General features: G+C 69.9%; 52 protein-coding genes and 5 tRNA genes (2 of these 57 running past the window's edge). 21 read left to right on the top strand and 36 right to left on the bottom strand.

Annotation, left to right across the window (positions count from 1 at the left end):
• The 4 genes from coaD to OG453_RS26900 all read right to left on the bottom strand — a co-directional run.
• A protein-coding gene (coaD, locus tag OG453_RS26915; protein ID WP_266873143.1) for a pantetheine-phosphate adenylyltransferase crosses the window boundary here: on the bottom strand, positions 1-344 show its 5' portion. 136 nt of this gene lie to the left of the window's left edge; the window shows 344 of its 480 coding nt (coding positions 1-344); its start codon is at positions 342-344; its stop codon lies off the left edge, out of view.
• 26 nt (positions 345-370) lie between these two features.
• The gene (gene rsmD, locus OG453_RS26910; protein ID WP_266871091.1) at positions 371-964 is read right to left on the bottom strand and encodes a 16S rRNA (guanine(966)-N(2))-methyltransferase RsmD; all 594 of its coding nucleotides are present in this window, start codon (positions 962-964) and stop codon (positions 371-373) included.
• 71 nt (positions 965-1,035) lie between these two features.
• The gene (gene recG / locus OG453_RS26905; RefSeq protein ID WP_266871090.1) at positions 1,036-3,258 is read right to left on the bottom strand and encodes an ATP-dependent DNA helicase RecG; all 2,223 of its coding nucleotides are present in this window, start codon (positions 3,256-3,258) and stop codon (positions 1,036-1,038) included.
• A gap of 72 nt (positions 3,259-3,330) precedes the next feature.
• Positions 3,331-4,986 (bottom strand): DAK2 domain-containing protein, encoded by a 1,656-nt coding sequence (locus OG453_RS26900; protein ID WP_266871088.1) that lies wholly within the window; start codon positions 4,984-4,986, stop codon positions 3,331-3,333.
• A gap of 252 nt (positions 4,987-5,238) precedes the next feature.
• On the opposite strand from OG453_RS26900, the gene rpmB reads away from it, so the two are divergent.
• Positions 5,239-5,424 carry a 50S ribosomal protein L28 gene (gene rpmB / locus OG453_RS26895; protein ID WP_064070327.1) on the top strand — a complete coding sequence of 62 codons (186 nt, stop codon included), beginning with the start codon at positions 5,239-5,241 and terminating at the stop codon, positions 5,422-5,424.
• Between the two features lie 88 nt (positions 5,425-5,512).
• Here rpmB and thiD read toward each other — a convergent pair whose 3' ends face one another.
• Positions 5,513-6,316 carry a bifunctional hydroxymethylpyrimidine kinase/phosphomethylpyrimidine kinase gene (gene thiD / locus OG453_RS26890; RefSeq protein ID WP_266871087.1) on the bottom strand — a complete coding sequence of 268 codons (804 nt, stop codon included), beginning with the start codon at positions 6,314-6,316 and terminating at the stop codon, positions 5,513-5,515.
• Positions 6,317-6,318: 2 nt separating this feature from the next.
• Positions 6,319-7,284 (bottom strand): thiamine-phosphate kinase, encoded by a 966-nt coding sequence (locus OG453_RS26885; RefSeq protein WP_266871086.1) that lies wholly within the window; start codon positions 7,282-7,284, stop codon positions 6,319-6,321.
• Between the two features lie 209 nt (positions 7,285-7,493).
• Here OG453_RS26885 and OG453_RS26880 point away from each other — a divergent pair, with 209 nt between their 5' ends.
• Both OG453_RS26880 and OG453_RS26875 read left to right on the top strand, forming a co-directional pair.
• Entirely contained in the window at positions 7,494-7,727 is a 234-nt protein-coding gene (locus tag OG453_RS26880) for an Lrp/AsnC family transcriptional regulator (RefSeq protein ID WP_016642988.1), read from the top strand.
• 26 nt (positions 7,728-7,753) lie between these two features.
• Positions 7,754-8,236 (top strand): DUF3515 domain-containing protein, encoded by a 483-nt coding sequence (locus OG453_RS26875; RefSeq protein WP_266873142.1) that lies wholly within the window; start codon positions 7,754-7,756, stop codon positions 8,234-8,236.
• A 12-nt stretch (positions 8,237-8,248) separates the two neighbouring features.
• Here OG453_RS26875 and OG453_RS26870 read toward each other — a convergent pair whose 3' ends face one another.
• Genes OG453_RS26870 through OG453_RS26860 form a run of 3 tightly spaced genes read right to left on the bottom strand, consistent with a single transcriptional unit; the run spans position 8,249 to position 11,251 of the window.
• Positions 8,249-9,430, bottom strand: a complete 1,182-nt coding sequence (locus OG453_RS26870) for a D-alanine--D-alanine ligase family protein (protein ID WP_266871085.1) — start codon at positions 9,428-9,430, stop codon at positions 8,249-8,251.
• Between the two features lie 34 nt (positions 9,431-9,464).
• Complete coding sequence (locus OG453_RS26865; RefSeq protein WP_266871084.1) at positions 9,465-10,475, bottom strand: NAD(P)H-dependent glycerol-3-phosphate dehydrogenase; 1,011 nt, start codon at positions 10,473-10,475, stop codon at positions 9,465-9,467.
• Entirely contained in the window at positions 10,472-11,251 is a 780-nt protein-coding gene (locus OG453_RS26860) for a 1-acyl-sn-glycerol-3-phosphate acyltransferase (RefSeq protein WP_266871083.1), read from the bottom strand. The genes OG453_RS26865 and OG453_RS26860 overlap by 4 nt, the downstream gene beginning before the upstream one ends.
• Positions 11,252-11,396: 145 nt before the next feature.
• Between OG453_RS26860 and cofC the strand changes: the two genes are divergently transcribed.
• Both cofC and OG453_RS26850 read left to right on the top strand, forming a co-directional pair.
• On the top strand, positions 11,397-12,032 hold the full coding sequence (gene cofC / locus OG453_RS26855; RefSeq protein WP_266871081.1) for a 2-phospho-L-lactate guanylyltransferase: 636 nt from the start codon (positions 11,397-11,399) through the stop codon (positions 12,030-12,032).
• A gap of 13 nt (positions 12,033-12,045) precedes the next feature.
• Positions 12,046-12,249 (top strand): hypothetical protein, encoded by a 204-nt coding sequence (locus OG453_RS26850; RefSeq protein WP_266871080.1) that lies wholly within the window; start codon positions 12,046-12,048, stop codon positions 12,247-12,249.
• Positions 12,250-12,330: 81 nt separating this feature from the next.
• Here the strand turns inward: OG453_RS26850 and OG453_RS26845 are convergent, their stop codons facing one another.
• The 4 genes from OG453_RS26845 to leuC form a co-directional block, all read right to left on the bottom strand.
• On the bottom strand, positions 12,331-12,990 hold the full coding sequence (locus OG453_RS26845) for an HU family DNA-binding protein (RefSeq protein WP_266871079.1): 660 nt from the start codon (positions 12,988-12,990) through the stop codon (positions 12,331-12,333).
• 172 nt (positions 12,991-13,162) lie between these two features.
• Positions 13,163-13,399 (bottom strand): hypothetical protein, encoded by a 237-nt coding sequence (locus OG453_RS26840; protein WP_266871078.1) that lies wholly within the window; start codon positions 13,397-13,399, stop codon positions 13,163-13,165.
• A gap of 238 nt (positions 13,400-13,637) precedes the next feature.
• Positions 13,638-14,231 carry a 3-isopropylmalate dehydratase small subunit gene (gene leuD, locus OG453_RS26835; protein ID WP_266871077.1) on the bottom strand — a complete coding sequence of 198 codons (594 nt, stop codon included), beginning with the start codon at positions 14,229-14,231 and terminating at the stop codon, positions 13,638-13,640.
• Between the two features lie 5 nt (positions 14,232-14,236).
• Positions 14,237-15,661, bottom strand: a complete 1,425-nt coding sequence (leuC, locus tag OG453_RS26830; protein ID WP_266871076.1) for a 3-isopropylmalate dehydratase large subunit — start codon at positions 15,659-15,661, stop codon at positions 14,237-14,239.
• Between the two features lie 181 nt (positions 15,662-15,842).
• On the opposite strand from leuC, the gene ndgR reads away from it, so the two are divergent.
• Positions 15,843-16,559, top strand: coding sequence for an IclR family transcriptional regulator NdgR (ndgR, locus tag OG453_RS26825; protein ID WP_010984119.1), 717 nt, complete (start codon positions 15,843-15,845; stop codon positions 16,557-16,559).
• Positions 16,560-16,662: 103 nt separating this feature from the next.
• On the opposite strand, the gene OG453_RS26820 is transcribed toward ndgR, so the two are convergent.
• On the bottom strand, positions 16,663-17,148 hold the full coding sequence (locus OG453_RS26820; RefSeq protein WP_266871074.1) for a DUF4188 domain-containing protein: 486 nt from the start codon (positions 17,146-17,148) through the stop codon (positions 16,663-16,665).
• 102 nt (positions 17,149-17,250) lie between these two features.
• Here OG453_RS26820 and OG453_RS26815 point away from each other — a divergent pair, with 102 nt between their 5' ends.
• Positions 17,251-17,907 (top strand): MerR family transcriptional regulator, encoded by a 657-nt coding sequence (locus tag OG453_RS26815; protein ID WP_266871073.1) that lies wholly within the window; start codon positions 17,251-17,253, stop codon positions 17,905-17,907.
• Between the two features lie 51 nt (positions 17,908-17,958).
• Here the strand turns inward: OG453_RS26815 and OG453_RS26810 are convergent.
• From OG453_RS26810 to OG453_RS26770, 9 genes are all read right to left on the bottom strand, one after another.
• Positions 17,959-18,031, bottom strand: a tRNA-Glu gene (locus OG453_RS26810).
• 31 nt (positions 18,032-18,062) lie between these two features.
• Positions 18,063-18,134, bottom strand: a tRNA-Gln gene (locus OG453_RS26805).
• 26 nt (positions 18,135-18,160) lie between these two features.
• Positions 18,161-18,233, bottom strand: a tRNA-Glu gene (locus tag OG453_RS26800).
• 62 nt (positions 18,234-18,295) lie between these two features.
• Positions 18,296-18,368: transfer RNA gene (locus OG453_RS26795), tRNA-Glu, on the bottom strand.
• A gap of 21 nt (positions 18,369-18,389) precedes the next feature.
• Positions 18,390-18,461, bottom strand: a tRNA-Gln gene (locus OG453_RS26790).
• Between the two features lie 88 nt (positions 18,462-18,549).
• Positions 18,550-19,278: an HAD family hydrolase gene (locus OG453_RS26785; RefSeq protein WP_266871072.1), complete on the bottom strand. Its 729-nt coding sequence runs from the start codon at positions 19,276-19,278 to the stop codon at positions 18,550-18,552.
• A 193-nt stretch (positions 19,279-19,471) separates the two neighbouring features.
• A complete protein-coding gene (gene gltX, locus OG453_RS26780; RefSeq protein ID WP_266871071.1) occupies positions 19,472-20,953 on the bottom strand; it encodes a glutamate--tRNA ligase in 1,482 nt (493 codons plus the stop codon).
• A complete protein-coding gene (locus OG453_RS26775) occupies positions 20,946-21,734 on the bottom strand; it encodes a fumarylacetoacetate hydrolase family protein (protein ID WP_266871070.1) in 789 nt (262 codons plus the stop codon). Before OG453_RS26775 ends, gltX begins: the two co-directional genes overlap by 8 nt.
• Positions 21,735-21,808: 74 nt before the next feature.
• Positions 21,809-22,009, bottom strand: a complete 201-nt coding sequence (locus OG453_RS26770; RefSeq protein ID WP_266871069.1) for a hypothetical protein — start codon at positions 22,007-22,009, stop codon at positions 21,809-21,811.
• A gap of 577 nt (positions 22,010-22,586) precedes the next feature.
• On the opposite strand from OG453_RS26770, the gene OG453_RS26765 reads away from it, so the two are divergent.
• The 8 genes from OG453_RS26765 (at position 22,587) to OG453_RS26730 (ending at position 33,143) form a co-directional block, all read left to right on the top strand.
• Positions 22,587-26,411, top strand: coding sequence for a sensor histidine kinase (locus tag OG453_RS26765; protein WP_266871068.1), 3,825 nt, complete (start codon positions 22,587-22,589; stop codon positions 26,409-26,411).
• 9 nt (positions 26,412-26,420) lie between these two features.
• Positions 26,421-26,834, top strand: coding sequence for a roadblock/LC7 domain-containing protein (locus OG453_RS26760; protein ID WP_030787430.1), 414 nt, complete (start codon positions 26,421-26,423; stop codon positions 26,832-26,834).
• Between the two features lie 131 nt (positions 26,835-26,965).
• Complete coding sequence (locus OG453_RS26755) at positions 26,966-27,370, top strand: DUF742 domain-containing protein (protein WP_135330730.1); 405 nt, start codon at positions 26,966-26,968, stop codon at positions 27,368-27,370.
• Positions 27,351-27,935: an ATP/GTP-binding protein gene (locus tag OG453_RS26750; RefSeq protein ID WP_266871066.1), complete on the top strand. Its 585-nt coding sequence runs from the start codon at positions 27,351-27,353 to the stop codon at positions 27,933-27,935. Before OG453_RS26755 ends, OG453_RS26750 begins: the two co-directional genes overlap by 20 nt.
• Before the next feature lie 340 nt (positions 27,936-28,275).
• Positions 28,276-31,461: a nitrate- and nitrite sensing domain-containing protein gene (locus OG453_RS26745; RefSeq protein WP_266871065.1), complete on the top strand. Its 3,186-nt coding sequence runs from the start codon at positions 28,276-28,278 to the stop codon at positions 31,459-31,461.
• 10 nt (positions 31,462-31,471) lie between these two features.
• The gene (locus OG453_RS26740) at positions 31,472-31,885 is read left to right on the top strand and encodes a roadblock/LC7 domain-containing protein (RefSeq protein WP_135330751.1); all 414 of its coding nucleotides are present in this window, start codon (positions 31,472-31,474) and stop codon (positions 31,883-31,885) included.
• A 93-nt stretch (positions 31,886-31,978) separates the two neighbouring features.
• The gene (locus tag OG453_RS26735) at positions 31,979-32,578 is read left to right on the top strand and encodes a DUF742 domain-containing protein (RefSeq protein ID WP_266871064.1); all 600 of its coding nucleotides are present in this window, start codon (positions 31,979-31,981) and stop codon (positions 32,576-32,578) included.
• Positions 32,559-33,143 (top strand): ATP/GTP-binding protein, encoded by a 585-nt coding sequence (locus tag OG453_RS26730; protein ID WP_190084708.1) that lies wholly within the window; start codon positions 32,559-32,561, stop codon positions 33,141-33,143. Before OG453_RS26735 ends, OG453_RS26730 begins: the two co-directional genes overlap by 20 nt.
• A gap of 150 nt (positions 33,144-33,293) precedes the next feature.
• Here the strand turns inward: OG453_RS26730 and OG453_RS26725 are convergent, their stop codons facing one another.
• Together OG453_RS26725 and OG453_RS26720 are read right to left on the bottom strand one after the other, a co-directional pair.
• Complete coding sequence (locus OG453_RS26725; RefSeq protein WP_266871063.1) at positions 33,294-33,485, bottom strand: acyl-CoA carboxylase subunit epsilon; 192 nt, start codon at positions 33,483-33,485, stop codon at positions 33,294-33,296.
• 32 nt (positions 33,486-33,517) lie between these two features.
• Positions 33,518-35,110, bottom strand: coding sequence for an acyl-CoA carboxylase subunit beta (locus OG453_RS26720; protein ID WP_266871061.1), 1,593 nt, complete (start codon positions 35,108-35,110; stop codon positions 33,518-33,520).
• Positions 35,111-35,353: 243 nt separating this feature from the next.
• Between OG453_RS26720 and OG453_RS26715 the strand changes: the two genes are divergently transcribed.
• Complete coding sequence (locus tag OG453_RS26715; protein ID WP_266871060.1) at positions 35,354-38,107, top strand: hypothetical protein; 2,754 nt, start codon at positions 35,354-35,356, stop codon at positions 38,105-38,107.
• Between the two features lie 13 nt (positions 38,108-38,120).
• Here OG453_RS26715 and OG453_RS26710 read toward each other — a convergent pair whose 3' ends face one another.
• Positions 38,121-41,993, bottom strand: coding sequence for an endo-alpha-N-acetylgalactosaminidase family protein (locus OG453_RS26710; protein ID WP_266871059.1), 3,873 nt, complete (start codon positions 41,991-41,993; stop codon positions 38,121-38,123).
• A gap of 287 nt (positions 41,994-42,280) precedes the next feature.
• Between OG453_RS26710 and OG453_RS26705 the strand changes: the two genes are divergently transcribed.
• The 4 genes from OG453_RS26705 to OG453_RS26690 all read left to right on the top strand — a co-directional run bounded on the left by OG453_RS26705 (position 42,281) and on the right by OG453_RS26690 (position 44,975).
• Complete coding sequence (locus tag OG453_RS26705; protein ID WP_266871058.1) at positions 42,281-42,895, top strand: YceI family protein; 615 nt, start codon at positions 42,281-42,283, stop codon at positions 42,893-42,895.
• A gap of 136 nt (positions 42,896-43,031) precedes the next feature.
• Entirely contained in the window at positions 43,032-43,577 is a 546-nt protein-coding gene (locus tag OG453_RS26700; protein ID WP_266871057.1) for a hypothetical protein, read from the top strand.
• A gap of 29 nt (positions 43,578-43,606) precedes the next feature.
• Positions 43,607-44,593 (top strand): SDR family NAD(P)-dependent oxidoreductase, encoded by a 987-nt coding sequence (locus OG453_RS26695; protein WP_266871056.1) that lies wholly within the window; start codon positions 43,607-43,609, stop codon positions 44,591-44,593.
• Between the two features lie 178 nt (positions 44,594-44,771).
• On the top strand, positions 44,772-44,975 hold the full coding sequence (locus OG453_RS26690; RefSeq protein ID WP_266871055.1) for a hypothetical protein: 204 nt from the start codon (positions 44,772-44,774) through the stop codon (positions 44,973-44,975).
• Positions 44,976-45,026: 51 nt separating this feature from the next.
• Here the strand turns inward: OG453_RS26690 and OG453_RS26685 are convergent, their stop codons facing one another.
• Complete coding sequence (locus OG453_RS26685) at positions 45,027-45,917, bottom strand: alpha/beta fold hydrolase (RefSeq protein ID WP_266871054.1); 891 nt, start codon at positions 45,915-45,917, stop codon at positions 45,027-45,029.
• A gap of 108 nt (positions 45,918-46,025) precedes the next feature.
• Positions 46,026-46,631 (bottom strand): TetR/AcrR family transcriptional regulator, encoded by a 606-nt coding sequence (locus OG453_RS26680; protein WP_266871052.1) that lies wholly within the window; start codon positions 46,629-46,631, stop codon positions 46,026-46,028.
• Positions 46,632-46,709: 78 nt separating this feature from the next.
• Here OG453_RS26680 and OG453_RS26675 point away from each other — a divergent pair, with 78 nt between their 5' ends.
• Positions 46,710-47,270, top strand: coding sequence for a GNAT family N-acetyltransferase (locus OG453_RS26675; protein ID WP_266871051.1), 561 nt, complete (start codon positions 46,710-46,712; stop codon positions 47,268-47,270).
• Here the strand turns inward: OG453_RS26675 and OG453_RS26670 are convergent.
• The 8 genes from OG453_RS26670 to OG453_RS26635 form a co-directional block, all read right to left on the bottom strand.
• Positions 47,267-48,628, bottom strand: coding sequence for a hypothetical protein (locus tag OG453_RS26670; protein ID WP_266871050.1), 1,362 nt, complete (start codon positions 48,626-48,628; stop codon positions 47,267-47,269). The genes OG453_RS26675 and OG453_RS26670 overlap by 4 nt on opposite strands.
• Before the next feature lie 101 nt (positions 48,629-48,729).
• Positions 48,730-50,334, bottom strand: a complete 1,605-nt coding sequence (gene cimA / locus OG453_RS26665; RefSeq protein WP_266871049.1) for a citramalate synthase — start codon at positions 50,332-50,334, stop codon at positions 48,730-48,732.
• Positions 50,335-50,675: 341 nt separating this feature from the next.
• A complete protein-coding gene (locus OG453_RS26660) occupies positions 50,676-51,935 on the bottom strand; it encodes a hypothetical protein (RefSeq protein ID WP_266871048.1) in 1,260 nt (419 codons plus the stop codon).
• Between the two features lie 56 nt (positions 51,936-51,991).
• Positions 51,992-53,308, bottom strand: coding sequence for a hypothetical protein (locus tag OG453_RS26655; RefSeq protein ID WP_266871047.1), 1,317 nt, complete (start codon positions 53,306-53,308; stop codon positions 51,992-51,994).
• Between the two features lie 74 nt (positions 53,309-53,382).
• Positions 53,383-54,423 (bottom strand): protein TolB, encoded by a 1,041-nt coding sequence (locus tag OG453_RS26650; RefSeq protein ID WP_266873141.1) that lies wholly within the window; start codon positions 54,421-54,423, stop codon positions 53,383-53,385.
• Positions 54,424-54,565: 142 nt separating this feature from the next.
• Complete coding sequence (locus OG453_RS26645; protein WP_266871045.1) at positions 54,566-55,192, bottom strand: TetR/AcrR family transcriptional regulator; 627 nt, start codon at positions 55,190-55,192, stop codon at positions 54,566-54,568.
• Positions 55,193-55,207: 15 nt separating this feature from the next.
• Positions 55,208-56,221, bottom strand: coding sequence for an agmatine/peptidylarginine deiminase (locus OG453_RS26640; RefSeq protein WP_266871044.1), 1,014 nt, complete (start codon positions 56,219-56,221; stop codon positions 55,208-55,210).
• Between the two features lie 19 nt (positions 56,222-56,240).
• A protein-coding gene (locus tag OG453_RS26635) for an urease subunit alpha (protein WP_266871043.1) crosses the window boundary here: on the bottom strand, positions 56,241-56,662 show its end. The gene runs 1,276 nt beyond the window's last position; the window shows 422 of its 1,698 coding nt (coding positions 1,277-1,698); its start codon lies beyond the right edge, outside the window; it ends in the stop codon at positions 56,241-56,243.

Here is a 56,662-nt window from a genome sequence, read left to right as displayed (position 1 = left end):
AAGAGGGTCTCGACGCCCGAGAGGCCGTTGTTCATCTGGGCCATCTGCAGTTCGTAGTCGAAGTCGCTGACCGCGCGCAGGCCCTTGACGATGGCCGGGATGTCCCGCTGCTTGCAGAAGTCGACGAGGAGGCCGTGGAAGGACTCGACCTCGACGTTCCCGAAGTCGGCGGTGACCTCACGGATCATCTCGATCCGCTCCTCGACGGAGAAGAGGCCCTTCTTCGACTGATTGATCATCACCGCGACGTGCACCACGTCGTACAGCTTGGAGGCGCGGGCGATGATGTCGAGGTGTCCATTGGTGATGGGGTCGAATGACCCCGGACAGACGGCGCGGCGCAACTGAAGTCCCTCGCTCTCCGGTCCGGTCATGGCGCGATCACTGAGTCGTCGCACGTAGAGGCGGCGCGACCGTACCAAAACGTGCCTTCGCCGTAGCGACGGGACCTCAGCGCTTCGAAACCGTCGGGCCAGCCGAATTCTCCGCCTCTGGTACTGCGTTCAACGGTGACGAGCGCGTCGTCCGTGAGCCAGCTTTCCGCGCGGAGTGTGAGCAGGATCTCCCGAAGATCGTCATCGGTGACGGCGTACGGCGGGTCGAGAAACACCAGGTCGTACGGGGCGCTGGGGGTGCCGCCCTGGACGATCTGGGCTGCTTTGCCCGCCCTCACCTCGGCGCCGGGCAGGCCGAGCGCCTTCACGTTCTCCCTGATGGTGCGCACCGCGCGGGCGTCCGTCTCGACGAGCAGGGTGTGGGCGGCGCCGCGGGACAGCGCTTCGAGGCCGACGGCGCCGGACCCGGCGTACAGGTCGAGGACGCGTGCGCCGTCGAGCGTGCCCTGGAAGGCCTGCCAGGTGGAGAACAGGCCCTCGCGCGCGCGGTCCGACGTGGGCCGCGTGCCGTTTCCTGGCGGGACGGCGAGGCGGCGTCCGCCGGCCGTACCGGCGATCACGCGGGTCATCTGAGTCCTTGTCGGTGTACGTACGGGATGGTGCCGTCCCAGTGTCTCAGCCGACGCCCCATGGCCGCCGCTCAGCCCTTGTCGAGGTACTGCTCGCGCTCGGCGTCGAGCAGGGCGTCGAGGGCGGTGCGCAGCGCGGGCAGGTGCTCCAGGTCCGGGTCCTTGGAGACGACCGAGACGGCCTCCTCGCGGGCCTCGGCGATGATCTCCTCGTCCTCGATGACGGCGAGCATGCGCAGGCTGGAGCGGACACCGGACTGCGCCTGGCCGAGGACATCGCCCTCGCGGCGCTGCTCCAGGTCGATGCGGGAGAGCTCGAAGCCGTCGAGTGTCGAGGCGACGGCGCCCAGGCGGGCGCGGGCGGGGCTCGCCTCGGGCATGTCGGTGACCAGGAGGCACAGGCCCGGGGCCGAGCCTCGGCCGACGCGGCCGCGCAGCTGGTGCAGCTGGGATACGCCGAAGCGGTCGGCGTCCATGATCACCATCGCGGTGGCGTTCGGGACGTTCACGCCGACCTCGATGACCGTCGTGGCGACCAGGACCTGGGTCTCGCCCGCGGCGAAGCGGCGCATCACCGCGTCCTTGTCGTCAGGCTGCATCCTGCCGTGCAGGATCTCGACCTTGAGGCCTTGGAGGGGTCCCTGGGCGAGCTGCTCGGCGACCTCGATGACGGCGAGCGGGGGCCGCTTCTCCCCCTCGTCCTCCGGGGACTCCTTCTTGGCGCCCTTCTTGGCGCCCTTCTTGGGGTCGTCCTCCTCGTCGCCGATCCGGGGGCAGACCACGTACGCCTGATGGCCGTTCTCCACCTCCTCGCGCACGCGCTCCCACGCGCGGGCGAGGAAGTGGGGCTTGTCCTGGGCGGGGACGACATGGCTGGCGATCGGCGAGCGGCCCGCGGGGAGCTGGTCGAGGACCGAGGTCTCCAGATCGCCGAAGACCGTCATCGCGACCGTGCGCGGAATGGGCGTGGCCGTCATGACCAGGAGGTGCGGGGGCTGCTTGCCCTTGCCGCGCAGGGCGTCGCGCTGCTCGACCCCGAAGCGGTGCTGTTCGTCGACGACGACCAGGCCCAGGTCGTGGAACTGGACCTTGTCCTCGATCAGCGCGTGCGTGCCGATGACGATCCCGGCCTCTCCGGTGACCAGGTCGAGCAGCGCCTGCCGGCGTGCGGCGGCGCCCATGGAGCCGGTGAGCAGCGTGACCTTGGTGGCCTGCTCGGAGCCGCCCAGCATGCCGCCCTCGGCCAGCTCGCCCATCGTCTCGACGATCGAGCGGTGGTGCTGCTGGGCGAGGACTTCGGTGGGCGCGAGCATCACGGCCTGTCCGCCCGCGTCGACGACGGCGAGCATGGCGCGCAGGGCGACCATCGTCTTGCCGGACCCCACCTCTCCCTGGAGGAGGCGGTGCATCGGGTGCTCGGTCGCCAGGTCGTCGAAGATCTCCTTGGAGACCTTCTCCTGGCCTTCGGTGAGCGTGAAGGGCAGCTTGGCGTCGAAGGCGTCGAGCAGGCCGCCCTCGCTCGGTCTGCGGGCGATCGCGGGCAGTTGCGCGTCCGCGTACCGCCGCCTTGCCAGGGCCACCTGGAGGACGAAGGCCTCGTCCCACTTCAGGCGGTCGCGGGCGGAGGCGATGTCCGCCTTCGAGTGCGGCCGGTGGATCTTCAGGAGCGCTTCGGGGAGCGGGATGAGCCCCCGGCCGTCCCGGAGGGCGGGCGGCAGCGGATCGGCGGCCTCCTGGGCGCTGGGCAGCACCGCGTCCACCGACTTGGCGATCTTCCAGGACTCCAGCTTGGCGGTGGCGGGATAGATCGGGATGAGCGCGCCCGCCCAGGAGCCGACCGCGTCGGCCGCGTCAGCTGCGTCGTCTGGGTCGCCCCGCAGCAGTTCGTACGCGGGATGGGCGAGCTGCATCTTGCGGTTGAAGAGGGACACCTTGCCCGCGAACATCGCGCGCGTGCCCGGCAGCAGGTCCTTGTGCGGCTTGTGGATGCCCCGGCCGAAGAAGACCAGCTGGAGCTGGCCGCTGCCGTCGGTGATCGTCACTTCGAGTCGCTGCCCGCTGCCCCCGTTGAACCTCAGGACGCGGGCGGTCGCGACCTGGGCGACCACCGTGACGTGCTCGTCCAACGGCAGTTCGGCGAGGCGGGTCAGCTCACCCCGCTCCGCGTACCTGCGCGGGTAGTGGTGCAGCAGGTCGCCGACGGTGTGCAGGTCGAGGTGCTCGGCCATCACCTTCGCGGTGGGAGGACCGACCACTTTCTTCAGGGGTTCATCGAGCGCGGGCACGAGATCCATTGCACACCACGCCACTGACAATCCGGCGTACGTCCCCCGAATCCGCCGCAGGCCGATGGCGCCACACGCCGGCTACTCGACGCCGATGAGGAGCAGCGCCGACTGGCGTCCGCCGCGGTAGACCACCGTGTCGACGGCGAGATGGACCTCGCGCACATGCTTCTCCAGCTCGTCGGCGAGGCTGTCGGGCACGCTCTCGCCGAGCACCAGCGTGACCATCTCGCCGCCCGCGGCCAGCATCCGGTCCAGGACGGTCCGCGCGGTGTCGGTCGTCTCGTCGCCGATCACCGCGACATCGCCGTCGATCAGGCCGAGGACGTCCCCGGCCTGGCAGATGCCCGCCATGGTCCACGACTGACGCTCGGCGACGGCCAGTTCGCCGTACCGCGTCGCGCCGGCCGCCGACGTCATGGCGACGACGTCCTCGTCGAAGCGGCGGTCCGGTTCGTGCACGGCCAGGGCCGCGATGCCCTGGACCGCGGAGCGGGTGGGGATCAGCGCGACCCGTACGCCCTCCGTGCGGGCCTGCTCGGCGGCGGCCGCCGCGGTGTGACGCAGCTCGGCGTCGTTCGGCAGGAGCACCACCTCGCGCGCGTGCGCCCGCCGGATCGCCTCCACGAGCTCCCCGCTGGCGGGCGGCTCCCCGGGACGCGTGAGCACCGTGGTCGCCCCGGCCTCCGTGTAGAGACCGGCGAGCCCCTCGCCCGGTACGACGGCGACGACCGCGCGCTGCGTACGTTCCTGCTCCCCGGGCGGCTGCGCGGCACCGGCGGTGTGCGCGTCGCCCGCTCCGAAGTGGGTGATGCGGATGCGGTGGGGCCGCCCCGCCTCGACGCCCGCCTCGACCGCGGCCCCCGCGTCGTCCACATGGACGTGGACGTTCCACAGGCCGTCGCCGCCGACGACGACGAGCGAGTCGCCGAGTCCGTCAAGCCGCGTCCGCAGGCGCCCGACGGCCGCGTCGTCCGCCTCCAGGAGGTAGATCACCTCGAAGGCGGGGCCCGCCTCGTCGGCCGCCGTGTCCGCGCACTCGACGGGCTCCACGCGCGCGTGCCCGCTAGCGGCCGCCTTCAGGAGCACCGTCTCCCCGGAGAGGGCCCCGACCAGTGCCCCGAGGACCGCCACGAGCCCGCGCCCTCCGGCATCCACCACTCCGGCCCTGTCAAGCACCGCGAGCTGCCCGGTCGTCGCCTCCAGCGCCCGGCAGGCACCGTCGTACGCGGCCCGCGCCACCGCCCCGCAGTCCCCGCCCGTGCCGGCTGCCGCGTCCGCCGCCGCGGTGGCCACCGTGAGGACGGTGCCCTCGACGGGGTGCGCGACCGCCTGGTAGGCGGATTCGGCGGCCCGCCGCAGCGCGACCGCCAGCGTCGGCCCGTCCGCGTGATCCGGGTCACTGCGGTCCCCCGTCCCGGCGCCCAGCACCTGCGCCATCCCCCGCAGCAGCTGCGAAAGGATCGTGCCCGAGTTGCCGCGGGCCCCGATCAGGGCGCCGTGCGCCATCGCCCGCATGGCCTCGGCCAGCGAGGGGCGGGCGGGCTCCAGGCCGGTGAACACCGCGTCGACCGCGCGGGACGCCGATTCCACGGTCAGATAGAGGTTCGTTCCGGTGTCCCCGTCCGCGACCGGGTAGACGTTGATCGCGTCGATCTCCTCGCGGGCCCCTCCCAGGGCGTCCAGAGCGAGGCGGCACCAGGCGCGCACCGCGACGGCGTCGACGTTCTGCGGCACCTGCTGGCCTCCTCTAAGGCATCCGGAATGGACGCAGCGTAGACCCGGACGGCGGGCGGGCCAGGGGTGGGCCCGAGACGGAGCCCGGGCGAGACATGGTAGTTTCGTTCTACCGAAGCAGTCGTTGTATGCTGCTCCGGTTGCCCGATACCCATCGGGCCATTCCTCCTGGCAACGCCACCCACGATCATTGCACTGATCCCGGCATGCCGGGTTTAACCGTAAGTGCATCTGAAGTCTTTGGAGTGACCCGTGGCTGCCAACTGCGACGTCTGCGGCAAGGGGCCGGGCTTCGGCAACAACATCTCGCACTCTCACCGCCGCACGTCCCGTCGCTGGAACCCGAACATCCAGCGCGTTCGTGCCGTGGTCAGCGGGACGCCGAAGCGGCTCAACGCCTGCACCTCGTGCATCAAGGCCGGCAAGGTCTCGCGCTGACGCAAGTAAGCGCGGCCACCTAGCTGGTTGCTGAAAGAGCCGGTCTCCCTCGGGGGACCGGCTCTTTCGTATACCCGCGCGCTTCTTACTACTGCTCCCTGAACCGCCACCCATGATCCACAGGCCCGATCCCGCCCCCGAGCGCGAACCCGGCCGCGATCGCCCCAGTGACGTACTCCTTCGCGGCGGCCACCGCCTCCGGCACGGGCAGCCCCTTCGCCAGGTGCGCGGCGATCGCGCTGGCGAGGGTGCAGCCGGTGCCGTGCGTGTGGCGGTTGTCGTGCCGCGGCGCGCGCAGCCAGTGCTCCTCGGAACCGTCGGTGAGCAGGTCGACCGCGTCGCCCGGCAGATGGCCGCCCTTGATGAGCGCCCACTTCGGGCCGTACGTGAGGAGCGCCGCCGCCGCCCGGCGCATCCCGTCCTCCGACTCGACGTGAATGCCCGTCAGTTGGGCGACCTCGTCGAGGTTCGGGGTCGCGACCGTGGCGACCGGCAGCAGTTTCGTACGGACCGAATCGAGCGCGGACGCGGCGAGCAGCGAGTCGCCGTGCTTGGAGACGCCGACCGGGTCGACGACCGCGGGGGCGTCCGTACCCGCGAGCAACTCGGCCACCGTCTCGACCAGTTCGGCCGATGCGAGCATGCCGGTCTTCACCGCCTGTACGCCGATGTCATCGACGACGCTGCGGTACTGGGCCCGCACCGCCTCCCCCGGCAGCTCCCAAAAACCCTGGACGCCCAGGGAGTTCTGCGCGGTGACGGCGGTGACGACGCTCATGCCGTGGGTGCCGAGCGCCAGCATCGTCTTCAGGTCGGCCTGGATGCCCGCGCCGCCGCCGGAGTCGGAGCCGGCGACGGTCAGCACGCGAGGGGGCCGTGAGAACGCCGTCATGCTCAGTCCTCGAGGTTGTCGCCGAAGTGGTCCCAGCCCTTGCTGGTCCAGGGCGCGCCGTCCACCGTCACCTGGGGCAGCGCCGAGGGGTTGAGGACCTCACCGATGACCTTCCAGCGTGCGGGCAGCTTCACGTCCGCGGGGAACGTCGCCACGATCGCGTGGTCCTCGCCGCCGTTGAGCACCCACTGCAGCGGGTCGACGCCGACGGCCTGCCCGATGTCGTTCATCTGCGAGGGCACGTCGACGTCCCCGGAGCGGATGTCGATGCGCACCTTGCTCGCCTCGGCGATGTGCCCGAGGTCCGCGATGAGTCCGTCGCTCACGTCCGTCATGGAGGTCGCGCCGAGCCCGGCGGCAGCGGGGCCCGCGTGGTACGGCGGCTCGGGCCTGCGGTGAGCCTCCACGAAGGCGCGGGGCGAGCGGAAGCCGCGCGAGAGCACCGCGTGCCCGGCGGCGGACCAGCCCAACCATCCCGTGACGGCGACGACATCGCCGGTCTTGGCGCCCGCGCGCGTGACCGGTTCGTGGTTGCGCAGATCGCCGAGCGCCGTGATCGCCACGGTGATCGTGTCGCCGCGTACGACATCGCCGCCCACGACGGCCGCACCCGCGACCTGGCACTCGTCCCGCAGGCCGTCCATCAGCTCGGTGGGCCAGCTGGCGGGCAGTTCGGCGGGGACGACAAGACCAAGGAGCAGCGCGGTCGGCACGGCGCCCATGGCGGCAATGTCGGCCAAATTCTGCGCGGCGGCCTTACGGCCCACGTCGTACGCGGTGGACCAGTCGCGGCGGAAGTGCCGCCCTTCGAGGAGGATGTCGGTGCTCGCCACGACCCTGCGGTCGGGGGCGGACACGACGGCGGCGTCATCGCCCGGACCGAGCCGGACGGCCGGGGTGGAGGTGAGCCGTGAGGTGAGTTCCCTGATGAGCCCGAACTCCCCCAACTCGCCGACGGTTCCCTTCACCGGGACTCACCATGCCCTTTCACGCTGCTCGGCTTGCGGTCGCGAGCCGTCACTGTCATAGGTACGGTCGAGATGACCGTCAACTTCGGTTGTCCGTCCACCGCGATGTGCGCGCCACAGCTCCCCCGGGTCTCCCCGCGAGAAGCGGCGACGCGGTACCGTGGCGTCCCTTCTCCCCACATGATCCTCGTGGCCGCCCTGGAGGTTCCGTGGTACAGGCGTACATCCTGATCCAAACAGAGGTCGGCAAGGCGTCGACCGTCGCCGAGCTGATCGGCAAGATCCCAGGAGTGATCCAGGCCGAGGACGTGACCGGACCCTACGATGTCATCGTGCGCGCGCAGGCGGACACGGTGGATGAGCTCGGCCGCATGGTGGTCGCCAAAGTCCAGCAAGTGGACGGCATCACGCGGACCCTGACCTGCCCGGTCGTGCACTTGTAGCCCCCGTCTACCCTTGGCCGGTGAAGATTTCCCGTCGCCGGCGCCGTTGTCTCGTCTCGAGCCCCGCAATCGCACTCCTGATCGCGACCGCGGGCTGCTCCTCAGCAGACGAAGCGGCGAAGGCCTCGGTTCCCACCCCGGACGCCAAGGTCACCGAACTGTGCCGGAACCTGGACAAACAGCTTCCGGAGAAGGTGGACGGTCTGGTGCGCGCCGATCCCGAGCCGAAGTCGGCGCTCACCGCCGGGTGGGGAGACCCGGCGATCATACTGCGCTGCGGTGTCCCCCGGCCGCCGAAGATGAACGACGCCGAGGCGGACGGTGTGACCGTGAACGGCGTCAACTGGCTGCTCGAGGAGCAGGACGACGGCTCGTTCCGTTTCACCTCCACGCTGCGCAAGGCGTACGTGGAGGTCACCCTGCCCGAGGAACGCGCGGGGGGCGGCGTGAGCCCGCTGACGGACTTCGCCGCCCCCGTGAAGAAGACGGTCCCCAAGGGGATCGCGTAACGCCGCCAGGGGCTAGCGCAGCCCCGTCGAGCGGTGCAGCGCCGCCTGGATGAGACGGTCCACGAGCTCGGCGTAGCTGACGCCGCTCGCCTCCCACATCTGCGGGTACATCGAGATGGGCGTGAAGCCCGGCATCGTATTGATCTCGTTGATCACGAACTGCCCCTCCTCGGTGAGGAAGAAGTCCGCGCGCACCAGGCCCTCGCAGGACGTGGCCTCGAAGGCGTCGACGGCGAGCCGCTGGATCTCGGCGGTCTGCTCGGGCGTCAGCGGGGCCGGCACGATCCCGGGCGTCGAGTCGATGTACTTCGCCTCGAAGTCGTAGTAGTCGTGCGACTGCACGGGCGGGATCTCGGCGGGCACGCTCGCGCGCGGGCCGTCCTCGAACTCCAGGACACCGCACTCGATCTCACGGCCGCGGAGCAGCGACTCGACGAGGATCTTGGGGTCGTGGCGCCGGGCCTCCTCGATCGCCTCGTCGAGGCCTTCGAAGGAGTCGACCTTCGTGATGCCCATCGAAGAGCCGCCGCGGGCGGGCTTGATGAACAGCGGCCAGCCGTGCTCGCCGGCGAACTCCGCGATCTTCTTGCGGGCGGTCTGCTCGTCGCGGTCCCACTCGCGCGGCCGGATCACCAGGTACGGGCCGACGGGAAGACCGAAGGAGATGAAGACCCGCTTCATGTACTCCTTGTCCTGGCCCACCGCCGACGCGAGCACACCGGCGCCCACGTAGGGCACTCCGGAGAGCTCAAGGAGCCCTTGGAGGGTGCCGTCCTCGCCGTACGGACCGTGCAGCATCGGGAAGACGACGTCGACCTCGCCGAGCGCCTTGGGCACGGAGCCGGGCTCGCTGTAGACGACCTCGCGGTCGCCGGGGTCCAGGGGCAGGACGACGCCGCCCTCGGCCGACTCGGCGAGCTCGTCGACGTTGGGCACCTTGCGGTCGGTGATCGCCATGCGCTCGGGTGCGTCGGCGGTCAGCGCCCAGCGGCCGTCCGTCGTGATGCCGATGGGCAGGACGTCGTACTTGGTGCGGTCGATGGCACGCAGTACGGCACCCGCCGTGACGACCGAGATGCCGTGCTCCGAACTGCGGCCGCCGAACACGACGGCCACACGCGGCTTGCGGAGCGGCAGCTCAGAGCTCTGCTCGGGGCGCGCCTTGGGGCTCTGGGGGAGGTTCTCGCTGCTCATATCGGCTTGAGGGTACCCGCTGGCCGGAACAGAGTCAGCGGCGCTCGGGCTTGGCGCTGCGCGACATCAGCTCCTTGAGGGCGACGACCGGCGGCGTGCCCTCGTGCACGATGCCCACGACCGTCTCCGTGATCGGCATGTCGACGCCGTGCCGACGGGCCAGATCCAGCACCGACTCACAGGACTTGACGCCCTCCGCGGTCTGCTTGGTGACCGCGATGGTCTCCTCCAGGGTCATGCCCTTGCCGAGGTTGGTGCCGAAGGTGTGGTTGCGCGAGAGCGGCGACGAGCAGGTCGCCACCAGGTCGCCCAGGCCCGCGAGTCCGGAGAACGTCAGCGGGTCGGCGCCCATCGCCAGGCCGAGCCGGGTGGTCTCGGCGAGGCCGCGGGTGATGAGCGAGCCCTTGGCGTTGTCGCCCAGGCCCATGCCGTCGGCGATGCCGACGGCGAGCCCGATGACGTTCTTGACGGCGCCGCCGAGCTCACAGCCCACGACGTCGGTGTTCGTGTACGGGCGGAAGTACGGGGTGTGGCAGGCCGCCTGGAGGCGTTGCGCGATCGATTCGTCGCGGCAGGCGACCACGGCTGCGGCAGGCTGCCTGGCGGCGATCTCGCGGGCCAGGTTGGGCCCGGTGACGACGGCGATGCGGTCGGCGGGGACCTTCGTGACGTCCTCGATGACCTCGCTCATCCGCATCGCGGAGCCGAGTTCGACGCCCTTCATGAGGGAGACGAGCACCGTGTCGGGGGCGAGCAGCGGCGCCCACTCGGCGAGGTTCCCGCGCAGCGTCTGCGAGGGCACGGCGAGCACGGTGAAGTCGGCGCCGGCCGCGGCCTCCGCCGGGTCGGTGGTCGCCCTGAGGTTCGCGGGGAGTTCGACCTCGGGGAGGTAGTCCGGGTTGCGGCGCGAGGAGTTGACGGCGTCGGCGAGTTCGGCGCGACGGGCCCACAGGGTGACGTCGCACCCCGCGTCGGCGAGCACCATGCCGAAGGCCGTACCCCAAGAGCCCGTTCCGAAGACGGCCGCCTTCACGGGGTTCGTCACTTGCTGTCCTCCGGGGTGTTCTCGGGTGCTTCCAGACCACTGCGGCCGGTCGCCTTGCGTCGTTGTGCGAGCCGCGCCCTGCGCGGGTCGTAGGGGGTCTCGGGAGCCTTCTCCCCCCGGATCTCCTCCAGGAGTTCGGTGACCGCGGCCATGATGGTCTCGGTCACCTCCCGCAGGATCTCGGGGGTGGGCTCCTGCTCATAGAAGCGCGAGAGGTCGACCGGCTTGCCCGCCAGGACCTGGAGCTTCTTGCGAGGAAAGAGGCTGAGCTTCTTGCTGTACGGGGGAAGCGCGAGGTTGGCGCCCCACTGCGCGACCGGGATCACCGGGCACTTGGTCTCCAGAGCGACCCGCGCGGCACCGGACTTGGCGGTCATCGGCCACATCTCGGGGTCCCGGGTGAGGGTGCCTTCGGGGTAGAACGCGACGCATTCGCCGCGCTCGATCGCGCCGACCGCGGCACGGAAGGCGTCGAGCGCGTTCGTGGTCTCGCGGTAGACCGGGATCTGTCCCGTGCCCTTCATGACCTTGCCGACGAAGCCGTCCTTGAAAAGGCCGTCCTTTGCCAGAAATCGCGGCACTCGTCCGGTGTTGTACTGAAAGTGCGCGTAGGAGAGCGGGTCGATATACGAGTTGTGATTCACGGCGGTGATGAATCCACCATGCGCAGGAATGTGTTCCATTCCACGCCAGTCCCGCTTGAACAGAACCACCAGCGGCGGTTTAGCGATGACCGCCGCCAGGCGGTACCAGAAGCCGATTCTGCGGCGGGACACTCGGACACCTTCCTCCATGAACCTGGTCGGCCGCACAAGTGTCGCCCCAGGCTGCCTGTCTGTCGAGAACACCGTACGCCCGCCCTCATGGCGAAGCCCCCCAGCAAGTCACAATGGCCCCGACGCGAAGGACGGAGCCGCCCCCTTGCTGTGGACCCTGGTCATACCCCTGAAGCCGCTGGCGCGGGCCAAGAGCAGGCTGGCGGACACCGCGGGCGACCGACTGCGCCCGGGGCTCGCCCTCGCCTTCGCCCAGGACACCGTGGCCGCCGCGACGGCCTGCGCGGCGGTGCGGGATGTGGTGGTCATCACGGACGACGGCCACGCGGGGCGCGAGCTCGCGGCCCTGGGCGCCCGGATCGTGCGGGACGAGCCACCAGGGGGCCTCAACGCCGCCCTGGCGCACGGGGCCTCGGCCGTGCGCGCCGAGCGGCCCGCGGCGGCCGTCGCGGCGCTCAATGCCGATCTGCCCGCACTGCGCCCCGCGGAATTGGCCCGGGTTCTCGACGGGGCGGCCCAATTCCCCCGCGCATTCCTGCCCGATGCCGCAGGAATCGGAACGACACTGCTGTCCGCCGCGCCCGGAACGGAATTGCGCCCCGCATTCGGCACGGCGTCCCGTTCCCGCCACGCGACTTCGGGGGCGGTGGAACTCCTGCTCGCCGGCGTCGATTCCGTACGCCAGGACGTGGACACCGGCGACGATCTGCGGGCCGCGCTCGCGCTGGGCGTCGGACCGCGCACCGCCTCGGCCGCCGCCCGACTGCTGATCGCCGACTGAGTACGCTGCCTCCATGCAGGCGACCGCGTACACGTACGACCCCGAGACCCACAGCGGCAGCGTGCTGCTCGACGACGGCACCCCGGTGCCCTTCGATCCCCCGGCGTTCGACGCGGGCGGCCTGCGGTTGCTCAGGCCCGGGCAGCGGGTTCGCATCGAGGTCGAGGGTGAGGGCGAGCAGCGGCGCATCACGCTGGTGACGCTGCAGACGTTCTGAACCCCCTGGTGGCCCCACACACGCCGCGGGCCGGGCTCCCTGTGGGGAGCCCGGCCCGGCGCGTGAGTGCCCTCGTGCCTCTTACTTCTTGCGGGCGGTCGCCTTCTTGGCGGTGGTCTTGCGCGCCGTCGACTTCTTCGCGGGCGCCTTCTTTGCGGTGGCCTTCTTGGCCGGCGCGGTCTTCTTGGCGGTGGCCTTCTTCGCCGGCGCGGCCTTCTTCGCCGTCGTCTTCTTGGCCGTGGCCTTCTTGGCCGTCGCCGCCTTCTTGGCGGTGGTCTTCTTCGCCGTGGTCTTCTTCGCCGTCGTCTTCTTGGCGGTGGCCTTCTTGGCGGTGGCGGCCTTCTTCGCCGTCGCCTTCTTGGCGGTGGCCTTCTTGGCCGCGGCCTTCTTGACCGTCGCCGAAGCACCGCCGGTCAGGCTGCCCTTGGGCGCCTTCTTGACCGCGACGTCGTTCTTCGGGAGCTTCTTCGAGCCGCTGACCAGGTCCTTGAAGCCCTGACCCGCACGGAAGCGCGGAACCGAGGTCTTCTTGACCCGAACGCGCTCCCCGGTCTGCGGGTTGCGGGCGTAACGGGCCGGACGGTCAACCTTCTCGAACGAGCCGAAGCCGGTGACCGAAACGCGGTCTCCGCTGACCACGGCACGGACGACTGCGTCCAGAACCGCGTCCACAGCGTCGGCGGCCTGCTGACGGCCACCCACCTTGTCGGCAATCGCTTCTACGAGCTGCGCCTTGTTCACGTCTTCCCCTTCGGAGACATCGCCCGAGCGTATTCGCCAGGCTTTTTCGCACGTTAGGCAGATATATACCGCAAATCAAACACGAAACGGGCTAATCACCCTTGTGCCGCAACGAACTGGACTGTCCATGAGTTCCTCGAAGGTCCCTCGCAGGCCCGTTGAGCCTTGCCGCTCAGGTGTCTTCGGGGAATCGGCCCTCGTCAGCCTTGTCGAGGTCCGCCATCAATCGCTCCAGACGCCTTGCCGCATCGGCGAGATCGTGTTTGGCCGCGGCCGTAATGACCAGCAGCTTCCGGGTCAGCGCCATCCGTACGCCCTCCGGGACTTGCAGTGCACGCACTCTTGAGTGCGCTTCCTTCAGTTGGTCCGCAACAAGCCCGTAGAGCTCGAGTTGGCTGTCACGTCCCATGCACCGATTGTGCCATCTGGGGCGAGTTGTCGCCTCCGCAGGGGGTAACTACCCACATCCGGCGCCCTCCTGAGGGTACCCGGTCGGACTGAGTACAAGGGGATTTCAAGCCTCTTCTGCCTTCCGCGTCAAGGGAGTTGAGACCACCCGTTCAGGTCAGCGGGCACCTGAAGGACGCGCACACAGAAGTACCCCCAACCGTCCACGATTGGGGGTACATCAGGGTGTTGCGGAGGTGTCAGACCTGCACGGTCCGCGGCTTGTACGCGGGGCGCCCGGACTCGTACGCGGCGATGTCCGGCTCGTTCTGCAGCGTGATGCTGATGTCGTCCAGGCCGTTCAGGAGCCGCCAGCGGGCGTTCTCGTCGAGCTCGAAGTCGGCGGTGACGCCCTCCGCGCGGACCTGGCGATCCTGCAGGTCAACGGTGATTTCGGCCTGCGGGTCGCGCTCGGTCAGCGCCCACAGCGCGTCCACGACCTTCTGGTCGAGCACGACGGTGAGCAGGCCGTTCTTCAGCGAGTTGCCGCGGAAGATGTCGGCGAAGCGCGAGGAGATGACGGCCTTGAAGCCGTAGTTCTGCAGCGCCCACACGGCGTGCTCGCGGGAGGAGCCCGTGCCGAAGTCGGGACCGGCGACCAGGACCGTGGCGCCCTGGCGTTCGGGCTTGTTCAGGATGAACTCGCCGTCCTTGCGCCAGGCCTCAAAGAGCCCGTCCTCGAACCCGTCCCGGGTGACCTTCTTCAGCCAGTGGGCAGGGATGATCTGGTCGGTGTCGACGTTGCTGCGGCGCAGCGGTACGGCCCGGCCGGTGTGCGTGGTGAAGGCTTCCATGGTTCTCAGACTCCGGCGGTCGCGGGGGTGTCGGACAGGTCCGCGGGCGAGGCGAGATGGCCGGTGACCGCGGTGGCGGCGGCCACCTGCGGGGAGACCAGGTGGGTGCGGCCGCCCTTGCCCTGCCTGCCTTCGAAGTTGCGGTTGGAGGTCGACGCGGAGCGCTCGCCGGGGGCCAGTTGGTCGGGGTTCATGCCCAGGCACATCGAGCAGCCCGCGTGCCGCCATTCGGCGCCCGCGGCGGTGAAGACCTTGTCCAGACCCTCGTCGATGGCCTGCAGGGCGACCCGGACCGAGCCGGGAACGATCAGCATCCGTACGCCGTCGGCGACTTTGCGACCCTCGACGATGGACGCGGCGGCCCGCAGGTCCTCGATACGGCCGTTGGTGCAGGAACCTACGAAGACCGTGTCGACCTTGATGTCGCGCAGCGGCTGCCCGGCGCTCAACCCCATGTATTCCAGGGCCTTTTCGGCGGCGTACCGCTCCGACTCGTCTTCGTACGAAGCCGGATCGGGGACCTGCGCGGAGAGCGGCGCACCCTGCCCGGGGTTGGTGCCCCAGGTGACGAACGGCGAGAGCGCGGCGGCGTCGATGTAGACCTCGGCGTCGAAGACCGCGTCCTCGTCCGTCTTCAGGGTCTTCCAGTACGCGACCGCGGCGTCCCAGTCCGCGCCCTGCGGGGCGTGCGCGCGGCCCTCGATGTAGTCGAAGGTGGTCTGGTCGGGCGCGATCATGCCCGCGCGGGCACCGGCCTCGATCGACATGTTGCAGATGGTCATGCGGGCCTCCATCGAGAGTTTCTCGATGGCGGAGCCCCGGTATTCCAGGATGTAGCCCTGGCCACCGCCGGTGCCGATCTTCGCGATGATGGCGAGGATCAGGTCCTTGGCGGTGACGCCGTCGGGCAGCTCGCCGTCGACCGTGATGGCCATGGTCTTCGGGCGGGCCAGCGGCAGCGTCTGGGTGGCCAGGACGTGCTCGACCTGGGAGGTGCCGATGCCGAACGCCAGGGCGCCGAAGGCACCGTGCGTGGAGGTGTGGGAGTCACCGCAGACCACGGTGGTGCCCGGCTGGGTCAGGCCCAGCTGCGGTCCCACCACGTGGACGACACCCTGCTCGACGTCGCCGAGCGAGTGCAGCCGTACGCCGAACTCCGCGCAGTTCTTGCGCAGCGTCTCCAACTGGGCCCGCGAGACCGGGTCCGCGATGGGCTTGTCGATGTCGAGGGTCGGGGTGTTGTGATCCTCGGTCGCGATGGTGAGGTCGAGCCGCCGCACCGGACGGCCGGCCTGCCGGAGGCCGTCGAAGGCCTGCGGGCTCGTCACCTCGTGCAGCAGGTGCAGATCGATGAAGAGGAGGTCAGGCTCGCCTTCGGCGCGCCGGACGACGTGGTCGTCCCAGACCTTCTCCGCGAGTGTCCTACCCATCGCTTTCCCTCCGACCGGCTGTCTTGGGCCGGCCCAACTAGAGAATTGTTCGCCCACGCACGTACCCCTCGTGCCGTGCGTCGGCCGCGTATCCGTTGGTCCGCGGACCGCACCTACAGAGTGACGTGTTCCATGGAAAATTGAACTTGCGTTTCACAGAGTGAGACGCGAGTATCGACGCATGGACAACTCTAGCGGCGTCGGCGTTCTCGACAAGGCGGCTCTCGTCTTGAGCGCCCTGGAGTCCGGTCCGGCCACCCTCGCGGGGTTGGTCGCGGCCACCGGACTCGCACGACCCACGGCACATCGCCTCGCCGTGGCACTGGAACACCACCGGATGGTGGCGCGGGACATGCAGGGCCGTTTCATTCTCGGCCCGCGCCTCGCGGAACTCGCGGCGGCGGCCGGCGAGGACCGTCTGCTCGCCACGGCGGGCCCGGTCCTCACGCATCTGCGTGACGTCACGGGCGAGAGCGCGCAGCTCTACCGCCGCCAGGGCGACATGCGCATCTGCGTCGCGGCGGCCGAGCGCCTCTCGGGCCTGCGGGACACGGTCCCCGTCGGTTCGACGCTCACCATGAAGGCGGGCTCGTCGGCCCAGATCCTGATGGCCTGGGAGGAGCCGGAGCGCCTGCACCGCGGCCTCCAGGGCGCCCGTTTCACGGCCACGGCCCTTTCGGGTGTACGCCGCCGGGGCTGGGCCCAGTCGATCGGCGAGCGGGAGCCGGGCGTCGCGTCCGTCTCCGCGCCCGTGCGCGGCCCCTCGAACCGCGTGGTCGCCGCCGTCTCGGTCTCCGGACCGATCGAGCGCCTGACCCGCCACCCGGGCCGGATGCACGCCCAGGCGGTCATCGACGCGGCAGGACGCCTCTCCGAGGCGCTGCGCCGCACCGGCTGACCCGCCGGACGCACTCACCGACGCACACAGCCGGAGGGGCCGCCTCAACGCCGCGGCGGCCCCTCCGGCTGTGCTGTTGTGCCCGTTGCGCCCGTGCGGCCTCTCAGGCCGCCTTGAGACGGTCGGCGGCCCGGTCTCCCCGCCGACCGACCGGCACCACGCCGATGGCCTTGCCCAGGCCGAACTCCGGCATGTTCACGTACACCGCCTCATGGGCGCCAGCCGGCACGACATAGGTCTCGTGCCAGAAGCCGACCTTGCCCTTGCCCTCCCGCATCCTGCGGTTGAAGGCCGCCCAGGCGGGCCGGTGCTCCTTGCCCTGATCCGACGCGTAGGCAAGCAGCTTCTCCGGCGACTCCCAGTACTGCACGACGTACAGCACGCGCGGAGCGCCGAGCAGCAGCTGATAGCCCAGCATGCCGATCCCCCGATCCTTGGACAGCTCCTTGAGCATCCGCGGCATCGCCCGGAAGACCGGCCACCAGCTGCGCACGGCACGGAAGTTGTTGATGCGCATCCCGATGGTGAAGACGGTCACGCCGCCCTGCGCGTCGGCGGTCATGCGCCCTTCGATCGGCTTGCTGCTCATGATGGGTCCCCCTTCAGAGAGCATTGGATAGCTTTGCTATCCATGATTGGATAGTGCCACTCACCAAGCGAAGGCGCAAGGCGTAAGGAGAGGGACGAGCCGATGAGACTGGCGGAGCTGAGCACGCGCAGCGGGGTCTCGACGGCCACGATCAAGTACTACCTGCGCGAGGGACTGCTGCCGCCGGGCCGCCGGGTCACGGCGACGCAGTCCGAGTACGACGAGGGCCATCTGCAGCGGCTGCGGCTGGTCCGGGCGCTCATCCAGGTGGGCCGGGTGCCGATCGCGTCGGCCCGCGAGGTGCTCACCGCCCTGGAGGACGAGTCCCTTGACCGCAACTCCCGCCTGGGTACGGCGGTATGGGCGCTGCCGCACGGCCCGCAGACCACCGCGGACGATGCGGTGACGGACGCGGCAGGGCACACCGTCGACGCGCTGCTCCGGCGGCTCGGCTGGGCGAACGCCCAGGCGTACGGGGCGGATTCGCCGGCGTACCGGATGCTGGTGACTGCGGTCGGCACGCTGTCACGGCTCGGATACCCGTGCGCCGTAGACGACTTGGCGCCCTACGCCCGCTCGGCGGGCCAACTGGCCGTCGCCGACCTGGACTTGGTGGAGCGCTACGAATCACCCGACGAGCAGCTGGAGGCGGCGGTCGCGCTCACCGTCCTGTACGAGCCGGTGCTGCTCGCGCTGCGCAGGATGGCGCAGACCGAGGAGTCCAACCGGCGCTACGGCCAGGCGGGTTCGCAAGCGTGACGCGGGAACGACGAAGGGGCCCTCCCTTGCGGGAAGGCCCCTCCACTCGCGTACCCCCGACCGGATTCGAACCGGCGCTACCGCCTTGAGAGGGCGGCGTGCTAGGCCGCTACACAACGGGGGCTAGCTTGTCCATCTGCACTGCTTGGACTGCGCTGGGCTACCAGGACTCGAACCTAGAACAACGGAACCAGAAACCGTCGTGTTGCCAATTACACCATAGCCCACTGGTCTAGACCAGCTAGACCTTGCGTACCCCCGACCGGATTCGAACCGGCGCTACCGCCTTGAGAGGGCGGCGTGCTAGGCCGCTACACAACGGGGGCCCTAGCGATCCTGCATCGGCGGCAGTGGGTGCGACCCGGACTGCTTCCATGGGAAGGATCTGTACCCCCGACCGGATTCGAACCGGCGCTACTGCCTTGAGAGGGCAGCGTGCTAGGCCGCTACACAACGGGGGCGTTGCAGATAAGCTCTGCGAGCTGGCCTACCAGGACTCGAACCTAGACTAACGGAACCAGAAACCGTCGTGCTGCCAATTACACCATAGGCCATCGAGACGCAACCCCTTGCGGGAGTTTTGCTTCGACTTACGCCTCCCTGCCGGACCTTTCGGCCTTCTCGGGCGGCGCAGGAAGAACATTACCCGAAGGTGGACGGCGCTCCAAAACGGGTATCGGCGCGGAGCAGCGGCGGCAGCTCGGTGAGCCGCGTGATGCGGTGGACGCCCGACGGGCCTTCCTGGGCTGCGCTGTTGCGGTCGAGCCAGATCCCGACGAGACCCGCGTCCCGCGCGCCCCTGGCGTCGATCTCCGGCTGGTCCCCTACGTAGGCGATCTCCTCCGGCTCCAGACCCATCGTCGTACAGACCGCGTGGAAGGCCTCGGCCGCGGGCTTGGAGACGCCGAGTTCGGCGGCGCACAGGACGGACTCGAAGCGGTCGCGCACGCCCAGGACGCGCAGCTTGCGGTCCTGGACGACCAGGGCGGAGTTGGAGAGGACCGCGTGGCGGTAGTCGTCGGCGAGGGCGTCCAGGACGGGCACCGTGTCGGGGAAGAGGGCCCAGGCGGATTCGTAGTGGCCCACGTAGCGGTCGAACCAGGCGTCGGCGTCCGCGTCGTCCAGGGCGGGTGTGTCGAGGAACTCGCGTACCCGGTCGCGGCGCTGGTCCTGGAAGTCCCGCAGGCCCTCGCTGAAGCGCGCCCAGTGGCGGTGGGTGATCTCACGCCAGAGCGTCAGCGCACGCTCGGCCGAACCGAACCGCTGCAGGAGTCCCTCGGCGGCGAGGTGCGCGTGCATGCCGGCGGAGTCGGCCTGCGCGTAATCGAAGATCGTGTCGTCGATGTCCCAGACCACGGCTTTGATCGGCATGGTGTCGACGGTAATCGCAGCCGCCGCTCCCGGCTGGGGGTTCGGGGGCCCGCGACGAAGTCGCTTATGTCACAGCCCCCGAAGAATGCAGTGTCTACGTCCAGACCACGGCTTTGATCGGCATGTTCTGAACGTACGCGAAGGGCCCGGGAGCCGTGGTGGCTTCCGGGCCCTTCGTCGCGTACGTGCGTGCCTACGCGGCGAGCTTCGTCAGGGCCGCGTCGATGCGGGACAGGGACTTCTCCTTGCCCAGGATCTCCAGGGACTCGAAGAGCGGCAGGCCGACCGTGCGGCCGGTGACGGCCACGCGGACCGGGGCCTGGGCCTTGCCGAGCTTCAGGCCGTGCTCCTCGCCGGCGGCCAGGACGGCCTCCTTGAGGGACTCGGGGGAGGTCCAGTCGGCGGCCTCGAGCTTGGCGCGAGCCGTCGTCAGGAGCGCGGCCGGGTCGCCCTTGCCCATGGCCTTCGTCCAGGACGCCTCGTCCTCGACGGGCGCGTCGAGGAAGAGGAAGTCCACGTTCTCCGTGATCTCGGAGAGCACCTTGATACGGGTCTGGGCGTGCGGGGCGATGGCCTCCCAGGCCGCCTGGTCGAACGCCTCGGGGGCCCAGTTGGCGTGCGGGGCCTTCAGCCAGGGCTCGCAGGCCTCGGCGAAGGTCTTCACGTCCAGCATGCGGATGTGGTCGGCGTTGATCGCCTCGGCCTTCTTCAGGTCGAAGCGGGCCGGGTTGGCGTTCACGTCCGCGAGGTCGAACTTGGCGACCATGTCGGGGATCGAGAAGACGTCCTGGTCCGCGGAGAACGACCAGCCCAGGAGGGAGAGATAGTTCAGCAGGCCCTCGGGGAGGAAGCCGCGCTCCCTGTAGAGGTTGAGCGACGCCTGGGGGTCGCGCTTGCTCAGCTTCTTGTTGCCCTCGCCCATGACGTACGGCAGGTGCCCGAACTCGGGGATGCCCTTGGCGATGCCCAGCTCGATCAGCGCCTTGTAGAGGGCGATCTGGCGGGGCGTGGAGGAGAGCAGGTCCTCGCCGCGCAGGACGTGGGTGATCTCCATCAGGGCGTCGTCGACCGGGTTGACGAGCGTGTAGAGCGGGGCTCCGTTGGCGCGCACGATGCCGTAGTCCGTGACGTTCTCCGCCTGGACCGTGATGTCGCCGCGGACCAGGTCCGTGAAGGTCGTCGCCTCGTCCGGCATCCGGAAGCGCACGATGTGCTTGCGGCCCTCGGCCTCGTAGGCCTCGATCTGCGCGGCGGTCAGGTCGCGGCAGTGGCCGTCGTAGCCGGACGGCTTGCCGGCGGCGCGGGCGGCCTCGCGGCGGGTGTCCAGCTCCTCGGTGGTGCAGTAGCAGGGGTAGGCGTAGCCGCCGTCCCGGAGCTTCTGCGCCACGTCCTGGTAGATGTCCATGCGCTGCGACTGGCGGTACGGCGCGTGCGGGCCGCCGACCTCGGGGCCCTCGTCCCAGTCGAAGCCCAGCCAGCGCATCGAGTCCAGGAGCTGCTCGTAGGACTCCTCGGAGTCGCGAGCCGCGTCGGTGTCCTCGATGCGGAAGACCAGGGTGCCCTCGTTGTGCCGGGCGAACGCCCAGTTGAAGAGGGCGGTGCGGACCAGGCCCACGTGGGGGTTGCCGGTCGGGGAGGGACAGAAACGTACGCGTACGTTCGTCGCGTTAGCCACGCTTGATCACCTTGTTGGTGAGAGTGCCGATGCGTTCGATGGTGACGGCGACCTCGTCGCCGACGTTGAGGGGGCCGACCCCTGCCGGGGTGCCCGTGAGGATGACGTCGCCGGGGAGCAGCGTCATGGCCTCGGTGATGTTCACGATCAGGTCCTCGATGGAGTGGACCATCTCGCTGGTACGGCCGAGCTGGCGCTGCTCGCCATTGACCGTGCACTGGATCGTGAGGTCGTTGGCCGCGGTCAGGTCGATGTCCGTCTCCACCCAGGGGCCGAGCGGGCAGGCGCTGTCGAAGCCCTTGGCGCGGGCCCACTGCTTCTCACGGCGCTGCACGTCACGGGCCGTGACGTCGTTGGCGCAGGTGTAGCCGAAGATCACGTCCTTGACGCGTTCGCGCGGGACCTCGCGGCACATGCGGCCGATGACCACGGCCAGCTCGGCCTCGTGGTGCAGCTCCTCGGAGAAGGGCGGGTACGCGATGGCGTCGCCGGAGCCGATCATCGAGGTCGCGGGCTTGAAGAAGGCGAACGGGACGTCGGGGACGTCGCTGCCGAGCTCCTTCGCGTGCTCCGCGTAGTTGCGGCCGAACGCCACGATCTTGTGACCGATGACGGGGGGCAGCAGCCGGACTTTGCCGAGCGGGACCTTGACACCGCTCAGCTCGAACTCGGCGACGTACGGGCTGCCCTTGATGATGTCGACGACTAGCTCGTCGGGCTTGTCACCCTCGACCGCGCCGAAGGCGACGTTGCCGTCGATGGAGAACCTGGCGATGCGCACGTGAGCCTTGGCCCCTTGATGAATGTGGGTGGAGTCTGACGCTCCAGGCTAACGGGAGGGGTCGGCTTCGCGCGTCAGCCCGCGACCGGCGTCGGCTGCTCCGGCGCGTCCATGAGGATCGTGCGCCTGGGGTTCGCCGTCTGCGTCGGGAGTTCCAGCGCGTGCTCCGGCTGCTCGGGGGCCGCCTGGAACTCGTCGGCGTCCGTGAGGTGGGCCAGAGTGGTGCGGCGCGGGTTGGCTATGTTGCGGAACATCGCCGACTTCACAGTCTTCATCTGTTGTTCAGGCCTTGTCAGTTGGGGCGTCGCGGGGTGGACGCGGGTTGTCGGATTCGCCATCCCTGTAAAGCGTCAGGCTAAACATCCAATTCCCGGCCAAAGTCCTTTTGAGGCCATGATCTTGATGTGAGTTTGCTCACGAGCTAGCGGGCAAAAGGGTCAATTCCGGCTCGTGAAGGCCCTGTTGGAATCGGACATTCAGCCATTGAAGGCACCATTCCGCTCCCGATCATGAAGACTGGGACACCCCCCACCCGTAGGCGTTCTGCCGTTAATGGGCCTTTTTGCCCCGGATAACGTTCTACATCTCGTGACGCCCCACTCACGCCCTGTCACGGAAAGCCCGGCGCGACACACGGGCCTTGTTGGAGATCCTGCACTGTGCTGGAATTCCCGGGACCGCCGCGGGATCGAACCGGCGCGCAGGGGCGCAACGCAGCGCCGAGTGGCGGCGGGAAAGGGGAGCAGCGCCGGCTCACTCACGACCACCATGGGGCGCGCTCAGTGCCCCACGACGCCGACACCGTCCGTCCGTTCATGCGGAAGGACGCCTGGTCCAGAGGTTGCGACGCTAGTGCAGGGACGTTTCAAGAGGGATGGCAGCAGCGCTGCGGCAGAGCCGGAGCGCGGCGGAACCGACCGCGGCTCCTCGGCCCAGCACGCCCAGAACCCCGGACCGGTGCCGTCCGGCGACAGCGGCCCGGGCGCCGCACGCGCGGCGGGTGGCGGCAGTTTGCCCCCGGCCGCGGCGAAGGCGAGCGGTTCGTCGGGCGGCAAGTCGCCCAGCGGGCCCGGCTCGCGAATAGCCCTGCGCAACTGGCGCATCTCCACCCGCCTGGTCTCGCTGCTCGCGCTCCCCGTGATCACCGCGACCTCTCTCGGCGCGCTTCGTATCAACGAGTCGATGGACGAGATCCAGCAGCTCGACAACATGAAGCTGCTGACCGACATGACCAAGCAGGCCACCGAGCTGGCCTCCGCGCTCCAGGAGGAGCGCGACCGCTCGGCAGGCCCCCTCGCGCACGGTGCGAAGCCCTCGGACTACGTGGTCAAGGGCGCCCGGCAGAAGACCGACCGCGCGTACAACCGCTTCCTCCAGGGGACGCAGGACCTCGACGACACCGAGGGCGACAAGGGTCTGCTCGGCGTCCGGGCGAACACCGTCGAGATCACCCAGCAGCTCCAGAAGATCAACGACGTACGCAAGAACGCGTACAAGGACCCGACCTCGACGTCGCAGACGGTCGACGCCTACAGCCAGCTCATCGAGCAGCTGCTCGCGCTCTCCTCGGACATGGCGCAGGCGACCAGCAACCCGGACATGATCCAGCGCACCCGTGCGCTGACGGCGTTCTCCTCCGCCAAGGAGTACGCATCGGTGCAGCGCGCGATCATCGCGGCCGCGCTGCCGGCGGGCGACTCCGCGTTCGGCAAGATCTCCGAGACCGACCGGCGCTACGGCTTCTCCGCGCTCGACAAGGAGAACTCCGAGCTGGATGCCTTCAAGGGCATCTACGCGGGCACCGCCGACGAGCTCACCAAGCCCATCGACGGCGGCAATGCCTCCATCAAGGGCGCCGACTCCTACGCCAAGCGCGTGCTTGAGCAGGAGGGCGGCATCAAGCTTCAGGACAAGCGGTCGTACAAGGACTGGGTCGACAACGACACCACCAAGATCGACGCGATGTCCAAGATCGAGCTCACGCTGCTCAACGAAATGGAGCAGAAGGCCCGCGAGCTGCGCAACGAGTCCGAGCAGACGGCCATCCTCAACGGTGCGCTGATCCTGCTCGTGCTCGGTGTCTCGCTCGTCGGCGCCTTCGTCGTGGCCCGGTCCATGATCCGCTCGCTGCGGCGACTGCAGGACACCGCGACCAAGGTCGCCCAGGACCGTCTGCCCGAGCTGGTCAAGCAGCTCTCGGAGTCGGACCCGCAGGACGTCGACACCTCCGTCGAGTCCGTCGGTGTGCACTCCCGGGACGAGATCGGCCAGGTGGCCGCGGCCTTCGACGACGTGCACCGCGAGGCCGTCCGCCTCGCCGCCGAGCAGGCCCTCCTGCGAGGCAACGTCAACGCGATGTTCACCAACCTCTCGCGTCGTTCCCAGGGTCTTATCCAGCGTCAGCTGTCGCTTATCTCCGAGCTGGAGTCGCGCGAGGCTGATCCTGATCAGCTGTCGTCCCTCTTCAAGCTCGACCACCTCGCGACCCGCATGCGCCGTAACGGTGAGAACCTCCTCGTTCTCGCCGGTGAAGAGCCCGGTCGCCGGTGGACCCGGCCCGTCCCGCTCGTCGACGTGCTCCGTGCCGCCGCCTCCGAGGTGGAGCAGTACGAGCGCATCGAGCTCGCCTCGGTGCCGACCACCGAGGTCGCGGGCCGCGTCGTCAACGACCTCGTGCACCTGCTCGCCGAGCTGCTCGAGAACGCCACCTCCTTCTCGTCCCCGCAGACGAAGGTCAAGGTCACCGGTCACGCGCTGCCCGACGGCCGTGTGCTGATCGAGATCCACGACACCGGTATCGGTCTGTCGCCCGAGGACCTCGCGGCGATCAACGAGCGGCTCGCGTCGCCGCCCACCGTGGACGTCTCGGTCTCGCGCCGCATGGGTCTGTTCGTGGTCGGTCGTCTGTCGCAGCGTCACGGCATCCGCATCCAGCTCCGTCCGTCCGACTCCGGTGGTACGACCGCGCTGGTCATGCTGCCCGTCGATGTCGCCCAGGGCGGCAAGAAGGTTCCGGGCAAGCCCGGTGCCCCCGGCCAGGGCGGTGGCCCGGCCGCAGCGCAGGCCGCCGGCGGTGTCGCCGCCGCGCGTCGCGGTGTCGGCGCAGGCAACGGCGGACCCGGCTCGGCAGGACCCGCGGGTTCCGCCGGACGGCTCGGTGCCGGTGCGCCGCGTGGCCAGGTCACGGGAACGGGGCCGCGTGCCGCGCTGCCGTCGCGGGACTCGGGTCCGGGCCAGGCGCCCGGGCAGGGTCAGGGCCAGGGGCCGCGGGCCGGTTCGCCTTCGGCTCCCGTGGGGCCGACGGGCTCCCAGCAGGGCGGCAATGGCAGCCTCTTCGAGGGTCGGCCGGACGCCGGCCGTGGCGCGGGCTCCGCGCCGCTGCCTCCCGTGCCCCAGCAGCGCACGAATCCGGTGAACCCCGCGGGGAACGTTCCGAACCCCGCCAACGCCTCGAACGACGCCGGTGACCAGGGCCGCAGGCCGCAGCTGCCGCCGCGCGGCGGTCCGCGTGCCGAGCTTCCGGGTGGCAATCCGCAGCCGCGCGTGCCCAGTTGGAGCGACGAGAACGCGCAGCCGCAGGTCTCGCGCGAGCCGTTCGACGCCCCGCGCGGTCACGAGGAGCCGGAGACCACCGGCCAGTTCCCGCAGCCGACCGCCGGTGGCGCGACGCAGGGTCCTGGTGCGACCGCGGAGTTCGCGCGTCCCGACTTCAATGGGCCGCCGCCCGGCGCCGGTTCGCCGTCCGGCGCGGGTCAGCAGGGCCAGCAGAACCAGCAGGGCACCGGTCAGTTCGTGCGTCCCGATGTCTTCGGTGGCCAGGACTCCTCCGGCACGGGTCAGTTCGAGCGGCCCGGCACGAGTGCGCCGCGCCGGGGTCCGGGCCAGGGAGGTCCGGGCCAGGGCCAGGGCGGTCCCGGTCAGGGCGGCGGTCAGCTCGGCGTTCCGCCGCAGCCTTCGCAGTCCCAGCAGCCTTCACAGCCGCCGCAGCAGCCTCAGCTGCCCGCCCGGTCGCAGCAGCCTCAGCAGCCCGTGCAGCCCGACGAGCTGCCGCCCGCCGGTCCCGGCGACGGCCGTACCCCGCTGTTCGACACGCTGGAGACCAACTGGTTCCAGCAGCAGCAGGAGCAGGAGGCCCAGCGGTCCGGTGGCGCCCCGCAGTCCGGTGGCAACTCCGGTGGCAACCGTCCCGCCGAGCCCGCCGCCCCCGCCCCGGAGCAGCCGCGGCGCCCGCAGCGGCCCCAGCCCTCGTCGCCCTCGTCGCCGCCCCCCTCGCGGCCACAGGCCCAGCAGCCGCAGTCCCCCGCCGGTCCCCCACGACCGGCCGCCGCACCCGCCGCCAACCAGGCCGGCGGTGGCGGCAACGGCGCCAACGTCACGAACGGCAGCAGCGCCGCCTGGCGCACCTCGCCGAACGACGAGCTGGGCCGCCAGGCCGAGCGCGTCCGGCAGCCGTCCGCCGGTGGCGTCACCACATCCGGCCTGCCGCGCCGCGTCCCGCGAGCCAACCTCGTCGCGGGCACGGCACAGCAGCAGCAGGACAGCACAGGTCCGCAGGTCTCGCGTGCGCCCGACGACGTACGCGGCCGGCTGACCAATCTCCGTCGGGGCATCCAGCAGGGTCGCCAGGCCGGTACCGGCCAGACCGGCAGCTTCCCCACTCACCAGCAGGAGCGTTAGTTGAGTCCGATGAGCCAGGCGGCACAGAACCTGAACTGGTTGATCACCAACTTCGTGGACAACACCCCCGGGGTGTCCCACACCGTCGTGGTGTCCGCGGACGGGCTCCTTCTGGCGATGTCCGAAGGCTTCCCGCGTGACCGCGCCGACCAGCTCGCCGCGGTCGCGTCGGGGCTCACGTCACTCACCGCCGGCGCCTCCCGGATCTTCGAGGGCGGCACCGTCACCCAGACCGTGGTCGAGATGGAGCGGGGGTTCCTTTTCATCATGTCCGTGTCCGACGGTTCGTCGCTGGCCGTGCTCGCACACCCCGAGTGCGACATCGGCCTCGTCGGCTACGAGATGGCGCTCCTTGTCGACCGTGCGGGCGCTGTCCTCACCCCCGACCTCCGCGCCGAACTGCAGGGCAGCCTGCTCCACTAGATATCCGCTAGATATCCCATCGGCCGCCCCACCGTCCGAACGTACTGACCAACCGTCCGGCCGCCACTGGTGCCCCCCACCGGCTCTATTCGACGGCACGCAGACCACCTGCTGTCCCGCCCGGAGGATCCATGACCCCGCCCAACGCCTCTCACGACCCGTACGGCTCGCAAGCCTCGTACGGCATGGAAGGCGACCAGCCGCTGGTGCGTCCATACGCGATGACCGGCGGCCGGACCAGGCCCCGCTACCAGCTCGCGATAGAGGCGCTGGTGAGCACGACGGCCGACCCGGCCCAGCTGATGGGGCTGCTCCCCGAGCACCAGCGGATCTGCCACCTGTGCCGCGAGGTCAAGTCGGTGGCCGAGGTCTCGGCTCTGCTCTCCATGCCGCTCGGCGTGGCCCGCATCCTCGTGGCCGACCTGGCCGAGGCCGGGCTCGTCGCCATTCACCAGCCCGGCGGCGACGAGAACGCCGGCGGCCAGCCAGACGTGACACTGCTCGAAAGGGTGCTCAGTGGACTTCGCAAGCTCTAGCAGCGGAGCAACAGCCCGCTCCACCACATCCGCAAAGATCGTGGTGGCGGGCGGCTTCGGTGTCGGCAAGACCACGTTCGTCGGCGCCGTCTCCGAGATCAACCCGCTGCGCACCGAGGCCGTCATGACGTCCGCGTCCGCGGGCATCGACGACCTCACCCACACCGGAGACAAGACCACCACCACGGTGGCCATGGACTTCGGCCGCATCACCCTGGACCAGGACCTGATCCTGTACCTCTTCGGTACGCCCGGTCAGGACCGCTTCTGGTTCATGTGGGACGACCTCGTACGGGGTGCCATCGGCGCCGTCGTGCTTGTCGACACCCGCCGTCTCGCCGACTGCTTTCCGGCCGTCGACTACTTCGAGAACAGTGGCCTGCCGTTCGTCATCGCCCTCAACGGCTTCGACGGACATCAGCCCTACACCCCCGATGAAGTGCGAGAAGCCCTGCAGATCGGCCCCGCGACGCCCATCATCACGACCGATGCGCGACACCGTGCGGACGCAAAGAGCGGCCTGATCACACTGGTCGAGCACGCACTTATGGCACGACTCAAGTAGACGAGGGAGTACGGCAGTTGCCGTAGATTCAACAGAGCGGTCTGTGTCTTTTGACACCACTGACCGCTCTGTTCATAACGTTTCGACAGAGAATTCGCCGGGCGCCGCCACGCGTCGCGGTCATCTGGTGTCGCTGCGCTCACAAGAGCCCCGCCTTTTGGCGGGGCTCGCTCTTTTTGACCGTTTTATCTGAGGCTTACACCACTCGGAACTTCCGCTTCCCACTGTTTGGAAGAGGACCCCCTGACGTGCTGGAATGCGCTGAACTGCCCAGTAGCACGGGCCTTGGAGACGACAGCGGAGCCGATTCGGGCCCCGCCGCCGAGAGGTTGTTGGTCGAGTGAGGCGAAGCAAGACGAGCCCCGCACCGCCGCAGACGCGGGACACGCGGGGCAACTTCACCCCGCCGCCGCGCGCAGCGGCGTCCCCCACAGATGTGCAGGGCCATGAACCGCCGGCCCCCTCCGGCGGCAGAATGTCCCCGCGCAACTGGCGCGTGCCGACCCGCCTGAACGCGATCCTCCTCATACCCGTGCTCGTCGGTCTGGTCATGGGCGGCTTCCAGGTCAAGGCCTCGATCGACACCTGGAGCGAGGCCCAGGACGCCGAGAACACCGCCATCCTGGTGCGGGCCTCGCTGGACTACGGCAACCGCATCATCGAAGAGCGCGACATCTCCGCGGCACCGCTGCTGCGCGGCAAGAAGAACGACCCCGCCGTCGTCAGCGCCCGCAAGGCCACCGACGCCGCCAAGGCCGAGTTCGACGCCGCCGCCGAGAACATGCCCGACAAGGAAGGCCTCAAGCGCCGCCTCGACGGCTTCCACAAGGTGGAGCCGGGTCTGCAGGCACTGCGCCAGGCCGCGTACACCTCCAAGCTCTCCGGTTCGAAGACCGAAGAGGGTTACGTCGCGATCCAGCACCCGCTGATGGAGTTCGCCAACGAGCTGGGCCTCGGCACCGGAAACATCACCAGCTACGGCCGCACCGTCTACGCCATCTCGCTGACCAAGGCCGCGCTCTCCCTCGAGCGCTCCATCGGTACGCACCTGCTGGTCAAGCCCGGCCCGACCGCTTCGTCCTTCGCCACGCAGCGCACCTCGCTCGCCTCGTACGCCTACCTCGAGGGCATCGCCATCGAGGAGTACAAGGGCGGCGGCACCCCCGAGGACCTCGCCAAGCTGGAAGCCGCCAAGAAGCAGCTGCAGGCCGACGGCGAGAGGCAGGCCAAGCAGGCCGCCGCCGCCGCGAAGGCCAAGGGCGAGACCTTCGTCCCGCCGCCGGCCCCCGAGAAGATGGTCGCGGGCATCGCGGGTCTGCAGACCACGCAGCCCAGCGCCCGCCTCGCGCTCGCCGGGAAGGGCATCACCGCCGAGGCCTGGTGGGCCACCACCACCGCCAAGTTCGACGCGTACCGCGACATCGAGTCCGACCTCGCCGACAAGGCCGTGAGCGAGGCGTCGGACATCGCCGACAACGCGCAGCGCAACGCGTACATCACCGGCGCCATCGTCGTCGTCGCGCTGCTCGCCGCGTTCATCCTGGCCGGGCTCATGGCCCGCCAGATGAGCAACGCGATGCGCCGGCTGCGGACCGCCGCCTTCGGCATCGCCGAGCAGCGTCTTCCGATGCTGGTCGACCAGCTCTCCCGTACGGATCCGGGCCGTGTCGACACCCGCGTACAGCCCATCCCGATCAACTCCACGGACGAGATCGGCGAGGTGGCCCGCGCCTTCGACCAGGTGCACCGCGAGGCCGTGCGGCTCGCCGCCGAGCAGGCGCTGCTCCGTGGCAACATCAACGCGATCTTCACCAACCTCTCGCGCCGCAACCAGTCGCTGATCGAGGGCCAGCTGACCCTCATCACCGACCTGGAGAACAACGAGGCCGACCCGGACCAGCTGGAGAGCCTCTTCCGCCTGGACCACCTGGCGACCCGTATGCGACGCAACGGCGAGAACCTCCTGGTCCTCTCCGGCGAGGAGCCGGGCCGCCGCTGGGACCAGCCGGTCCCGCTGGTCGACGTCCTGCGCGCCGCCTCCTCCGAGGTGGAGCAGTACGAGCGCATCGAGCTGTCCGGCGTCCCGGAGGCCGAGATCCACGGCCTGGCCGTGACCGACCTCGTGCACCTGCTCGCCGAGCTTCTGGAGAACGCCACCACGTTCTCCTCGCCGCAGACCAAGGTCCGCGTCACCGCGACCCGTCTGCCCGACGGCCGCGTCATGGTCGAGATCCACGACAAGGGCATCGGCCTCACCGCCGAGGACTTCGCGGACATCAACCACAAGCTGGCCAACCCGCCGACGGTGGACGCCGCGATCTCCCAGCGCATGGGCCTGTTCGTGGTCGGCCGCCTCTCGGACCGGCACGGCATCCGCGTCCAGCTGCGCCCCTCGGGCGAGCAGGCCGGCACGACCTCGCTGGTCATGCTCCCGGACGGGATCACGCACGGTGGCGGTGGCGAACACCAGCTGCCCGAGTCCGAGTTCACAGTCTCCTCGATCATGCCGGAGCAGCAGGCTCCGGAGCAGCCGGCCTTCGCGTACCAGCCGATGCGTACGGCAGCCGAGCTCGGCTTCGACGACAGCCGCTACACCGCCGACAACGGCGAGGGCGCGGAGCTCGACCCGGTGGGCCGCTCGCTGATGCGTGAGGAGCGGCGTGCCGCTCTGGAGGCGCAGGCGCAGTCCGACGGCGGCCGTCCGCTCTTCCGCGACGAGGTCGAGCCGCAGCAGGGCTTCGACCAGCAGGGCGGATTCGATCCCGGATACGACCAGCAGGCACCGGCGTACGACGAGTACAACCAGGGCGCGCAGGGCCAGCAGTCGTACGACGAGCCGTACTATCCGGCGCAGGACGGCTACCAGGACGCCCCCTATACGGAGGCGGGTCACAACGATCACGCCGCACGTACGGGTGTCGTCTCCGAGCCCTTCGCCGCGTACCCGGACCGCTCTCACCAGGACGACTGGCCTTCGAGCGACGGATACGAGAACAACTCGGGCGGATTCCAGGACCAGTACGCTCCGGAAGCGGAATCTGGTCCGGCGGCTCCCCTGAACGGCGGGGAGCGCGTAGGCTTCGAGCGTCCCGGACCGGCCCCCTCCGCCGTCCACGACACCACCGCCGCGGGTCTTCCGCGCCGCGGCTCGACCGGTGCCACCGGCAACGGCAGCGCTCCGGCCCCGGCCCCGGCCGGAGACGTGTTCGGCAACAACGACAGCAACTGGCGTTCGTCCAACGACGACCGCTGGCAGCGCGCCGAGCAGCTGAAGGAGCCCAAGGCGGGTGGGGTCACCCCGTCCGGACTCCCGAAGCGGGTGCCCAAGGCCAATCTGGTCGAGGGCACGGCGGAACAGACCCCACAGGGCGGCCCCCAGGTCTCCCGCGACCCCGAGGACGTACGGGGCAGGCTGAGCAACCTGCGCCGTGGCGTCCAGCGGGGACGCAGCGCAGGCAGTGACACGAATGGCCAGGACACCGGTAATCACCGCGGTCCTGACAGCACCTACAACCAGGAGCGTTAGTGTGAGCCCGATGAGCCAGGCGGCGCAGAACCTGAACTGGTTGATCACCAACTTCGTGGACAACACCCCTGGGGTGTCCCACACCGTGGTGGTCTCCGCCGACGGACTCCTTCTGGCGATGTCCGAAGGCTTCCCCCGCGACCGGGCCGACCAGCTCGCGGCCGTCGCATCCGGTCTGACCTCCCTCACCGCCGGGGCCTCCCGGATCTTCGAGGGCGGTTCCGTGACCCAGACCGTTGTGGAGATGGAGCGAGGATTTCTCTTCCTTATGTCCATCTCCGACGGCTCCTCGCTGGCCGTTCTTGCCCACCCGGATGCGGACATCGGTCTCATTGGGTACGAGATGGCGCTTCTTGTCGACCGCGCCGGTACCGTGCTCACGCCCGACCTGCGTGCGGAGCTGCAGGGGAGCCTTCTCAACTAATAGACGGACGGTGCGTTCACGCGTCCCGTGGCCGTAAGGTTTCGGGACGCGGCTCCAGAGTGATGGTGCCCGGCACAGTCGGAGGAGGAGTACGTGGCAGGCTCAGGAACACCCCCGGACGGATCGTCATCGGCCAACTGGTCGCCTGGTCACGGCCAGGCACAGGGGCCGCACGACGGGGCGCCGAACCGGTACAACTTCCCCTCCGCGCCCAGCCAGCACCGCGCGCCGTACCGGCAGCCGCAGCAGCCGGGCCCCCGTCAGAACCCGTACGAGCAGCCTCACACACCCAGGATCCAGCCAGTGCAACCACAGCGACGCGCCCCTGAACCGGCGCCCGCGGGGTCTGCGAGCAACCCCCTGGTGCGCCCGTACGCCATGACGGGCGGCCGCACCAGGCCCCGCTACCAGCTCGCCATCGAGGCGCTGGTGCACACCACCGCACAACCGCACCAGTTGCAGGGCCAGTTGCCCGAGCATCAGCGCATCTGCAACCTGTGCCGCGAGATCAAGTCAGTGGCCGAGATCTCGGCACTGCTCACCATTCCCCTCGGCGTCGCCCGGATCCTCGTAGCCGACCTGGCCGAGGCCGGACTTGTCGCCATCCACCAGCCGGGCGGCGACGAGTCCGCCGGCGGCCAGCCAGACGTGACACTGCTCGAAAGGGTGCTCAGTGGACTTCGCAAGCTCTAGCGGCGGAGCAACAGCCCGCTCCACCACCAGCGCGAAAATCGTGGTGGCGGGCGGCTTCGGCGTGGGCAAGACCACGTTCGTCGGAGCGGTCTCTGAGATCAACCCGCTGCGCACCGAGGCCGTCATGACGTCCGCGTCCGCGGGCATCGACGACCTCACCCACACCGGAGACAAGACGACCACGACGGTCGCGATGGACTTCGGTCGCATCACCCTGGACCAGGACCTGATCCTGTACCTCTTCGGTACGCCCGGTCAGGACCGCTTCTGGTTCATGTGGGACGACCTCGTACGCGGCGCGATCGGCGCCGTGGTCCTGGTCGACACGAGGAGGCTCGCCGACTGCTTCCCCGCCGTCGACTACTTCGAGAACTCCGGCCTGCCCTTCGTCATCGCCCTCAACGGCTTCGACGGCCACCAGCCGTATACGCCGGACGAGGTCCGCGAGGCGCTGCAGATCGGCCCGGACACTCCGATCATCACGACGGACGCGCGTCACCGCGCGGACGCGAAGAGCGGGCTGATCACGCTCGTGGAGCATGCGCTGATGGCTCGGCTGCGTTAGCGGTCCTTGCCTGTACGTCGATGGGCCTCGCACCGTTACGTCGGTGCGAGGCCTCTTGGTTTCCCGCCCACCCGCCCGTTTACCCGGCAGCGCGAAGGCCCCGTACTCCTTGGAGTACGGGGCCCAGAAGCATGCCTCAGGCGGCGGGGGCTAGCCCTGCCAGCTGTGCGGGGCGCGGAAGCCCGGGGTGCGCTCGAGGCGGCGCCAGCCGGCCTTGTCGCGGCCTCGGCGGGCGGGGGCGGCGGGCTGTGCGGCGGCACGGGCCAGCAGGATCGCCGTGATGGCGGCGACCTCTTCCGGCTCGGCGTGACCCTTCTCGACGCGGATGTCGGGGTTAGTCATGTGCAGCGTTCTCCTTGTGGGCTACTGCAGGATTACTGCGGGGGGTTGCCGTGCTTGCGCGACGGCAGGTCGGCGTGCTTGTTGCGGAGCATCGCCAGGGAGCTGATGAGCACCTCGCGGGTTGCTGCCGGGTCGATGACGTCGTCGACCAGGCCTCGCTCCGCGGCGTAGTAGGGGTGCATCAGCTCGGCCTTGTACTCCTTGACCATGCGCGCACGCATCGCCTCGGGGTCCTCGGCGGCCGCGATCTGCCGGCGGAAGATGACGTTGGCGGCGCCCTCGGCGCCCATCACCGCGATCTCGTTGGTCGGCCAGGCGTAGGTGAGGTCCGCTCCGATGGACTGGGAGTCCATCACGATGTAGGCACCTCCGTACGCCTTGCGCAGGATCAGCGAGATCCGCGGCACCGTCGCGTTGCAGTACGCGTAGAGCAGCTTCGCGCCGTGCCTGATGATCCCGCCGTGCTCCTGGTCGACGCCCGGCAGGAAGCCGGGGACGTCAAGGAGCGTCACGATCGGGATATTGAAAGCGTCGCACATCTGGACGAAACGGGCGGCCTTCTCCGAGGCCTCGATGTCCAGGACACCCGCCAGGGACTGCGGCTGGTTGGCGACGATGCCCACCACCTTGCCGTCCAGACGGGCCAGCGCGCAGATGATGTTGCGGGCCCAGCGCTCGTGGACCTCCAGGTAGTCGCCGTCGTCGACGAGCTCCTCGATGACCTTGGCCATGTCGTAGGGACGGTTGCCGTCCGCCGGGACCAGGTCGAGCAGCACGTCCGAGCGGCGGTCCGCCGGGTCGTCCGACTCGTGCACCGGCGGGTTCTCGCGGTTGTTCGAGGGCAGCATCGCGATGAGGTAGCGCACCTCGGCGAGGCAGGTCTCCTCGTCGTCGTACGCGAAATGGCAGACGCCCGAGGTCTCGGCGTGCACGTCCGCGCCGCCCAGACCGTTCTGGGAGATCTCCTCGCCGGTCACCGCGCGCACCACGTCCGGTCCGGTGATGAACATCTGCGAGGTCTCGCGGACCATGAAGACGAAGTCCGTCAGGGCGGGGCTGTAGGCGGCGCCGCCGGCGCACGGGCCCAGCATCACGCTGATCTGCGGGATGACGCCCGACGCCTTGGTGTTGCGCTGGAAGATGCCGCCGTAGCCGGCCAGCGCGGAGACGCCCTCCTGGATACGGGCGCCCGCGCCGTCGTTCAGGGAGACCAGCGGGGCACCGGCCGCGATGGCCATGTCCATGATCTTGTGGATCTTGGTGGCGTGCGCCTCGCCGAGCGCGCCGCCGAAGATGCGGAAGTCATGCGCGTAGACGAAGACCGTGCGGCCCTCCACCGTGCCCCAGCCGGTGATGACACCGTCGGTGTACGGCTTCTTGGCCTCCAGGCCGAAACCGGTCGCCCGGTGCCGGCGCAACTGCTCGACCTCTTGGAACGAACCCGCGTCGAGCAGCAGCTCGATGCGCTCCCGCGCGGTCAGCTTGCCCTTGGAGTGCTGGGCCTTCGTCGCCTTCTCGCTCGGCCCGCGCAGCGCCTCGGCACGGATCGCGTGCAGTTCGGCCACGCGCCCGCGCGCGTCGGTGGGCTCGCCCTCGGGAGAAGCGGTGTCGTCCAAAACGGTCATGTAGTGACCTTACGAAGCGCCACCATAAAAACGGACCGTCGACTCTGCACAGTCTCCGGCCCGTTTTCCTGGCGCCCCCGAACAGAAGCTCTCGGCTGTACAGGCGAAGTGACTGCTCAGAGCCATGTCCAGCTGTGGGGATCCCACAAAGCGCTCCGTGAGAGACACCTCACAGGCGACTACCGCGCGCCGCCTCCACGGCGGCCCTGCCGCGTACGGCGGAAACCTGGGACCCTGCGTGCCATGCCCTGGGTCTGGGAGAGCGACACCGAGGAGCGTATCTACAAGAATTCCGTCCTGGCCTGCCTGGAGGAACCCCGCACGGCGAGACGCCTTGAGGCACGCCCGGGCAGGACACCGGTTGCAGCCGTGCTCGACGCCATGTCCACGGAAGCCAACGTCGAACAGTCTCTCGCGTCCAGCGCGGACACACTCGCGAGCTACCGTGCCTCCGTCGCCCACCAGCAGAGCGTCTCGGACGCGCTCGAACATACCGGTGACGGAATCCATGGGAACCGGCGGACCGGCATCTTCTACGCGCTGGCCCTGATCACCCTGTGCTGCTGGTTCGCCGGCGCCGACTTCCTCTTCACCCTCGTCACCCTCATCGCCCTCACCGTGACCGCCCTGGCCTTCGCGCTCCGGGACCCGCAGTCGCTGGAGCAGACCGGGCGCTGGGCAATGCTGCTCCTGCTCGGCATCGCCTGGCTGGCCCTCTGGCTTCCGGTCGGGATCGGACGCCGCGCCTGGGCCAGGGCCCTGCGCCGCGACGGAACGAACCGTGTGGTGCCGCGCGTCGTCGACGAACTGCTCGGCGAGGACCCCGACGCGCTGCTCCTGCCCAGCAGCCACGAAGGGCTGCGGTCGCCGAGGGGCCGTGAGTACATCGTCGAGAACGACGCCTTGGGCCGCCTGCGGCGGAAGATCGAGCAGATCGACGGCGGGACCATAGCCGTCAGCGGCCCCCGCGGGACCGGGAAGACGACCCTCCTGGAGAACTGCCTGCAGGACTCGGCCTTCGCCGTCATGCAGCAGGCTCCGTCGACGTATGCCCCGTACGACTTCGTGACCTCCCTGTTCGTGAAGGTCTGCGAACGCTATATGCGGTACGAGGACTTCATGCCCCCCGCGTTCGCGCGGCTGCCGACGTGGCAGTCGTGGCTGCGCCGCCGCGTCGTCCTTCCGCTGGCGCAACTGGCCCGCTGGCTCACCTATGCCGGGACGGCGGCCGTACTCATCTCCCTGGGCCTGTTCGCGGCGGCCCGGGCCCTGCAGGACGAGTACGGCGCGACCGTGTGGCGGCACGTCACCGACGTGTCCGGCGCGATCGGTGAGCGCGCGGCGGACGTCTGGCAGGGCGAGGCCGTGGGGACGGCGCTCGTGCTGACCGGCGCCGGTGTCGTCGTCTGGACCCTGCGCCGTTCCTGGACGGTCTCCTGGATCCTGAGCACGCTGCGGCGCCTGCTGCCCGCCGGGATCGCGTACGCCCTGATACTCGGTTCCTTCGCGCTGCTCGGCTTCGATCCCGATGTACGGCGGCACGCCAGGGAGCTGCCGCAGCACGGGACGCTCTATCTGCTCCTGCCGCTGGTCGTCCTCTGGTGCATCTGCAACATCCAGTACTGGACGGACTGGTACGACACCGCCTATCGCGTCGGCCGCTGGACGATCCCGAAGCGGCGGCTGTACGGCCCTCTCCACAAGCTGATCATCCCCCTCCTCGCGCTGCTGCTCCTGATCTCCATCGAGCCGGCGAGGCTCATCCTGACCGACCCGGAGAACCCCGAGCGGATCTGCGTCTGGCTGGTGGGCATCCTGCTGCTCCGCCTCACGTCCCGCTCCTGGGGCCTGATCAGGGCGGAACCGCCCCTGGTCACCATGTGCCGCAATCGCCTCTACCGGCTGCAGACCGTCCAGAGCTCATCGTCCGCGGTCAACACCGCGACCCTGCAGCTGCTCACCCTCGGCGCCACACAGACGACCTCGGTCTCCACAGTCCCGCCCAACTACCCCGAGCTGGTCTCCGACTTCCGCCGGGTGCTCGGCGGTGTCGCGCGGGAACTGCACGACCGCGGCCACCGCGTCATCATCGCCATCGACGAGCTGGACCGCCTGGGCACCGACACCCAGGCCCTGGCCTTCCTCGGCGAGATCAAGGCGATCCTGGGCGTGGAGCACGTGCACTACCTCATCTCCGTCGCCGAGGACGTCGGCGCCGCGTTCGTCCGGCGCGGCCTTCCGCACCGCGACGTCACCGACAGCTCGCTGGACGACGTCATCCACGTACAACCAGGTGTGCTCGCCGAGTCGGTGAAGATCCTCAGAGAGCGGGCTCCCGACATCTCGGACCCGTACGTCCTGCTCGCCCACGCGCTGTCCGGCGGCGTCCCGCGCGACCTGATCCGGTACGCACGGCGCCTGTTGGAGATACAGGAGGCGACCAGCGCGCTCGAACTCACCGTCATCTCACGGTCGATCATCCTGGAGGAGCTCTCCGAGACGCTCGCGGGGTTCCGCACCCTGCTCGCCAAGCAGCGGTGGACGCCCGAGACCAGCGTGATCCTCGGATCGTTCCGGAACCTCGTGGGCCACCTGCGTGCGACCGGCCCCCGCCGCCCCCAGAACCTCCGGGCGGCCCTCGAACACTTCGCCATCCAGGCGCCGCTCGGCCGGTGGGCCGAGCTCGGGGAGGGCGATCTGCCCGACGAGGCACGCGCCCTCATCGACGAGGCGGCCGCGTACGCCTACTTCTCCCTCACCCTGCTCGACATCTTCGGGCGCAAGGGGTTCAACCGCCGCCGGGCCGCGGCCATCGACCGGGGTCCCGACGGCGATCCGGAGCTTCTCGCCGAGGCCCGGATGGAGCTCGCGGTGTCGCCCTACAGCGCGCGTCCGCTCATCGACGGCATCCGGGAGGCCTGGGGCCTGCGCCTGCCGTCGTCCCGGTCGGAGGGTCCGGACCTCCCACCCCCGCGCCGGCCGAGCCCGCAGAGGTAGGAGCCGGGGTTCATCAGCCCCCGCAGTGGAAGCGCGCCTCCCCCCAGTCCGCGTGATCGTTGCCGGGTCCGTCGCCGCCGTCGCCCGTCACCAGGTCGACGTACTTGGCTCCGGAGACATCGGCGGTCAGCGACCACGCGTCGTCCGCCGCCTTCAGGACCGGGGACTTGACCTTCTCCGTGCCGTCGGCCGCCACGCTGAACTGCACGCTCCCCCGCGTCCCCTGCGAGTCGTCCTGGCCGACCTGCGCCGTGAAGGACGTGCACTTGCCGCCGAGGTAGTAGCGGATCGTGCCGGGTGATGCCGTGCCGAGGCCCTTCTCGTAGACCGTGCCGTTGACGGTCAGCGGCTTGCCGTCGCCCGCCGCCGTCTCGCCGTTCGACATGTCCTTCTCCGCCGGGCCCCAGCCGTTCTCCATGGACGTCCAGTCCATGTCGGAGGCGTACGTGTCCACCGCGGGCGGCGGCGGCAGTGTGCGCACGGAGGTCTCGGCGGCCAGCTCCCTGGCCTCGCCGTCGATCGCGTACGTCACCTTTGAACTCAGCCTGTAGGGCTGGTACTTGGCGTCCGCGGGAGGCGTGACCTGCCAGGTGGCGGTGGCCTTTGCGCCCGGGGCCACCGTGTCCAGGGCGACCGGGGCCGAGGGCTCGGCGGTCCAGCCGTCCGGGAGGGCGATGGTGGCCTGCGCGGACTTCGCCGCCGTCGATTCGTAGTTGGTGAAGGTGGCGGTGACCTCGTTCTTCACGCCCGGTTCAAGGGTTTCCGCCTTGCTCGCGAGGCCGAGCGTGGCGCACGCGGGCTGCTCCGTCGCCGGACCCAGGTCGGTCACCCTGAGGTTGTCCAGGGCGAGGTCCGCGGTCCCTGCGGCGTCGTCCCGCATCCGCAGGCCCACCCAGGTGTCGCCGCAGCCCGCCGTGACGGTCTGCTCGAAGTGGCCCGTCGTGCGCTGCTCGCCGAGCGCGGTGCGGCGCGTCTCGACCGAGTCCGGCTTGCCGTCCGCGGCGATCCTGTCGTATCCGGTGACCCAGTCGAAGGAGTCGGCGTGGCTCGCCTGATAGTCGTAACTGACCTTGTAGGAGCGTCCGTTGGTGAGGGGGACGGTCGCCGGGGTGGTGCGGTAGACGAGGCCGTTGTTGCCCTCGTGTGTCTTCAGGGAGCGTGCGCCGTCGAGGACGTCGTCGATGAGCTTTCCGTTCCAGCCGGACTGGGTGTACGGGGCGTGCTTGAGCGCGATGTGGGTGCGCGGGTCCGTCACCCCTCCCCCGCTGCCCTTGGCGAAGGGCCCCCAGCCCTGGTCGACGTCCTCGAAGTCCTCGTACGCGACCGTGTCGCCCGGCTTGCTGGTGGGGGCGTTGGCGACGACGCGTACGTCGGCGATCCGCACCCGGGCCGTCGAGCCGTCGGCGGCCTCGGCCTTCAGGGTCGCCGTGCCGTTCGCCGGTGCGGTGAAGTTGACCTTGGCTCGCTGCAGATAGGTCCCCTGCCACTGGCTGCCCGCGTCGGTGTTCTGCAGGGTCGAGCGCTCGACGGAGCGGGACGTGCCCGCGATGCCGAGGGTCGTGCGGCGTTCCTTGCCGGGCTCGACCTCCATCCAGGCTGACGCGGTGTAGCGCTTGCCGGGCTCAAGTCCCTTGATCTGCTGGGCGATTGAGGCCTTGGGTGCGCCGCTCAGTTCGGCGCTGTGGCGGCCCAGCTTGTCGGTGTCGCGCGTGACCGTGCCGGTCTTCGACCAGTCGCCCAGGCGTGCGTCGTGGAATCCGGGGTCCTTGACCGGACCGCCGTCGCCCCAGGCCGGGTCGGTGGCGGAGGGGGTGGTGTCGGCCGGGTAGAGGACGTACGGCTGTCCCGGCTCGGCCTTGAGGGTGACCTTGCCGCCGTCGGCGCGCACGGTGCCGGTCTTGACGCGGCCGTTGTCGGTGAGCTTGTAGACGGTGTACGAGTTGCCGGGCACCGCCCAACTCGTCGTACCGCCCGCCTTGTTGTAGTGGTAGAGCTTCTTCCCGCCGGCCCACGGGAGCAGGTACGAGGTGTCGCTCAGGACCTTGCGGCCGTCGTCGTAGAACGTGCGCTTGCCGTCCTCGACCGTGCCGCGCACCCCGCCGGTGAAGGTGATGTCGTTGCTCTTCGCGTCCCAGCGCGTGATCCGCTCGTGCTGGAGGTACTTGGCGGGCAGGTCGCGCTGCCAGATGTTGGCGTAGAAGGCGTTCCAGTCGTTCTCGCCGGTCCAGCCCTCGAACTCGTCGATGGCGGTCTGGCCGAGGACGGGGTCGGCGTTCCAGATGTCCTTCTCGCTGTTGCGGATGAAGCGGATGATCTGCGAGTTGAGGCCCTTGTTGGTCTTGGGGCCGTAGTCGAGGTCATTGGCCCAGTGCGACCAGAGCGAGTCGCGCTCGAACTTGTCCGCCCACTCGGTGGCGAGGTTGAAGCCCTGCCCCTTCACGGCCTTCGCGGTCTGCTCGGCGATCCAGCCGTGGGTGTAGTAGACGTCCATGTAGATGAGGGAGAGATTCGGGTCGGTCTCCTTCCTCAACTGCTTGAATCTGCTCGCCAGGTCACCGCTGTTGATGTCGCGGCGCTGGTCGATGTAGTAGCTCTGGTTGAGCCAGTTCCAGCCGGGCTTGGTCTTGTCGACGAGCTTCTCGTCGAAGGCGTTCGCCTCCGGGTACGCCTCGGTGGCGTTCACGTGGACGCCGAAGGTGGCGCCCCACTTCTTGCCTTCCTTCAGGAGCTTGTTGAGGTCCTTGAGGCCGCCCGCCCGCTGGTTGTAGTTGCCGCCGTAGTCGGGGTGTGCGGAGTCGTGGCCCTCGGATGCGTACCCCTTGAGGATGGCCTGCTGCCCGAGCCCGTCCGTGGCGAGGGAGACCCGCTTCACGTCGTCGAGGGTGCGCAGGAAGGGGTGCTGGGCCTGGCTCCCGAAGTTGAAGGGGATGTGCGAGATGACCCGGTCGGGGGTGCCTTCGCCGCCCTTGGGCCTGATGGCGATGGTGTCGCGGAAGGCGACGGCGCCGTCCTGCCAGTCGACGCGCTTGTCGCCGTTGGCGTCGGGCGTGACGACGACCTTCGCCCAGGGCAGGTCGTCCCCCTTCGCGGGCTCGGCGGCGCCCGCGCCCCGGTTCACCCACTGCCCGGACCAGACGCCGACCCGGGTCGCGCCGTCGTCGCCCTTGGTGGCCTGGTGCCAGAAACGGGCGCCGTCCTGGCCCGTGACCCCGCTCGGCTTGTCGTACGTCGAATTGGACTCGACGGCGGCCGCGAGCTGCCCGGTGTTGACGATGGCGTACGAGGCGCCGACGGGCGCCTGGTCCGCCGGGGTCTCGGCGGTGACCTTGCCGAACTTGTCGGCGGTCCGCGTGGAGTCCGGGTCCAGCTTGGTGAACGCGGTCTCGGCGCCGCCGTCCGAGCTGCCGACGGAGACGAGGTCGTGGCCGGGGATGTCGATGGTGCCGACGCGGAAGGCCTCGGTGTCGCGGACCGCGGTGATCTTGAAGGTGGTGGCGCGCCCGCGCACCGAGAGCCGGGCGTCGAGCTCCACGCCGGCGACGTCGGGGAAGGTCAGGGTGTAGGCGGCCGTGGCGCCCTCGATCTGCGGGGCGCCCTTGACCTGGACCTTGTAGGCCTTGCCGTTCAGGGTGACCTCGGTGACCGGGCGGGTGCTGCCGATGAGGCGGGCGCCGGTCGCCTTGTCGGTGTACGAGAGGACGCGGGGGAAGTCGTCGGCGACGGCGACGGTGAGCTGCCCGGAGGCGATGACCGTCTGCGCGGCCTGCGGGGTGGGGTCGGCGGTGGCGGGTCCTGCCAGGGCGAACACGGCGGACGATGCGGCGGCGATGGCGCAGGCCGCGCGGAGTCTTCGGGAGCGGAGTCTTCCGGAACGGGACGAGAGCATGCGGACCTGGGTATCCGCGTTGTCGTACCCCGGTCAACGAAGTCGGGCCCGACGGGGCGCGGCAGTCCAAGTACCGCCGGGCGGAAGTCCAAGGGGCGGGGTGCCTCGACCCGCCGTAGCGTCGCTCTCGGTACGTGATCTCATGAACACGCTCCGCTCTCTGTTGAATATTGAACAGAATAGGGTTACAGTCAATCTCGTTGAACATTCAACAGCCATTCAGCAGGTACATCCCCGTAGCTCGCAGCTCGGCGTCACCGCCCGCAGCTCGTCCCCAAGGAGCAGTCATGGGTCTCTTCGGCCGCAAGAACGACACCGCCACCATCACCGCCACGGCGCCCGCCCCGGTCAACCCGGAGCTGGCCGCCCTGACCGGCGACTACACGATCGACCCCTCGCACACGTCGATCGGCTTCGTCGCCCGGCACGCCATGGTCACGAACGTCAAGGGCTCGTTCGCGGACGTCGCCGGCACGCTGCACCTGGACGGCACGGACCCGTCCCGCTCGACGGCCTCCATCGACATCAAGATGGACAGCATCGAGACCGGCAGCGCGGACCGTGACGGCCACCTGAAGAGCTCGGACTTCTTCAAGACCGACGAGTTCCCGGAGATGACGTTCCGCTCCACCAAGGCGGAGGCTCTCGGCGGCGACGACTACCGCGTCACCGGTGACCTGACGATCCTCGGCACCACCAAGGAGATCTCCATCGACCTGGAGTTCAACGGCGCGGCCACGGACCCCTTCGGGAACGAGCGCGTCGGCTTCGAGGGCAAGTCGGAGATCCTCCGCTCGGAGTGGGGCCTCACCTGGAACGCGGCTCTGGAGACGGGCGGGGTGCTGGTCTCCGACAAGATCAAGCTGAACTTCGACATCTCCGCGATCAAGAACGCCGCCTGACGGGGGCTTTGAGCCCTCCATCTGACAGGGCCTTCAGCCCTGCATGAGCGTCAGCTCTCCCTGAGCGCGCCCGCCCTCCACCCCCGTAACGGGAGGGCGGGCGCTCGGCGTTTCGGGGTTCGATACGGTTCGGGCCGTGCCCGAGTTTCTGCAGCAACTCCCCGCCCTCATAGGCGTGATCGTCGGTGCCTTCGGTTCGTACGTGGCCATCATGCGCGGCGACCGCGTGCGCTTTCAGCGAGAGCAGGCCGCCCGCTGGGAGGAGCGGCGGCTCACCGTCTACACCGAGTACGCCCGGGTCCTGAAGCAGACGGTGACCCTCACCTACCGCGTCTCGGCCCACCACGGCAACGACCCGCATCCGCACCCCCTGTCCCCCGCCGACGCGGAGCCCCACCTGGCCGAGGCGGCCAGTGCGCGGGACCCGGCCGGCGAGGCGCTGCTGATGCTCGGCACACCGGAAGTGGTGGCCACGGCACGGGTCTGGGTCATGACGGTGGTCGCCATGGAACGCTTCATGCGCGAGGGCACCCGGGATCCCGAGGCGTGGGAGCGGCTGCTCGCCCGCCAGCGCGCGACGCGCGAGGAGTACTACGCGGCGGTCCGGCGCGACCTGGCGCTCCCGCCCGGCCATTCGGGCCGCTGGCAGGTAACGGCAGCCGGCGATGGCTCCTTGCGCTAGAGGGCGCTCCAGCTCCTACGGTCGCCCGCATGACCACACGGCAAAAGCAGCACAAGATCGGCAGCGGTTTCGGCGCGAACAGCACGGCGGACGACGTACTCGACGGGATCAGCCTCCACGGCAGGACGGCACTGGTCACCGGCGGATACTCGGGGCTCGGCCTGGAGATCACACGGGCGCTGAGCCGGGCGGGCGCACACGTCATCGTCCCGGCACGCAGGCCCGCCACGGCGCGCGAGGCGCTGCACGGCGTACCGCGGGTGGAGGTGCGCCCCCTCGACCTGGCGGACTTGTCGAGCATCCGGCAGTTCACGGACCAGCTCCTGGAGAGGGACGACCACAAGCTCGACATCCTCATCAACAACGCGGGCGTCATGGCGTGCCCGGAGACCCGCGTGGGCCCGGACGGCACCTGGGAGGCGCACTTCGCGATCAACCACCTGGGCCACTTCGCGCTCACCAACCACCTCTATCCGGCGCTGAGTTCGGCCGAGGAGGCCCGCGTGGTGTCCGTGGCCTCCTCCGGCCACTTCCTCTCCGACATCCGCTGGACGGACCCGCACTTCGTCCGCGACGGCTACGACCGCTGGCTCGCCTACGCCCAGTCGAAGACCGCGAACGCACTCTTCGCCGTGCACCTGAACTCCCTGCGCGACACGGCGGGCACCAGCCCCCGGGCCTTCGCCGTACACCCCGGCAGCATCCTGACCCCCCTGCAGCGCCACATCCCCCGCGACGAGCAGATCGCACAGGGCTGGATGACCCCCGACGGCACACCGGCCCCCGGTTTCAAGACCCCGGCGCAGGGCGCGGCGACGGCGGTCTGGGCGGCGACGTCCCCACTCCTGGACGCGCACGGCGGCGCGTACTGCCAGGACTGCGACATCGCGGAGCCCGCGACGACCGAGGACATGCTGATCGGCGGGGTGAAGCCGTGGGCGACGGACCCGGAGGCGGCGGCCCGCCTGTGGCAACTGTCCGCCGAACTCACGGGGTTGGGCACGCAAGCGGCCTGACCGGCGGCTACCGGCCCCCGGCTTCCTGAGCGGGGACGTAAACCTGCTGCGGCCGGGGCCCGGAGCGGGCACGATGGCTGCCATGTGGACCACCATCACCGCGTACGAGAACACCCCCGGCCGCCCGCACCCCATGGCGGCCCTCCGCGCTTGACTGCGTGAGCGCGGCATCGACTGGATGCCCTTCGCGCCGGAAGACATCTACTGGGACCACATGTGCGGCCGGGGCCCGGACGGCCACTGGCACGGCTCGTTCACGGTCCACGTCCGCTCATCCACCCTGCGACCACTCGGCCTGCACCCGGACCAGCCGACATCGAAGGCGACCGGACCTTCGCCTCCCGGGTGGTGGCATGCGGCGGCCGAGCGGCGGCACGGCTAGCATCAAGTGCCGCTGGGGCAACGGGAGTCGAGCGTACAGCCGCCTCCGGCCTTACCCCATAAGGCTGTTCGACAAGATCGCCTCCGCCAACGGCCCCAGCACCTCCGGCGGCAACGCATGCCCCATGCCCGGGATTTCCGTCAGGCGTGCGCCCGCTATCACCTGGGACAGGTGCTGGGCGTGCGGGGGCGGGAACACCGGCTCTGCCGTGGCGGAGATGATCTGGGTGGGGATCTGTGTGGTGGCCAGTTCCTTGGTGCGGAGCATGTTCGCGGCGTCCGCCCTCGCGTGGGCCGTCGAGACCGCGTGGGTGCCGGTGTGGGTGATGATCCTGCGCTCCAGGGCGCGGAAGTAGTCGGCGTCGAAGGGGAGTTCGGTGCCGTTCAGGGCCTGCCAGTGGTCCACTCTGCGGTCCAGCTCCGCCTCCAGGCCCTCGTCCTCGACCGGGCGTGACCACAGGTCCAGGATCTGGGGGGAGATGCCGGGGAGGTCGGGTACGGGGATCTCGGTTCCGTCCGGGGCTTTGTACGGCGTGGTGCTCATCGCGCAGGTGCCGATCAGCGTTGCGCTGAGTACGCGTTCGGGGTGGTCCGCCAGGAGCAACTGCGTCAGCATGCCGCCGAGCGACATGCCCACCACGTGGGCCCGGTCGATGCCCAGGCCGTCCAGGACGGCGATCGCGTCCTGCGCCAAGTCCGTTATGGGGTACGGGTGTTCGTCGAAGGAAGAGGTCGAGCGGCCCGTGTCCCGGTGGTCGTAGCGGATCACCTGGTGGTGGGCCGCAAGCGCTTCGACCAGAGGGTCGGGCCAGCCGAGCCCTGAGGCCTGCGCGCCCATGATCAGGAGCAGCGCGGGGGCGTCGGGCGCGCCCCGCCGTTCGGTCCACAGCCGCACGCCGGGGGCGACGTCGACGTACTGCTCCTGGGGAGTTGAATCCTTCACGGGGCCTCCAGTGCTGCTCGGTCGATCACTGTGACGCGATGCGGTACGAGACGTATCGTCTCGTTAATTCAGTGCGGCGTCAAGCGGTTCGCCGCGGGATCGCTCCCCTCAGCCCTCCCTCAGCCCCGCCAGAAACTCGTCCACCAGCGCGATCTGCCGCTCGGCAGGGAACTCCCCCGGTGCGAACAGCGCCTGGACCACCAGGCCGAGCACGAAGCTCTGGGCCGCCGCCGCCACATCCGCCGGCGGTGGAGCCTGTGGCAGCTCGCCCAGGCGCTGGGCCTCCGCGATGTGCTCGGTCATCCGCTCGCGGCCCTGGCGGTAGCGCGCCGCGTGCTCGTCGGCCAGTTCCGGGTCGGCGAGCGCGACGTCCCAGGAGCCCACCCAGATGCGGTTGCTCGCCGCGCTCTCCGCGTCCAAGGGAAGGATGTCCAGGAGCCGGGCCCGCAGCATCACCAGGCCCGACGCCGCCCCGGCCCGTTCCGTCGCGGGGCGCGGCCGGTCCGCCGACCTGCGGTCGAGCACGTCGAGGGCGTGCCGGACCAGGGCCCGCTTGCTCGGGAAGTAGTGCGTCAGGAGGCCGGTGGTCGCCCCCATCTCCGTGGCGACCGCGCGCAGCGTAAGGCCGCCGAATCCGCGCGCCGCAAGGACCCGCCACACCGCCTGGGAGACCTCGGTCCGGCGTGCGTCATGGTCTCCACGGGCTGGCGTCATACCCGGTAGGGTACATACCCAACGTTCGTTACGTACGCCAGCGCCTCGTACCCGTACCTCTCGTACCTAGGAACCGCCATGTACGCCATACCACTGACCGAGAGTGCCGAGCTCCGCCTCCTGGAGCCCTGGCAGGCCGACGAGTTCCTCGCCCACATCGACCGGGCCCGCCCGCACACCGACCCGTGGATCCCGTGGGCCACGCGCTCCACCGACGTGGAGTCCGCCCGCGCCACGCTCCAGGTCTTCGCGGACAAGCAGGCCGCCGACGCCGGGCGGATCTACGGGATCTGGCTGGACGGCACCCTGGTCGGCGGCGTGATGTTCGTGCAGTTCGACGCCGAGCGCGGCAACTGCGAGATCGGTGTGTGGACGGAGCCCGCGGGCGAGGGCCGCGGGCTGATCAGCGCGGGCGTACGGCACTTGATCGCGTACGCCTTCGGTGAGCGCGGGATGCACCGGATCGAGTGGTGGAACAGCGCGGGCAACACCCGCAGCAGGGCCGTCGCCCAGCGGATGGGCATGCACCTGGACGGCACCCTGCGGGACCAGTCCCTCTACCGCGGGGTCCGGCACGACATGGAGATCTGGTCGCTGCTCGCGCACGAGTGGCGGGGCGAGCAGCCGGAGGCAGCCTAGAACCCGCCCCCGAAATCGCCGCCCCCGCCGAAGTCCCCGCCGCCGCCGAAGTCTCCGCCGCCCCCGAAGTCCCCGGAGTCGAAGTCCGACCCGGAGTAGTCGCCGCCGTCGTACCCGGAGCCCGCCCCGAAGTCGCCGTACCCGGAGCCGTAGTCCGCCGCGTACGCGGGGCTCGCCATCATGCCGCCCAGCATCGTGCCGATGAGCAGGCCCGGCAGGATGCCGCCGCCGAAGTAGCCGCCCGCCCAGGGGCCGTAGGCGGGGCCCGCCTCCCAGTAGGGGCGGCGCTCGCCCGACTCGGTGGCGACCGTGCGGGAAAGGGGTTCCTCGCCGTCGGCGAGGCGGGTGGCGTCGGCGAGGCACACCGGGACGGAGCGTTCGGCGCCGCCGGACGGTGCCCACTGGGCGTCCTTGACCGAGGGGCCGTGCCGGGGGTCGAAGAAGCAGGGGGCGCGGCGCTCCGGCAGGGGCCTGCCCTCCCGGCGCGCGGCAAGGAGGGCGAGCGAGAAGCGGCCGTCCTCCAGGGCCTGGGTGACGCCGCGGACCTCCTCGGGGCGCTGCGCGGCCGCCATGTAGGACTTGGCCTTCTCGTACGAGTCCAGGGCCCGTTCGTAGTCCGCGCGCATCGTGTCGTCCGCGCCCGCCTCCGCGGGGTGGAAGTCGAGGCGGTCGAGCTCCTCACCGTACGCCGTGATGTCCTCGTCGACCACGACCCGCAGCTTCTCCAGGGCCGCCCGCTGCTCGTCCGCCTTGCGCCGGCGGTTCCTGCTGACCACCGCGTACGTCGCGCCGGCACCGGCCACGAGCACCGCGCCGACGCCGATCAGCGCGGCCACGGAGACGCCGTCCTCGGATCCCGCGTCGGCCCAGGACGACGGTGCCGTGCCGTTCGCGTCCTTGACCGCCTGGTCGACGAAGTCGTTGAGCTGGGTATTGGTGTCGGGCTCGTCCCCGTACGTCGTCACCAGGTTCGAGACCGCGGCGTTGCTCAGGACCTGACTGTCGGCCGCGGCGTCGAACTTGTCACCGAGCCGGATGGCGTACACACCCGTCACTCCGGTCTCGGTGCGAAGCTTCTGGAAGAGGTCCTGCTGGGGGAAGTCGGCGGGCAGCACGGCCACGAAGACCGGCTTGTCGGCGTCCGTGATCTTGTCCGCGATGGCGTCCGCTTCGGCCCCGGACAGCTGGTCCGATGCGGCCGGATCGACGTACACCGGGCTCTTCTCCCAAGCCTCCGCGACCACCGGGACGCTCGTGGCCGCCGCGGCTCCGGGCGCGACCGTGAGCGACACGGCCCCCAGGGAGACGAGAAGGCCGGACAATGCGACAAAAATGCGCTTCGTCCCATTCTTCCTCATACTTCGAAGCTAACTCAGTCGGGCCCCGGACGGACGTCCGGAGCCCGACTGTTTTCGCTTCGTCATACCTCGGATGAGACCGGATCTCACTCCACGGGATCTCACTCCACGGGCGTGACGCCCGCCCGCAGCAGGCCGAAGGTGTACGCGTCCTCCAGCGCCTGCCACGACGCCGCGATCACGTTCTCCGCCACGCCGACCGTCGACCACTCCGCGTCACCGTCGCTGGTGGAGATCAGTACGCGGGTCGTGGAGGACGTGCCGTGCTTGCCCTCCAGGATGCGGACCTTGTAGTCGACCAGTTCCATCTTGGCGAGCTGGGGGTAGATCCGCTCCAGGCCGACGCGCAGCGCCCGGTCGAGGGCGTTGACCGGGCCGTTGCCCTCCGCCGTGGCGACGATGCGCTCGCCCTTGGCCCACAGCTTCACCGTCGCCTCGTTGGCGTGCGTGCCGTCGGGCCGGTCCTCGACGATGCCCCGCCAGGACTCGACGCGGAAGTAGCGCCGGGGCCTGCCCTCCGCCTCCTCGCGCAGGAGCAGCTCGAAGGACGCGTCGGCGGCCTCGTACGTGTACCCCTGGAGCTCGCGCTCCTTGACCCGCTCCACGACCCGGCCGACCAGCTCGCGGTCGTCGCCCAGGTCGACCCCGAGCTCCTTGCCCTTGAGCTCGATGGAGGCGCGGCCCGCCATGTCGGAGACGAGCATGCGGATCCGGTTGCCCACCAGGTCCGGGTCGATGTGCTGGTAGAGGTCCGGGTCGACCTTGATCGCGGAGGCGTGCAGGCCCGCCTTGTGGGCGAAGGCCGAGACGCCGACGTAGGGCTGGTGCGTGGAGGGGGTGAGGTTGACGACCTCGGCGATGGCGTGCGAGACGCGGGTCATCTCGGTCAGCGAGCCCTCGGGCAGTACCTTCTTGCCGTACTTCAGCTCCAGGGCGCCGACGACGGGGAAGAGGTTGGCGTTGCCGACGCGCTCGCCGTAGCCGTTGGCCGTGCACTGGACGTGGGTCGCGCCCGCGTCCACGGCGGCCAGGGTGTTGGCGACGGCGCAGCCCGTGTCGTCCTGGGCGTGGATGCCGAGCCGGGCGCCGGTGTCGGCGATGACGGTCGCCACGATCGCCTGGATCTGCGCGGGGAGCATGCCGCCGTTGGTGTCGCACAGGACGACGACGTCGGCGCCGGCCTCGGCGGCGGTGCGTACGACGGACTTGGCGTACTCGGGGTTGGCGCGGTAGCCGTCGAAGAAGTGCTCGCAGTCGACGAAGACGCGCCGCCCCTGGGAGACGAGGTAGGAGACGGTGTCGCGCACCATCTCCAGGTTCTCCTCAAGCGTGGTGCGCAGGGCGAGCTCGACGTGCCGGTCATGGGACTTGGCGACGAGCGTGATGACGGGGGCGCCGGAGTCGAGGAGCGCGTTGACCTGCGGGTCCTCGGCGGCCTTGGCCCCCGCGCGGCGGGTGGCGCCGAAGGCCACGAGCTGGGCGTGCCGGAAGTCGATCTCTTGCTGCGCGCGGGCGAAGAACTCGGTGTCGCGGGGGTTGGCACCCGGCCAGCCGCCCTCGATGAAGCCCACGCCGAAGTCGTCCAGGTGCCGGGCGATGGTCAGCTTGTCCGCGACGGTCAGGTTGATTCCCTCGCGCTGCGCGCCGTCGCGCAGCGTGGTGTCAAAGACGTGGAACGCATCGTCGGGTGTGCTGGTTTCCGTCATGCTGATCTGGCTCCTGTGTCGGATCTCGGTCTACCGGAATGACCGGCTCCACCGCCTCAATGATCCCTCGCGCTCCGCGTCCGGCTGCAGTTGGGCCAGGAAACGAAAAAACCCCTCGTGGGTACGAGAGGTTTGCGCGCGGGTCTGAAGACGACGGTGTCCGCCCGTACATGGTGGTACGAGACGGTCACTGCGGACCGGCGCGCCTGCTGCCAATAATCATGGCGAACGAGAGCACGGTGGCAGCCTGCCACAGCCCGCACACACCGCGCTGCCCCGTCTCACCATGCGGGCGACGTGTCCGAACGTCGCCCGCACGAGTGAAGCGTCAGCCTGAGGTGTCAGCGCATGTGGCGTACGAAGACGTCGTAGCCGTCGTTCGTGTCGCCGCTCAGCAGGGTCGCGTCGGCGGAGTAGAAGGCGATCCGCGCGCCGCTCGCCGAGATGCCGCCGGGGGCGACCTTGGCCGATGCCGTGCCGCCCGTGGTGTCCGGACTGATCAGCGTGGTCGTGCCGGTCTTCAGGTCCCGCAGGTAGGCGGGCCACTCCTTGCCGTACTCGGAGCCCGGCTCGGCGAGCTCCGTCATGAACGTGAGCAGGCGGCCGTTCGCGCTGATCGCGGGCGAGCGGGTGTAGGCCTCGCCGGGGCCGCCCTGGGTGCCGTGGATCCGCTGGTTCTTGCCGGAGGCGATGTCGTGCACGAAGACGTTCCAGGCGGCGTCGTTGTCGTCGGGGACGAGATGCGTGTCGCGTGACTCAAAGACGACCTTGCGGCCGTCACCGCTGATGGACGGGTCGAGGGACTCCTTCTCGGTCTCGGAGCCGTCGTGGGAGCGGTCGATCTCCGTCAGCTCGCCGGTCGTGCGGTCGCGCAGCCAGACGTCGCTCCAGTCGTCGCCGCGCGGACCGTTGGTGTAGTTGCGGGCGTAGACGACGCGGCTGCCGTCGTCGCTGACGGTCGCCGAGTGCGAGGCGCGCGGCTCCCAGGTGTCGTTCGGCTGGCTGATCCGCTCCGTCGTGCCGGTCTTGCGGTCGCGCAGGAAGACGACGCCGCCGTCCTCGCGGTGGTCGGTGTCGAAGACGGCGTACCGGGCGTCGGCGCTCAGCGAGACGCCGCCCGCGCCGGTGCCGTCGAAGCCGTCGGGCAGCTCGACGTCGAGGCGCTCGGTCTTCTTGGTCCTGCGGTCGTAGAGCCGGACGTCGGAGTCCGAGTAGTTGCCCGCGGGCGAGGAGACGAACGCGACGTAGCGGCCGTCGGCGCTCAGGGACGGGCCCCTGACCTCGCGGCCCGCAAGGGCGATGCGTTCCGTCTTTCCGGTGCGCAGATCGCGTACGAAGATGTCGCGAAGACCGTTCGTGTCGCCTGCGGTCAGGTCGGTGGCCTCGGAGTCGAAGGCCGCGTACCGGCCGTCGCGGCTGAGGGCGGCCCCCGATGAGCGGTCATTGGCCGCCTTGCCGTCGGCCGTGACGCTGACGCCCTCCGTGCGGGGCGCGGCGTCGGCGCCGGGTGCGGCGAAGGCGGCGGGCAGGGTGGTGACGGTGACGGCCGCGACGACGGCCGCGGCGGTCAGGGCGAAGCGCTTGCGGTGGTTCCCGGACATGTTCAAGTCCCCCGTGGTTCCTTGTGGTTGGTGGTTCAACTGCTCGGCTTGGTGGTTCAGCTGCTCGGCCCGATATGGCGCACGAAGGCGTCCCACCACGTGTTCGTGTCGTCCGGGACCAGGTTGCCCGCGCGGGACACGAAGACGATCGCGCCGCCGTCGGCGCTCACCTCGGCCTCCGGCAGGTCGAGCCAGTCGCTCTCGCCTCCGTCGTGCGCCGCGGTCACCCGCTGGTTGGTGCGCGTGCGCAGATCGCGGATGAAGAGCGTGCCGCGTGCCGTCTCCCCCTCGACCAGGTGGGTGTCCCAGGAGTGGAACACCACGTGTCGGCCGTCGGCACTGATGCGGGGGTTGAGCGACTCGAACTCCGTCTGCTCGCCCTCGGCGTTCAGGGAGATCCGCTCGACGGTGCCGTCGCGCACATCGCGCAGGAAGACGTCGCTCTGCCCGTTGGTGTCGTCAGGGACCAGGCCGTCGGACCAGGAGGAGAAGGCCATCGTCCGCCCGTTCCCGCTCAAGGTGGGGACGGTCATCGCGATGTCGGCGCCGGCGGGTGTGAGGTCGAGCCGGTCGGTGGTGGCGTGGCGCCGGTCGTAGGCGTACACCTGCCGGTCGTAGCCGGGCCTGAACTGCGTGTAGCCGTAGGTGATGCGGCTGCCGTCGGCGCTCATCTCCAGACCGGTGACGCCGTAGCCGGGGTCGTCCTGGCCGGGGGCGGGGGCCTTGCTGATCAGCCGGGTGGTGCCCGCCTTGCGGTCCCGTACATAGACGCCGTACTGCGTGCGCTCGGCGGAATCGCCGTGCTCCTTCAGGCGGGAGACGAAGGCGATGTAGCGGCCGTCCGCGCTCATCCTGGCCTGTGCCGCGTAGTCGCCGTGGACGGGCCTTTCGTCGTCGGAAAGGCTGACCAGCTCGGTCCTGTCCGTTCTGCGGTCCCGCAGGTAGTAGCGGTCGATGAAGCCGTCGTCCGTGCTGCCGAGCCGGGCGGCGAAGAGCACGTACCGTCCGTCGTCGCTGAGCTGCGCGGCGCCCGTGCCGTCGGCGAACTCGGCACCGGAGTCCTGAAGCCCGACCCGCTCGACCGTGCCGCGGCGAAGGTCCCTGACGTACACGTCGTTGCTGTTGTTGGTGTCGTCGGGCCCGGTGAGCGAGCGCGCCGTGGCGAAGGCGGCGTAACGGCCGTCGGCGCTCACGGCGGGTCCACCGGGGGCGTCGGTGGTCTGGGCCCCGTCGGCGGTGACGTTGATGCGCTCCGTCCACGGGGGCTTGGGCGCCGCGGTGCCCGAGGCATGGGCGGGGAGCGCTCCCATCGTGCCGAGCACGGCGGTCAGGCACAGGCCTGTGACGGCTCTCTTGCTGGTTCTGGCGTTCATGACATGGTTCCCCCGGTTCAGATGAATGCTGCTCGGCCGAGTGCTGGTCTGCTCATCCCCTGAGAGACGCGGCATCAGCGCGCCGTCCACTTGAAGACGTCCCCCAGGCCGTTCGTGTCGCCCGGCACCACGTCCGTGGCGTCCGAGCTGTAGACGACGCTCTTCCCCTTGTCGGCGATCGCGCCCGCACGCGCCCCGCCGTGGCCGACGGTCACCTCGTGTCCGCTGCGGAGATCGCGCAGGACGACGTCCGACTCGGCGTCCCGGTAAAGGAGTTGGCGCCCGTCCGGGCTGACGGCCTGCGCGCCCTTGCCCGCGAAGCGCTGGACCTTTCCGGTGCGCAGATCGCGTACGTACGCGCCGTCCGCCGAGTTCAGCGCAACTGTCCGTCCGCTGACCTCCACCACCTTGGACGGGGTGCCGTCGTCGATCCGGGTGAGGCTGCCCGTGGTGCGGTCGCGGAGCCGGACCTGGCCGGTGCCCTTGTCCTCGTAGGCGACGTGGCGGCCGTCGGCGCTGATGGACGGATCCACCATGTCGCGGGCCGAGTCCGGCGGTCCGTCGCTGATGAGCTCGCGGGTGTCCGTCTCGCGGTCGTAGACCTCGACCCGCTGGGGGTCTCCGGGGTGTTGCGGCTGCAGGTCGTAGGCGACGTAGCGGCCGTTCGCGCTGATGGCCGGGGATGACGCGCTGTACTTGAAGCCCCTGCCGTCGATCTGCTTGATCTCCCCCGTGCTCAGGTCGGTGAGGAAGACGTTGATGCCGTGCGTGCCCCAGCCGGTGTGCGCCGCGTACCGCCCGTCGTCGCTGATCACGGGGGCGGCCATGGAGTTCTTGAGGCGCTTGACCTCTCCGGTCTCCAGATCCTTCACGAACGCCCAGTCGTACGGCCCCTGATGACCCTCGGTCAGATTCTCCGCGTCGCTGTAGAAGGCGACGTAGCGGCCGTTCCCCGAGATGGACGCGGTACGGGAAGCCCCGTCGGCCTCGGTGCCGTCGGCCGCGACGCTCACGCGCTCCACCTTCGGCGCCGGCGGCTGCCGCGGCGCGGCCTGCGCCGCGGCCGGTAACAGGGTGGTGCCGAGCGCCGCGACCAGTAAGGCACTCAAGGACACCCGTCTAGCAGTGGACATGGCTTCCCCCAAAACCTGTCGATCCCCCCGGCCCGGTACCGAAGACCCACGGGGATACAAGCGCACCACGCGAAGACACGCAATCCGCCGGATTGCGTACAACCTAGACGGGGGCAGCGAGGTCTTACGCCCCCGGAGCGTCCTCGGTTCCCGGGAAGAGCGCACCGTCCAGGAACTCCCGTACGTGCGCCAGGATCTGGTCCCGGCCCGTGCCCCGAAGGCCGATCGCCACATGGATGGAGAACCCGTCGAGCAGCGCGCGAAGGCGCGTCGCGAACCGGTCGGGGTCGAGGCCCTTGAACTCGCCCCGCGAGACGCCCTCGGCGAGCAGCGCCACCAGATCCCGGTGCCAGGCGCTCTCGATGGCGACCTGCCGGTCGCGCTCGTCCTCGTCGGCGTTCAGGGAGCGGTTCCAGACCTCCAGCCAGAGCGTCCAGTGCGGGTCGCCGGGGCCGTCGGGGACGTACAGATCGACGTACGCGTCGAGCCGCTCGCGGGCCGTGCCGCGCCGCGCGAGCAGCCGGCTCCGCTCGGCGCCGAGCGCGGACTCGCTCCACTCCAGGGTGCGCAGGAGCAGCTCGTCCTTGGTGCGGAAGTAGTAGAGGAGGTGGCCGCTGCTCATGCCCACCTCACGGCCGAGCGCGGCCATGGTCAGCTTCTCCAGGCCGCGCTCGGCGATCATCTCCATGGCCGCGGCAAGGACGTCCTCGCGCGGCGGTGCGTTCTTGCGCGCACGGGCTGTCCCGGCCATGGGGTTACTCCTAGATCACACCTTCGGCTGCTGCTGGGTGATGCAGTGGATGCCACCACCCCCGGCAAAGATCGTACGGGCGTCCACGAGTGTCACCGTCCGGTCGGGGAAGAGACGGCGGAAGATGCCCGCCGATATCTCGTCACGCGGGTCGTCGAAGGCGCACAGGACGACGCCGCCGTTGCAGATGTAGTGGTTGATGTAGGAGTAGTCGACCCAGCCCTCGTCGTCGGTGAGGACGGTCGGCGCGGGCACCTCGACGATCTCCAGGGTCCGGCCGCGGGCGTCCGTCTGCCCCTGGAGGACCCCGATGATCTCCTTGCTGACCTCGAAGTCGGGGTGGGCTGGGTCCTGCTGCGCGTGCACGAGGACCACGCCGGGCGCGGCGAACGCGGCGACGATGTCGACATGGCCGCGGGTGCCGAAGGTGCCGTAGTCGCCGGTCAGGCCGCGCGGCAGCCAGATGGCCTTCGTGGTCCCGATGCGGGCGTGGATCGCCTCCTCGGCCTGCTCACGGGTCAGGCCGGGGTTGCGGCCCGGGTCGAGCTGGACCGTGTCGGTGAGCAGCACGGTGCCCTCGCCGTCGACGTGGATGCCGCCGCCCTCGTTGACCATCGGCGAGGAGTGCACGGGCACGCCCGCGATGTCGGCGATGTGCCGGGCGATCTTCGAGTCGTGCTCCCAGCGGGCCCAGTCCTGGCCGCCCCAGCCGTTGAACACCCAGTCCACGGCGGCCAGTTGGTCACCGTCACGGACGAAGGTGGGGCCGATGTCACGCATCCACGCATCGTCCAGGTCGCGCTCGACAAGGTCGATGTCCGGGCCGAGCAGCGCGCGGGCGGACTCGCTCTGGCCGGTCCCGACGACCATGGTGACGGGCTCGAAGCGGCGCACGGCGCGGGCCACGTTCGCCCAGGCAGCGCGGCCCTCGGCCAGCTCCTCGTCGTTGGTGAACGTGGGGTTGGGGCTCGGCCACGCCATCCAGGTGCGCTCGTGCGGGGCCCACTCGGCGGGCATACGGAAAGTCATCGCGGGGTCCTCACAGGTGTCACAGGAAGTACAGGCGGTTGAGGGAGACCGAGTCGGCGGGCTCGGAGCTGAGCGGGTCACCGTCGAGCGTGACCAGACCGGAGCGCTGATCGACGTCCACGGCACCGGTACGGGAGTTGAGACGCAGATCGGCGGGCCCGATGCCACGCGTGCCGCGAACGGCGACACGGCGGCGCCGGGTGGTCATCGTGTCGTTGCCCTGATCGACAGCGGCCTGGGCAACGAAGGCAACCGAGATGTCGGCGGGCGTCGCACCATGAGCCCCGAACAACGGCCCCAGGACAAGGGGTTCACAGGTGTCGGTGGCGGCATTGGGATCCCCGGTGACCCCATAGGCGGGGAAGCCGGACTTGAGGACCATCTGCGGCTTCGCCCCGAAGAACTGCGGGCGCCACAACACGATGTCGGCCATCTTGCCGA

The sequence above is a fragment of the Streptomyces sp. NBC_01381 genome, assembly GCF_026340305.1.
Lineage (GTDB): Bacteria > Actinomycetota > Actinomycetes > Streptomycetales > Streptomycetaceae > Streptomyces.
The sequence above is the reverse complement of the archived record's forward strand: the minus strand, read 5'-3'. Positions and strand labels throughout refer to the sequence as shown.

Coding starts and splice junctions, on each gene's coding strand:
- rsmD (WP_266871091.1), bottom strand. CDS start 964: ATGACCCGCGTGATCGCCGGTACGGCCGGCGGACGCCGCCTCGCCGTC.
- recG (WP_266871090.1), bottom strand. CDS start 3,258: ATGGATCTCGTGCCCGCGCTCGATGAACCCCTGAAGAAAGTGGTCGGT.
- thiD (WP_266871087.1), bottom strand. CDS start 6,316: ATGACGGCGTTCTCACGGCCCCCTCGCGTGCTGACCGTCGCCGGCTCC.
- OG453_RS26870 (WP_266871085.1), bottom strand. CDS start 9,430: ATGAGCAGCGAGAACCTCCCCCAGAGCCCCAAGGCGCGCCCCGAGCAG.
- OG453_RS26850 (WP_266871080.1), top strand. CDS start 12,046: ATGCAGGCGACCGCGTACACGTACGACCCCGAGACCCACAGCGGCAGC.
- OG453_RS26840 (WP_266871078.1), bottom strand. CDS start 13,399: ATGGGACGTGACAGCCAACTCGAGCTCTACGGGCTTGTTGCGGACCAA.
- leuD (WP_266871077.1), bottom strand. CDS start 14,231: ATGGAAGCCTTCACCACGCACACCGGCCGGGCCGTACCGCTGCGCCGC.
- leuC (WP_266871076.1), bottom strand. CDS start 15,661: ATGGGTAGGACACTCGCGGAGAAGGTCTGGGACGACCACGTCGTCCGG.
- ndgR (WP_010984119.1), top strand. CDS start 15,843: ATGGACAACTCTAGCGGCGTCGGCGTTCTCGACAAGGCGGCTCTCGTC.
- OG453_RS26820 (WP_266871074.1), bottom strand. CDS start 17,148: ATGAGCAGCAAGCCGATCGAAGGGCGCATGACCGCCGACGCGCAGGGC.
- OG453_RS26815 (WP_266871073.1), top strand. CDS start 17,251: ATGAGACTGGCGGAGCTGAGCACGCGCAGCGGGGTCTCGACGGCCACG.
- OG453_RS26785 (WP_266871072.1), bottom strand. CDS start 19,278: ATGCCGATCAAAGCCGTGGTCTGGGACATCGACGACACGATCTTCGAT.
- OG453_RS26770 (WP_266871069.1), bottom strand. CDS start 22,009: ATGAAGACTGTGAAGTCGGCGATGTTCCGCAACATAGCCAACCCGCGC.
- OG453_RS26760 (WP_030787430.1), top strand. CDS start 26,421: ATGAGCCAGGCGGCACAGAACCTGAACTGGTTGATCACCAACTTCGTG.
- OG453_RS26755 (WP_135330730.1), top strand. CDS start 26,966: ATGACCCCGCCCAACGCCTCTCACGACCCGTACGGCTCGCAAGCCTCG.
- OG453_RS26740 (WP_135330751.1), top strand. CDS start 31,472: ATGAGCCAGGCGGCGCAGAACCTGAACTGGTTGATCACCAACTTCGTG.
- OG453_RS26725 (WP_266871063.1), bottom strand. CDS start 33,485: ATGACTAACCCCGACATCCGCGTCGAGAAGGGTCACGCCGAGCCGGAA.
- OG453_RS26720 (WP_266871061.1), bottom strand. CDS start 35,110: ATGACCGTTTTGGACGACACCGCTTCTCCCGAGGGCGAGCCCACCGAC.
- OG453_RS26715 (WP_266871060.1), top strand. CDS start 35,354: ATGCCCTGGGTCTGGGAGAGCGACACCGAGGAGCGTATCTACAAGAAT.
- OG453_RS26710 (WP_266871059.1), bottom strand. CDS start 41,993: ATGCTCTCGTCCCGTTCCGGAAGACTCCGCTCCCGAAGACTCCGCGCG.
- OG453_RS26705 (WP_266871058.1), top strand. CDS start 42,281: ATGGGTCTCTTCGGCCGCAAGAACGACACCGCCACCATCACCGCCACG.
- OG453_RS26695 (WP_266871056.1), top strand. CDS start 43,607: ATGACCACACGGCAAAAGCAGCACAAGATCGGCAGCGGTTTCGGCGCG.
- OG453_RS26690 (WP_266871055.1), top strand. CDS start 44,772: ATGCCCTTCGCGCCGGAAGACATCTACTGGGACCACATGTGCGGCCGG.
- OG453_RS26680 (WP_266871052.1), bottom strand. CDS start 46,631: ATGACGCCAGCCCGTGGAGACCATGACGCACGCCGGACCGAGGTCTCC.
- OG453_RS26675 (WP_266871051.1), top strand. CDS start 46,710: ATGTACGCCATACCACTGACCGAGAGTGCCGAGCTCCGCCTCCTGGAG.
- OG453_RS26670 (WP_266871050.1), bottom strand. CDS start 48,628: ATGAGGAAGAATGGGACGAAGCGCATTTTTGTCGCATTGTCCGGCCTT.
- cimA (WP_266871049.1), bottom strand. CDS start 50,334: ATGACGGAAACCAGCACACCCGACGATGCGTTCCACGTCTTTGACACC.
- OG453_RS26660 (WP_266871048.1), bottom strand. CDS start 51,935: ATGTCCGGGAACCACCGCAAGCGCTTCGCCCTGACCGCCGCGGCCGTC.
- OG453_RS26655 (WP_266871047.1), bottom strand. CDS start 53,308: ATGAACGCCAGAACCAGCAAGAGAGCCGTCACAGGCCTGTGCCTGACC.
- OG453_RS26645 (WP_266871045.1), bottom strand. CDS start 55,192: ATGGCCGGGACAGCCCGTGCGCGCAAGAACGCACCGCCGCGCGAGGAC.
- OG453_RS26640 (WP_266871044.1), bottom strand. CDS start 56,221: ATGACTTTCCGTATGCCCGCCGAGTGGGCCCCGCACGAGCGCACCTGG.